We start from the raw sequence: 54,566 nt of genomic DNA on the forward strand, positions 1-54,566 counted from the left end.
CCGAACAGCGGGTTGTAGGTCTGCGAGCCGAGCCCGAACTCCGGTACGTTGGTCTTGCCGATGACGATCGCACCGCTGCTCTTCACCCGCTCGACGACGATGGCGTCGTGCTCCGGCACCTGCCCGGCGAACAGCGGCGAACCCAGGGTGGTAGGAATGCCGGAGGTGGCGGCGAGGTCCTTGATCGCCTGCGGCATGCCGTGCATCCAGCCCAGCCATTCGCCGCGCGCCAGTTGCCGGTCGCGCTCGTCGGCCTGGGCGAGCAGGCGGCTTTCCGCCTGCAGCGAGACGATGGCGTTGACCCGCGGGTTGAACCGTTCGATCTGCGCCAGGTAGGCCTGCATGACCTCGCGGCAGGACAGTTCGCGTCGGCGGATCGCCGCGGACAGCGGCAGCGCGTCAAGCGCGACGATTTCCTCGTGGCCGTCGCTTCGATGGCGGGTGGCGCTCATTCACAGACTCCTTGCCGGCTTGCCCAGGGCCGGTTCACGGGGGCGCGGGGCGGGCGTCGCGCCCTCCCGCAGATAGAGGGTGGCGAGCAGCCCGAGGAAGGCCGCGCCGAGCACGTAGAACGCCGGCGCCACTGGCGAGCCGCCGACCTCGGTGAGCCAGGTGACGATGAACGGAGCGAAACCGCCGAACAGCATCACCGCCAGGTTATACGCCACCGCCAGGCCGGTGGAACGCACCCGCACCGGAAACTGCTCGGCCACCGCGGTCGGCGCCGGGCCGAAGAAGCCGCCGATCGCCGTGCACAGCAACAGTTGCATCAGCAGCAGGCGCCCCAGGCTCGGCGCCGCGGCGACCCAGGCGAACAGCGGATAGACCATGAGCATGAAGGCCAGGGTCGCGACCAGCAGCACCGGGCGCCGCCCGACCCGGTCGGAGAGTCCCCCAGCCAACGGGATCACCAGGGTCATCAGCGCCACCGCAGCCATCTGCACCATGAACACCTCGTCCAGCGGCAGGCCCAACTGCTTGTGGGCGAAGGTCGGCATATTCACCAGCACCACGTAGAAGGACACCGTGCCGATCACCGTCAGGCCCATGCTCACCAGCACGCTGCGCCGGTATTCGCGCAGCACGCCGAGCAGCCCCTGGCGCTCGCCGGGCTCCCGGATGGCTTCGAGGAAGGCCTCGGTCTCGCCCATGTAGCGGCGGATCCACAATCCCACCGGACCGATCAGCAGACCGAACAGGAACGGCACCCGCCAGCCCCAGCTCTCCAGGGACTCGGCGTCCAGGCAATGGGTGACCAGCGCGCCCATCCCCGCACCGGCGAACACCGCCAGGCACTGGCCGAACAATTGCCAGGAACCGTAGAGACCGCGCCGGTGCGGCGGCGCGCTTTCCACCAGGAAAGCCGTGGCGCTGGCGTACTCGCCGCCGGTGGCGAAACCCTGCAGCATTCGCGCGATCACGATCAGCAACGGTGCGCCGACGCCGATCGCCGCGTAGGTCGGGGCGAAGGCGATCATCGCGATGGACAGCGTCATCAGCAGGATGATCAGTTGCATCGCCGCCTTGCGTCCCCTGCGGTCGGCATACAGGCCGAGCAGGACCCCACCGACCGGACGCATGAAGAAACCGACACCGAAGGTGGCCAGGGCCATCAACAGCGAGGTGTACTCGTCGCCGGAAGGGAAGAACAGCCTGGCGATCAGGCTGGAAAGGAAGCCGTAGACGATGAAGTCGTACCACTCCAGGGCGTTGCCGATCACGGCAGCCGCCACCTGGCGGGTACGCGAGGTACCGCTCGGGCAAGCGTGCATGGGAATCTCCTGGTAACCGGGGGAATGCCGGCGCGGCTCAGGCCGCGCCGTTATTGGCGGCAGTCAGTCGAAGGCCGGACGCCGCGGGGGCGGCCAGCCAGGTCTCGGCGAGCGCGCCCCAATAGGCCGCGCCCCGGACCAGGATGTCGTCGTTGAAGTCATAGGCCGGGTTGTGCACCATCGGCCGTCCTCTGCCGTTGCCGATGAACAGGTAGCTGCCGGGGCAGCGCTGTAGCATCCAGGCGAAGTCCTCGCTGCCCATCAGCTTCGGCGTGTCGCCGTCGACCTGCTCCGCGCCGGCCAGCTCGACCCCGACCTGGCGGGCGAACTCGGTTTCCTCGACGCTGTTGACCAGCACCGGATAGGCCGGGTAGTGCTCGATGCTGGCCTGGCACCCATAGCTGGCGGCCTGCAACTCGATGATCTGGCGAACCCGCTGCAGCACCTGCTCGCGCACCTGGCCGTCGAGCGCCCGCAGGCTCAGGCGCAGCACGGCGCGCTGGGGTATGACGTTGGCCGCCTCGCCGGCCTGCAATGCGCCGACCGTGACCACCGCGGCCTTCTGCGGATCGACGTTGCGCGCCACCACGCTCTGCAGGGCCATCACCGCGCTCGACGCGGCGAGCAACGGATCGACGCTCAGGTGCGGCATCGAACCGTGTCCACCGACGCCCTCCAGGGTGACGCTCAGCAGGTCCTGGGAAGCCATCATCGGTCCCGCGCGGAAGCCCAGGTGCCCGGCCTCCAGTCCCGGCATGTTGTGCATGCCGAACAGCGCATCGCAGGGAAAGCGCTCCAGCAGCCCATCGGCGAGCATCGCCTCGGCGCCGCCCTGGCCTTCCTCGGCGGGCTGGAAGATCAGTACCAGGGTGCCGTCGAAACGCCGCGTCGCCGCCAGGTAGCGTGCCGCGCCGAGCAGCATCGCGGTGTGTCCGTCGTGGCCGCAGGCGTGCATGCGCCCGCCGTGGCAGCTGCTGTAGCCGAGCCCCGTGGCCTCGACGATCGGCAGCGCATCCATGTCCGCCCGCAGGCCGAGCCGCCGCGTACCGTCGCCCTGGCGGAGGACGCCGACCACGCCGGTGCGGCCGATCCCTTCGTGCACTTCGTAGCCCCAGCCGCGCAGGCATTCGGCGACCAGCGCGGCGGTGCGTCGCTCCTCGAAGCCCAGTTCGGGATGGGCGTGGATGTCCTGGCGCAGGCTACGCAGGTCGTCGGCGACCTCCTCGAGCCAGGCCACGATGTGTCGATGTCGAGCCATGCCGTCTCTCCTCTGGCCGGATTGCGCTCCGGTCTTGTTGGCGGGAGGCCCGGACGCAAGGCCGGCCGGGCGTGGTCACAGCTAAGCGCGGCACGCGGCGAAGGACAACGGAAGGCGGTTCCACTGGGTGGAACCCAAGGCCCGCGCCGCCCTCCGCCGGTACGTCAGAACTGTTCCGGCGGCACTTCGCGGAAGTTCAGCACGGCGAACACCGGTACCTCGGGAGTGATCGAGGGAATATTGGCCATCTCCTTCAAGGGCTTGAGCTTCTCTTCCAGGTCGAAGTCGAGCAGCTTCAGCAGCACCGGCTCCAGGGTCGCCACCTGGACCAGCCCTTCGCCCTGGCGGGTGACCAGCACGTCGGCCTTCAGGCGGCGCTGCTGGCCGTGCAGGTCGAGGGTGAAGTCGAGCTTCTCGACCCGCGACTGGCCGACCCGCAGGTCGTCGAAGCCGGCCATGTCCAGGCGGCTCTCCACGGTGGCCTCGGGGAAGCGCGAGGTTTCGAAGAAGTTGTCCTTCATTCGCTCGTCGCGCAGGGCCAGGCCGCTGTCCAGGGTGCCCAGCGGCACCACGATGCGCGCGACGCCCTGCTTGTCGATCTGGCCGCTGAGACGATCGAAGCGCTGCACCTCGGCCATCTTCGCGCGTTTCACGGAAACGAAGCTGATCCGCGAGTAATCCGGCTCCAGTTGCCATTCCGCCGCCGACAGCAGAGGGCTGAGGAGCAACAACAGGACACACAATACAACAGGCATTCCACCTCCGGCTTCGGGCCGGCGCCGTCCCTCGCCCCGCGCCCCGACATGCGCCGCCGGTCAGTCCGGCAGCCTGTCCGCCTCGGGCATGAGCCGGCATCCCTCGCGCGGGCCCAGCCAGGCGGCCGTCTGCGTACTGCCGAGGCCGCGGGCGGTCACCCGGCGGCGGGCTTCGTCGTCGAAGAAGCCGCTGATCGGCACGTACTGTTGGGTATAGGCCCGGCAATAGTCCGCGGAGTTCCCCATCACGTAGCGGCAGGAGCAGTACTCCTTGGCCGTGTAGGCGCCGATGATGGCGGGAAAGGCCGCCAGGTGGATGCGGTTCTGCCAGGCCCACGCGAGGGCAGCGAGCAGCCCCAGGACGAACAGGAAGAGCAAGGGATGGCGACGGATCATGGCCGCGCCTCCCCGGCGAACGCCGCCTGTGCCAGGCGCAGGAATTCGTTGTGGCGGAAACGCCCGTCGCGGTCGTCGGCGTAGCGCACGATCACCAGCTTCTCCTCGGGCAGCACGTAGAGCGCCTGGCCCCAGTGGCCGAGCGCGGCGAAGGCGGTCTCGGCGACGTCCGGCCAGGGCGCCGGCGCGCCTTTCACCGCACGGTTCAACCACCACTGGCCGCCCGGCACCGCCTCGCCCTCCTCTTCCGCGCTCGGCCGGTAGCGGGCGAAGGGCGTCAGGTTGAACTCGACCCATGCCAGCGGCAGCAGTTGCCGCTCGCGCCAGCGCCCGTGGCGCTGCATCAGCAGGCCGACGCGCGCCAGGTCGCGGGCGCTCATGTAGACGTACGACGAGCCGACGAACGTGCCGGCGGCGTCTCGCTCCCATACCGCCGAACGGATGCCCAGCGGCTCGAACAGCGCGCGCCAGGGGTACTCGGCATAGTCCGCGCCGAGCATGCCGTGGAGGGCCGCCGCCAGCACGTTGCTGTCGCCGCTGGAGTAGCGGAAACGCCGGCCCGGCGGCCGGGCCTGCGGGGTTTCGGCGACGAAGCCGGCCATGTCGTCACGCCCACGGGTGTAGAGCATCGCCACCACGGAGGATTTCAATGGCGCGAACTCGTAGTCCTCCTGCCAGTCCAGCCCGGAAGACCAGTTCAGCAGGTGGCGCAACGTCACCTCGGGATGACGGGCGAACGGCGGGTAGTAGCGCGCCACCGGGTCGTCGAGCTGGAAGCGCCCTTCGCCCTCGGCGACGCCAAGCAGCGTGGCGAGCAGGCTCTTGCTCACCGACCAGGTAAGGTGCGGGGTCTCTGCACGGCTCGGGCCGGCGTAGCGCTCATAGACCAGACGACCGTCGCGGATCACCACTACCGCGTCGGTGCGGATGCCTTTGCGACGAACATCGTCGCGACGACCGAAGGCATAGCGCTCGAATGCCTCCAGCGCCGGCCCCGCGGGCTGTTGGGCACGGGGCCAGTCGGTGTCGGGCCAGTCTTCGGCCAGGGCAGGGAGGGCGAATACCAGGGCCAGCGCGGCGAGGGCGCGGCGGGACAACGGCAAAGCGGGCATCGGCGGGCCCTCTCGACGGTCGAGGGGCAACCCTAGCATGGCCTCGATGACGCCAGGAAGCGCGGACTCAGCCTGGCATGCGGTAGTCGTCCGGGCCGAGCAGGTCGATGCCGCACTCGAGGTTCTCGATCCAGTAGAGGAAGGCGCTGATCATTTCCTTGCCGACGAAGGGCCGCCCGTGTTGCGGCACGATCATCTCCACATCCATGTCCCGGACCATCCGCGCCCACAGGCGGCAGATCTTGTTCGCCGCCATGTAGCGGCGATGGAATCCGTCCATGTACTGGATATGCGCGGCGAAATCGCTGACCGGCGCCGCGTCGTCCACCAGCGAGGCGCCCATATCGCCCGAGAAAAGGATCTTGCTCACCGGGTCGTAGAGCTGGAAGTTGCCCACCGAATGCAGGAAATGCGCGGGGATCGCCTTCAACGAGCAGTCGCCGAGAGCGATCGCCTGGCCGCGGTCGGGCAACGGCATGACCCGGTCGTAGGTGTTGATGCCATGGCTGACCGCCAGGTAGTTGGCCGTCAGGTGCGGCAGGAAGCGCGCCCACAGCTTGGAGCAGATCACCCGGGCGCGGGTGTGCAGCAGCCACTTGTCGAGGGCGGCGATGATGTCCGGGTCCTGGTGCGAAGCGAAGATGTAGTCCAGCTCCTGCAGCGGAAAGCGTTTCGACAATTCCAGCGAGAGCGGCGTGTAGGTCAGGTCGCCGCCGGGATCGAGCAGCAGGTACTGGCCGTTGTCGACGATCAGGAACTGGTTGGACTGGACCCCTTCGCCGCTGACGAGGTCATCGAAACACAGGCACTGGTGGCTGCCGTTGTCGAACAGCACGATCGGTTCGCGTCGCATGGTCGGTGAAATCTACTCTGTGCAGGCGCCGAGGAGCATTCCTCGCCGGATGCTGCGCAGGGTAAGCGCCTGCGGCGCGGCGCCTCACTGACCTGGGTCAAGCCCGAGGCGGGTCAAGGCCTTCTCCAGGCGAACTTTGCGGGCCCCGTTGGCAATCGCCAGCAAGCCTCGATCGCGTTGCCACAATGCCTCCCAGGTCGAGGCGTTGGCGGCGAAGGCGGCATCCAGTTGCCCCTCCAGCGCCGAGAACTGTTCGAACAGCCCAGCCAGTACCGCCTGGGTGCCGACGCAGGCGACCGGATGCCGCGCGACCTCGGCGCAGCCGCCGAGGATGCCGGCCAGGCGCAGCAGCAGCGGCGAGGGCCAGCCGCATTCATGGCCGACCCCATAGAGCCAGCCGACCAGCGCCGCCAGCACATGGACATCCTCCAGCAGGCGGAACGGCCTGACGTAGTCGTCCCAACCATCGCCGGGCAGGCGCTCGCAATGGGCACCGTCGAGCAACAGGCGGGAATGCGGCACATCCGGCATCAGCGGCAGCGCCGGCAACGCCTCCAGGCGCGCCCCCGGGGCGCCGGCCAGGACCACCGTCATCGACAGTCGCGGCGGCTGCCCCGGTGCCTCGTCGCGGGCGGCCACCAGCCACCAGGAGGCGCTGTCGCCAGCGGTGACGAAATCCTTTTGTCCATGCAGGACCAGCCCCTCCAGGCGGGTCTGCAGGTCCGCCGGGCGCACGCTGCGCTTCTCGGTCACGCACAGCGCGCCGAGACCTTCCGGCGCCGCCGGCCAGAGCGCGCGCAGGGCCGCCTGGTAGCCGGCGAGGAAGGCCAGGCCCGGACTCGCGGCCAATCGTCCGCCGAGCACCGCCCGCTCCAGGGTGCCAAGACCGTCGGCGCGCGCCAGGGCGGCGGCGTGCCAGTCTTCCAGGGAGCCTTCGGTGGGCAGGCGGTCGAGCGGGCCGAGCAAGCGTTGCCAGGACATGGCGGACTCCAGTGTGGAATGTGTCGGAACCGGCATCCTGCCGAGGGTGCCAGCGTTGAACAACGGCGCGTTACATCCGGCGACAATGTCATACAAGCATCACGCCCCTGTCACAGGGGTGACACCGCGCCTTCCTAGCCTGAGCTTGCACAACAAAGCCGAGCGGCCGCAACCCGCGGCGCCGGCCCAAGGAGGCCCAGGCATGACCCAGACCGCCATTACCCGCGAACCCGTCGCCGGACGCCGCCTGAAGGCCGAGCGCCTGAACGGCGCCCGCGCCCTGCGCGAGGCCCAGGCCCTGCGCTACCGCGTATTCAGCGCCGAGTTCGACGCCAAGCTCGAAGGCGCCGAAGACGGCCTCGACCGCGACGACTACGACCGTCACTGCGCGCACATCGGCGTCCGCGACCTCGACAGCGGCGCCCTGGTGGCCACCACCCGGCTGCTCGACCATCGCGCCGCCGAACGCCTCGGGCGCTTCTACAGCGAAGAGGAGTTCCACCTCTCCGGCCTCGACGCCCTGCACGGCCCGGTCCTGGAGATCGGCCGCACCTGCGTCGCTCCCGAATACCGCAACGGCGCCACCATCGCGGTACTCTGGGGCGAACTCGCCGAGGTCCTCAACGAGGGCGGCTACCGCTACCTGATGGGCTGCGCCAGCATTCCCATGCGCGACGGCGGTATGCAGGCCAAGGCGGTGATGCAGCGGCTGCGCGAACGCTACCTGTGCACCGACTACCTGCAGGCCGAGCCGAAGAACCCGCTGCCGCCGCTGGACGTCCCGGAAAACCTCACCGCCGAGCTGCCGCCGCTGCTCAAGGCCTACATGCGCCTGGGCGCCAAGATCTGCGGCGAGCCTTGCTGGGACCCGGATTTCCAGGTCGCCGACGTGTTCATCCTGCTCAAGCGCGACGAACTCTGCCCGCGCTACGCCCGCCACTTCAAGGCAGCGGTCTGATGGCGCGGCTGCGCCTGCTGCTGCGCAGCGCACGCCTGCTCGGGCTGGTCGCGCTCGGACTGGGCCTGGCCGCTTGGGTCAGCCTGCGCGAGCGGCTGCCCGGCGCCGACGTCACGCCGCTGCGCCAGCGCCTGACCCGCTGGTGGCTGGCGCGCCTCTGCGCGGCCCTGCCCTTCGAGGTCAGGGTCAGCGGCGAAGCGCCCCGGCAACCCATGCTGTGGGTAGCCAACCATGTGTCCTGGACCGATATCCCGCTGCTCGGCGCCCTGGCGCCGCTGACCTTCCTGTCCAAGGCCGAGGTGCGTGCCTGGCCGCTGGCCGGCTGGCTGGCGGAAAAGGCCGGCACCCTGTTCATCCGCCGCGGCTCGGGCGACAGCCGGCTGATCAACCAGCGCTTGGCCGAACAACTGCACCGTGGGCGCAACCTGCTGATCTTCCCGGAAGGCACCACCACCAACGGCGAAAGCCTGCGCACCTTCCACGGTCGCCTGATGGCCAGCGCCCTGGAAGCCGGCGTGGCGGTGCAGCCGGTGGCGATCAGCTACCGCCGCGACGGCGTGCCTGATGCGCAGGCGCCGTTCATCGGCGACGACGACTTGCTCAGCCACCTCGGCCGCCTGCTGCGCGGCGAGCGCGGCAGCGTGCATATCCAGCTGCTGGAACCAATCCCCAGCCAGGGCCTGGACCGCGCCGAACTGGCCCGCCAGGCCCAGCAGGCGGTGCGCCTGGCGCTGTTCGGCACTGCCGCCACTACGCAAACCCGGCGCGCCGCCTAGTCGCGCTTGGGCGGCACCGCCAGCACGTCGCACGGTAGGTCGCCGAGGGCCGCCTCGGCCACGCTGCCGATCAGCGCGCGGCGGAAGCCGGTCAGGCCCTGGGTGCCGAGCACCGTCAACTGCGGCGCCTGGCGGCGTACCTCGGTCATGATCACGTTGATCGGCAAGCCTTCGCCGACGCGCAACTGGATGTCCTCGCGGCCCAGCCCCAGGCCGGCGACGTAGTCGCGCAGCTCGACGTTGGCCTTGAGTTCCTCCTGGTCGACGTAATGCTCGACGCGGTCTTCCTTGATCCCCGAATAACGCATCATGCCTTTGGCGAACGGCTCGAAGGCATGCAGCGCGGTGAGGCTGGCGGCGTCGAGGAAGCCGAGCTGGCCGGCCATCTGCACCGCGCGCGTCGAGGTCGGCGAGAAGTCCAGCGCCAGCAGCACCCGGCGGTACTCCTCTTCCGGCGCACCGGCCGCGCGCAGCACCGGGATCTTCGCATTGCGTACCACCCGCTCCAGGGTGGTGCCGATGAACAGGTCGCGCAGCGGCGTGTGCCGGTGCGCGCCCATCACCAGCAGGTCGGCGCCGATCTCCTCGGCCACCGCGTTGATCACCACCACCGGATCGCCGACCCGCACGATCGCCTTGGACTCGACGCCGAGGCGCTCCTTCAGGGCCTGTCCGTTCACTTCCAGCAGGTTGGCGATGGCCAGCCGTTGCGGCGCGATCAGCACCGGCGGCTGGTCGTCGTCGAGCACGTTCAGCACGGTCAGTTCGGCATTCCTCGCCTTGGCCAGCGCCGCGGCGCGCATGACCGCCAGCTCGGAACGCGAGGACAGGTCGGTCGCCACCAGGATTCGTTTCATCTTCCACCTCCATTGGCAGAGCGTTGAACGTCGGCCCCATTGAACGATCGACGCGACCGCTGCCGGTTGATGTGCATCAAGCGGATGCTTCGGACTGAAACAATTGATAGGTGATTCCGCCGGCCGGGCCAATGGCCGCTGCGCCAGGCTCAGCGCTGGCTCAGGGCGAAAGCCTGGAGTTGCGGGTAGAAGGCGCGGAAATCCGCGCTCAGGTCATCGTAGCGCTGGGCCAGTTCTTCCCAGGAGCCGTCCAGCAGGTGCGGTCGCGACAGCCTCCGCGACATACCGCCCAGCACTTCGCGCAAGACCGCGAACTCGCGGTAGCTGCCCAACCAGTCCTGGGCCGCCATCCGCGGCGCGATGCGCGCCAGGCGCTCCGGCAGCGGCGAGGCGGTGCGCAGGGTGCCGTAGACCCGCTCGACGAACTGCGGCAGCGGTTCGTCGGCGTAGTCGTTCCAGTCGCGCGCCAGGCAGTGGTCGAAGAACACGTCCAGCAGGACGCCGGCGAAACGCCGGCGCTCCAGCGGGAAGCGCCGCTTGGCCGCATGCACCAGTGGATGGCTGTCGGTGAAGGCGTCGATGCGCCGGTGCAACTGGATGGCCCGCTCGATCTCGTCCGGCCATTGTCCCTGCAGGCGGCCCTTGACGAAGTCGCCGTACAGGCTGCCGAGCAGTTGGGCCGGTTGCGGGCCGCCGAGGTGGAGATGCGCGAGGTAGTTCATGCGGGCTAGCTTACCCCAGGGACGGAACCGTCGTTTCGATCATCGTCATCAGCCCTGTCGATAGCGACTATCGTCGCAATCGATCCCCATATCGTCCCACACCGATATATAGTTCGTCCCAACCCGATATGGACGGCCAACGGACCACCGCCATGCCACTGGACATCGACGAAATCATCAAGGCTCTCTCCCACCCGGTGCGACGCGACATGCTGCGCTGGCTGAAGGAACCGGAGAAGTACTTCGTCGAGCAGGACCACCCGTTCGAGATCGGCGTCTGCGCCGGCAAGTTCGACCAGCGTACCGGTCTCTCCCAGTCCACCGTATCGGTACACCTCGCCACCCTGCAACGCGCCGGTCTGGTGACCAGCCGCCGGGTCGGCCAGTGGAACTTCTTCAAGCGCAACGAGGAGACCATCCAGGCCTTCCTCGACCAACTCGGCGACGAGCTGTAAGCAGCACTCGCTTCCACCCCACCACCTCGCAGTCCAGGAGCTCGACCGATGCCGGCGTCTCTTCTCGTCCTCGCTTTATCCGCCTTTGCCATCGGTACCACCGAATTCGTCATCATGGGCCTGCTGCCGCAGGTCGCCGGCGACCTGCGGGTATCCATTCCCAGCGCCGGCTGGCTGATCAGCGGCTACGCCTTCGCCGTGGCCTTCGGCGCCCCGTTGATGGCCATGGCCACCGCCCGCCTGGAACGCAAGAAAGCCCTGCTCGCGCTGATGGGCATCTTCATCGTCGGCAACCTGCTCTGCGCGGTGGCCGCCAACTACGGCCTGCTGATGCTGGCGCGGATCGTCACCGCGCTCTGCCATGGCGCCTTCTTCGGCATCGGCTCGGTGGTCGCCGCCAGCCTGGTGGCGCCGAACCGCCGCGCTTCCGCCGTGGCCCTGATGTTCACCGGCCTGACCCTGGCCAACGTGCTCGGCGTGCCGCTGGGTACCGCGCTCGGCCAGGAAGCCGGCTGGCGCGCGACCTTCTGGGTGGTGACCCTGATCGGCGTGGTCGCCTTCGTCGGCCTGGCCAGGGTGCTGCCAAACGACCGCGAGGAAGAGAAGGTCGACCTGCGCCAGGAAATGTCCGCGCTGAAGAACCCGTCGCTGTGGCTGGCCCTGGGCACCACCGTGCTGTTCGCCGCCTCGATGTTCGCCCTGTTCACCTACGTCGCGCCGCTGCTCGGCGAAGTCACCGGGGTCAGCCCGCGCGGCGTGACCTGGACCCTGCTGCTGATCGGCGTCGGCCTGACCGTCGGCAACGTGATCGGCGGCCGCCTCGCCGACTGGCGCCTGGGCACCACCATGGCCGCGGTGTTCGCCGCCATGGCGCTGGTCTCGGCGCTGTTCAGCTGGACCAGCCAGGCCCTGCTGCCGGCGGAAATCACCCTGTTCTTCTGGGCCGCCGCCGCCTTCGCCGCGGTGCCCGCGCTGCAGGTCAACGTGGTCCGCGTCGGGCATGCCGCGCCGAACCTGGTGGCGACCCTGAACATCGGCGCCTTCAACGTCGGCAACGCGCTCGGCGCCTGGGTCGGCGGCAGCGTCATCGACCACGGCCTGGGCCTGACCCGCGTGCCGCTGGCCGCCGCCGCGCTGGCCGCGCTGGCGCTACTGGCCACCCTGATCGCCTTTTCCGGAAACGGCCGCGCCCAGGCGCAGCCGGTCCTCGATTGATCCCCTGTCCGTCTATTCCCTAGTGGAGGATGTTCCATGGCTACTCTGTTCGATCCCATCGTGCTCGGCGACCTCGAGCTGCCCAACCGCATCGTCATGGCGCCGCTGACCCGCTGCCGCGCCGATGAAGGCCGCGTGCCCAACGCCCTGATGGCCGAGTACTACGCCCAGCGCGCCGATGCAGGCCTGATCCTCAGCGAGGCCACCGCGGTCACGCCGATGGGCGTGGGCTACCCCGACACCCCCGGCATCTGGTCCGATGACCAGGTCCGTGGCTGGAGCAACGTGACCAAGGCGGTGCACGCCGCCGGCGGGCGCATCTTCCTGCAACTCTGGCACGTCGGGCGGATTTCCGATCCGCTCTACCTGAATGGCGAGCTGCCGGTGGCGCCGAGCGCCATCGCCGCCGAGGGGCACGTCAGCCTGGTGCGCCCGAAGCGTCCCTACGTCACCCCGCGCGCGCTGGACACCGAGGAGATCGCCGACATCGTCGAGGCCTACCGCCAGGGCGCCGAGCGGGCCAAGGCCGCCGGCTTCGACGGCGTGGAGATCCACGGCGCCAACGGCTACCTGCTCGACCAGTTCCTCCAGGACAGCACCAACAAGCGCACCGACCGCTACGGCGGCTCCATCGAGAACCGCGCGCGCCTGCTGCTGGAAGTCACCGACGCAGCGATCTCCGTATGGGGCGCCCAGCGCGTCGGCGTACACCTGGCGCCGCGTGCCGACTCCCACGACATGGGCGATTCCAACCGCCTGGAAACCTTCAGCCATGTCGCCCGTGAGCTGGGCAAGCGCGGCATCGCCTTCATCTGCGCCCGCGAAGCGCAGGCCGACGACAGCATCGGCGTAGCCCTGAAGAAAGCCTTCGGCGGACCCTACATCGCCAACGAGAAGTTCACCCTCGACAGCGCCAACGCCATCCTGGCCAAGGGCGACGCCGATGCGGTGGCCTTCGGCGTCCCCTTCATCGCCAACCCGGACCTGGTCGAACGCCTGCGCCAGGGCGCCGAACTGAACCCGCCGCGCCCGGAGACCTTCTATACCGGCGGCACCGAAGGCTACCTGGACTATCCGACCCTGGCCTGATCGCGCCAGCCAGGACAGAGCCCGCCACGCTTGCCGTGGCGGGCTCTGTGCTTTGCCCGTCTAGCGCAGGCGGAAATACGGCTCCGGCTCCGCGCACGGATCGCGCTGGGCGCAGCCCTTGCAACCGCCGCCGCAACCGCCCGAGCTTTGCGCAGCCACCCGCTCGACCTTGCCGAGCGCGATCAGCCGCTCCAGGATCGCCTCCACCAGCGCCGGCGGCGCGTCCACCTGGCGGCTGAGCTGTTTCAGCCCACGCGCCTGGCCGTCTTCCAGGGCGGCGCGGATCTGCATGAGTGTCGCCATCAGTGACATCCTCCCTGCCCGCTCGGGGCATCGGCCATTCGGCCTGGCAGTTGCAGTACCTGCTCACGGCCGAACAGACGCAGGCAGGTCATCAGGATCAGGTTGAAGAGCAGCACCACGGCGATGGTCAGGACGCTACGCTCGGGGTGCGCGGCGAAGGTGGCGACCTGGTAGCAGAGGGTCGCCAGCGAGTAGGCGACGTTCAGCCCCCAGAGCACCGAGAAAGCCATCCAGCCCTTGCTGCTTTCCCGAGCGATCGCGCCCATGGCGGTCACGCAGGGCACGTAGAGCAGGACGAAGACCAGATAGCTGTAGGCCGCGATGGGGCTGCCGAACTTGCTCGCCATGGTGCCCATCGAGCCGGTCTCCATGTCGCCGTCGGCCATGCTCGCCTCCACCGGGTTGGCCAGCACGCTGAGGCTGAAGGTATCGACCAGGCCGTCCCAGGTTTCGACCAGGGCGTCGCGCAGTTGCCCGGGCAGGTCGTAGCCTTCGTAGTCGAAGGCCTCGCCCTGGATCTGCTCGGCGGTGTAGAGGGTGTTCAGGGTGCCGACCACCACTTCCTTGGCCATCGCCCCGGTGACCAGGCCGACGGTGGCCTGCCAGTTGTCCGGCTGCACCCCGAGCGGCGCCAGCAGCGGAGTGAGACGCTGGCTGACGCTGGCCAGCGCGGAATGGCCGATGTCGCCCTGCACCGGCTTGCCGTCGAGGGTGATGCTGTTCAGGCCGCCGATCACCAGGCTGACCAGGATGATCACCTTGCCGGCCCGCACCACGAAGCCGCGCAGGCGCGACCAGGTCTGCAGCAGCAGGCTCTTAAGGTGTGGCACATGGTACAGCGGCAGTTCCATGACGAACGGCGAGGCCTCGCCGCGCATCAAAGTGTGCTTGAGCAACAGCCCGGTGAGGATCGCCACGACGATGCCGAGCAGGTACAGGGAGAAGATCACCAGCGCGCCGCCCTGGCCGAAGAAGGCCCCGGCGAATACGGCGAAAATCGCCAGGCGCGCGCCGCAGGACATGAACGGCGCCATCATGATGGTAATCAGCCGCTCGCGCTGCGCGTCCAGGGTCCGCGCGCCCATGATCGACGGTACGTTGCAGCCGAAACCGACGATCAGCGGCACGAACGACTTGCCCGGCAGGCCCAGCGCCTGCATCAGGCGGTCCATGACGAAGGCCGCGCGTGCCATGTAGCCGGAATCCTCGAGCAGCGAGAGGAACAGGTACATCAAGCCGATCTGCGGCACCAGCGGCAACACCGTGTTGACCCCGCCACCGATGCCCTGGGCGAGGAACACCGTGAGCCAATCGGGCAGGCCGAAGCGGATACCCAGCCACTGGATGCCGTCGATGAAGATCGCCGACGAGCCCTTGTCGAAGATCGGCTGTAGCGCCCCGCCGATGTTGATGGCGAAGAAGAACATCAGGTACATCACCAGCAGGAAGATCGGCAGACCCAGCCAGCGATTCAGGACGACCCGGTCGAGCCATTGGGTCAGCCGGTGCGGCTGAGCCTGCTGGTGGTCGCAGACCGCCGCACAGATCTCGCCGATCAGTCGGTAGCGCGCATCGACGATCGCCAGCTCGGGCTCCTCGCCGCAGCCCTGGCGCGCCTGTTCCAGGGTGGCGGGTGGCAAGCCCAGCGCCGGGCCGTTGAAGATGTCGCCTTCCAGCGCCTGTAACGCCAGCCAGCGCGGCTCGATGGCCGAGGCCGCCGGAGCGCGCGTTTCCAGGAGGTAGCTGACCTGCGCCTGGATGGCCGGCGGGTAGTCCACCGCCAGCGCCGCCTGCGGGACCTGCAACTCGTCGATGGCCGCCTTCAGCTCGTCGATGCCATCGGCGCGGGTAGACACCAGCGGCACCACCGGGCAACCGAGACGCCGCGCCAGACCGTCGATATCGATGCGGATACGCTGGCTACGGGCGATGTCGAGCATGTTCAGCGCGACGATGCAGGGGATGCCCATCTCCCGCAGTTGCACCGTGAGGTACAGGTTGCGCTCCAGGTTCGCCGCATCCACCACGTTGACCAGCACGTCCACTTCGCCGCTGGCGATGTAGCGGCAGGCGATCTGCTCGTCCAGCGAGGCCTGGGCGGAAACGCTGGTCAACGAATAGGTGCCGGGCAGGTCGACCAGGCGTACCGCGTGACGGACGGTATGGAACGCACCCTCCTTGCGCTCCACGGTGACGCCGGCCCAGTTGCCGACCCGCTGGCGCGAGCCGGTGAGCTGGTTGAACAGGGTGGTCTTGCCGGAGTTGGGATTGCCGATCAGGCCGAGGGTCAATGCGGTCATGGGGATTCCGGGCGGGGTCAGTCGAGCGGGACGAGGGTCAGCAGGGCGAGGTCCTTGCGCCGCAGCGCCAGGCTGGTCTGGCGGGTCTCGACCTGGATCGGGTCGCCCAGCGGGGCGATGCGCACCACGCGCAGCGCCGCGCCGGGCAGAAGCCCCATGGAGAACAGGCGTTGGCGATAGCCGTTGCTGATGGCGGGGGAATAACCGGTGATGCGGTAGGAACGGGACGGTTGCAATGCGCTCATGGCGGATTCCAGGCAGAGGAAGGGACCAATGGCCTCCCTGGCCGGTGACCGAGAATCTAAACGACTCTCACTTAAGGCTCGCTTAAGGACGCAGTATCGGAGTGGAGGAGCAGCGGATTCGCTGATCCAGAGCAATGGAAGCGGGGATTTTCGCCGGGCGCGGCGAACTGTCGCCGCCAGCGCCCGGTGCGACGGGCGGCTGGCGGCGCAAGGGGTCAGCGGGTATTGAGCTGCTGCTGCAGGTTCTGCACCTGGGCCTGGAGGGTGTTGATGTTGCGCATCACCTGGGTGCGGAAGGCGTCGAACTCGGCGGTATTGCCGCCCTGGGCCGGGCGGTTGTCGAGCTGGCTGCGCAATACCAGCAGGTCATCCTGGATACCCTTGATCGTCTGGCTCGGGTTGCCCTGCTTCTTCAGCGCCGCGACATCGCCGCCGAGGGCCTTGAGTTGCTCGTTGGTCTTGCCCAGTTCGACCTGCAGGGCTTTCAGCTTCTCCTGTTCGGCGGCCAGTGTCTGCAGCTTGCCGTCCAGTTGCGCGACCAGTTGCGCCGCGCTTTCCTGCTGGGCCTTGAGATCGCTGGCCAGTTGGTCGAGGCGTTTGCCCTGGCCGCCGAACTGGTTGCTCACATCGGCCTGCTGGCGTTCCTGGCTGCCGAGTTTCTCCTGCAGTTGCTTGACCTGCAGGCGCAGAGCCTCGCGTTCGCTGGTGACGCTGGACTCGCTGGCGACCACCTTGCCGCGAATGTCGTCGAGGCGCCCGGCGGCTTCCTCGCTGATCCTTACGAAGCTTTCCTGGGTCGCCACCAACTGCTGTTCCATCAGGCTGATTTGCTGGTGGCTCCACCAACCCACCCCGGCGAGGGCGATCAGCATCGCCCCGAGCAGGGCCCAGAGCGGGCCGGTAGAGGCCGGACGGCGCTCCTTGGTGTCGACGACCCGGCGCTGCTCCGGTTCGTAGACGTGCCGCGGGTGGTGGCCGAATTCATCACGGTCGGCAGCATCGGTGGTCAGGCTGGGCACATCGTCGAGTTCGTCGAAAGCATCGTTACGCATGGTGAAAACCTGTGAAGGGGAACGGCATCCTGCCGGAGGCCTGGAGAAAGGGCCGAATGGCGCATTATATCGGTTCGGCCCCGCCCCTTCAGCGTCTGCTCGAAGCAAATTGCCGGACCGGGGCGCTCCACCGCGAAGCCGTGCGCCCCAAGACGGAGCGAACGTTGTCCGGCACAGACCGCCGCAGGCCGCCAGCGGTTCCCCGCCCCGCACGCCGGCGCTGGTCCGCGGCCCGCATGGCACGTCGCTTGCCTGGGCATTGCCGGGCAGATTCGAGAGCCGGAGGATGCATGGAGTTGAACAAATCCTTGCTGGATTGCATGCGCGCCGTGCGCCGACGCCTGCGCGAGGAACAGGCGCTGGATATCCACTTCCAGCAACGCGATGCGATCGCCGCGATGCAGGCGGCCTGCGCCCGCTCCGGCGATGCGACGACGCGGGAGCTGGGACAGCGCCTCGGCAGGCTCAGCGGGGTCGCGCTGCCGCCGGCGGAACCTTCCCTGTTGCCCGCGCAGGCGCCGAGCCGACAATACGCCGGCCCGTTGCGCGGCTGATCAGAGTCCCTGGGCGCGCCACCAGGCGCAGAACTCGTCGAGCGCGGTCCACAGGCTGACCCGCGGGTCGTAGTCGAGGTATTCGCGGGCGCGGTTGATGTCCAGGGTGAAGTTCTTCGCCATCACCGCCATGCCCAGGCGGAACAGCACCGGCTCCGGGCGCCCCGGCAGGATCCGGCAGACGCCTTCGTTGAGCGCCGCCAGGCCATAGCCGACGGCATACGGCAGGTGACCGCCGACCGGCGGCAGGTCGAGCTGGCGCATCACGTAGTTGACCGCATCCCAGAACGGTACCGGCTGCCCGTTGCTGATGTTGTAGACCTTGCCCAGCGCCGGCTCGCCGGCCAGCAGGCAACTGAACAGCGCGTCGTTGAGATTGTGCACGCTGGTGAAGTCGACCCGGTTCAGGCCGTTGCCGAGGATCCGCAGGCGTCCCTTGCGGTGGGCCTGGATCATTCGCGGGAAGATGCTGGTGTCGCCGGCGCCGACCACGAAGCGCGGACGCAGCGCCAACACTTCCAGGCCCAGGTCGCGAGCGCTGAGCACCAGTTGCTCGGCCTGGTACTTGGTCGCCCCGTAATGGTCGGAAAAACGCCGGGGTACGTACTCTTCGTTCAGGTCCAGGTGGTCGCGCCCGTCGAAATAGATCGACGGCGACGACAGATGCACCAGGCGCCGCACCTTTTGCCGCATGCAGGCCTCGACGACGCTCTCGGCAAGCCCGACGTTGGCCGCCAGGAAGCGTTCGCGCGGCCCCCAGACTCCGACCGCGCCGGCACAATGCACCACCGCCTCGACATCCTCGCAGAGGCGCAGGACCAGCGCCGGGTCGGCGAGGTCGCCGGGAACGAACTCGGCGCCCCGCGCCACCAGATGTTCCACCGCGTCCGCACGACGACCGCTGACCCGTACCGACAGGCCCTGCTCCAGGGCGAAGCGAGCGAAACGCCCGCCGATGAAGCCCGTCGCCCCCGTTACCAGAATCCGCATTGCGTTTCTCCCGTTGTTCTTCTTGTGCCGCGACTCTAGCAACCCGGAGCCGCGCCACCACTGGCACAGCATGCCAGAACAACGACCTTGCGGGCCGCCGGCACGACTTGCGTTGGGCGACAGAAGCGGCGCTGCGCGCTACAAGGTCTAACCTGAAAGCCACCTGCACGCTGGGAGACGCACCATGGCCAGTCACTGGATGATCTATGGCGCCAACGGCTACACCGGCCGGCTGGTCGCTGAACAGGCGCAGCGCGAGGGCCTGACGCCGCTCCTCGGCGGACGCAACCCGGCCGCCCTGCACGCGCTCGGCAGCCAGCTCGGGCTGGAGTGCCGGGTCTTCGACCTGGGGGATCCGCAGGCCTGCCGCGAAGCCCTGGACCAGGTGAAGGTGGTGGCCCATTGCGCCGGTCCGTTCTCTGCCACCAGCACGCCGATGATCGCCGCCTGCCGCGCCGCCGGCACCCACTACGTGGATATCACTGGAGAGATCGCGGTGTTCGAGCAGGCCCACGCCGGCGACGCCGAGGCCCGCGAGGCCGGCATCGTGGTCTGCCCGGGCGTCGGCTTCGATGTGATCCCCACCGATTGCCTGGCTGCCTGCCTGAAGGAGGCGCTGCCGGACGCGCAACGGCTGGCGCTGGGCTTCGACACCGGCAGCGGGCTTTCGACGGGAACCGCGAAGACCAGCGTCGAAGGCCTCAAGTTCGGCGGCAAGATCCGCGAGAATGGCCGCCTGCGCGACGTGCCGCTGGGCTACAAGCGCCGCGACATCGATTTCGGCCGCGGCCTGCGGCACGCCGTGACGATTCCCTGGGGCGACGTGGCCACCGCCTACTACAGCACCGGCATCCCGGACATCGAGGTCTACCTGCCGGCGCCGCCGCTGCTGGCCCTGGGCATGCGCCTGATCGACCCGCTGCGTCCGCTGCTCGGTCGGCAACGGGTCCAGGACTGGCTCAAGGGGCAGGTCGACAAACGCATCGCCGGCCCCGACCAGGCGGCCCGCGAGCGCCTGCGCACCTGGGTCTGGGGCGAGGCGCGCAACGCCCGCGGCGAACGCCGCACGGCGCGCCTGGAGACGGCCAACGTGTACGACCTGACCCTGCACGGCGTGCTCCTGGCAGTGCGCCACCTGCTGGACTACCAGGGTCCCGGCGGCTACTTCACGCCATCGCGGTTGCTCGGCGCGCGCTGTGTCGAATCGTTGCCCGGCTCCGGACGAATCACCGTCATCGGCTGATCAGCCTGACACCCGCACCAAGCCGTCGCCGGCGCGGGCGAGCAGGTGCTCGGTGAGCGACGCGAGCAGTTCGCCGCCGTTGCGCCAGTAGTGCCAGTACAACGGTACGTCGATGACCTGGCCGGGCAGCAGCTCGACCAGTTCGCCGCGCGCCAGCTCGCCTTGCACCTGGCGCTCCGGCACCAGGCCCCAGCCGAGACCGCCGGCGGTGAGGCGGACGAAACCTTCCGAGGACGGGCAGAGGTGGTGGATGAAACCGCCCTCGACGCCGAGGTCCTTGAGAAAGCGGTGTTGCAGCAGGTCGTCCGGGCCGAACACGATCGCCGGCACGCCGGCCAGGGCGGCCGCCTCGACCCCGCGGGGAAAGTGCCGGGCAATGAAATCCGGGCTGGCCAGGCCGCGATAACGCATGGCTCCGAGCAGCAGCGAACGCGCGCCGGCCACCGGCCGCGCGCTACCGCAGACGCAGCCCGCCACTTCGCCCGCGCGCATGCGCTTGAGCCCGACCTCCTGGTCCTCCACCACAAGGTCCAGCAGCACCCGCCGCTCGGCGCAGAAATCGCCCACCGCGGCGGCCCACCAGGTCGCCAGGCTATCGGCGTTGAGAGCGATGCGCAGGCGTTCCGGGGCACCGCCTTCATCCAGGTTCGGCACCCAGCGCTGCAGGTCGCCCTCCAGCAGCCGCACCTGCTGCACATGGTTGAGCAGGCGGCGCCCGAGATCGGTGGGATGCGGCGGCGTCTCGCGCACCAGGACCGGCTGGCCGACCCGCGCCTCGAGCAGCTTGATCCGCTGCGATACCGCCGACTGCGACAGCCCCAGCGCCTGTGCGGCGCGCTCGAAACCGCCCTGCTCCACCACTGCGGCCAGCGCGGCGAGCAACTTGTAGTCGAACAAAATCAGTTTTCCTAATGAGAGATCAGCAGGATTCGTTTTCCTTATAAACCGCCCGCGGCCACACTCGCCAGCACTTTTCCGATCCACCCGACGCGGACCGACCATGGCTGGCGAAACCTCGCTGCGCCCCCTGCTGCGCACGCTCACTCCCGAACTCAATCCCGGCGACTATGTGTTCTGTACCTGCGCCGCTGGCGCGCTGCCGAACGGCGCCGAGCCGCTCGCCAGCTTCCGCGAGCGCGAGGGCCTGACCCTGGTGCTCGAACGCCGGCAGGCCGAACGCCTGGGCCTGCCCTACGAATACGTGGCGGCCTGGATCACCCTGACGGTGCACTCCTCGTTGGCGGCGGTGGGCCTGACCGCCGCCTTCGCCACGGCGCTGGCCGAAGCCGGGATCAGTTGCAACGTGATGGCCGGCTATTTCCACGACCACCTGTTCGTCGCCCGCGACGAGGGCCGGCGCGCCCTCGCCGTGCTCCAGCGGCTGGCGGCGGAGGCACACTGACATGTGGCAGAGCTATCTCAACGGCATCCTGGTGGCTGCCGGCCTGATCATCGCCATCGGCGCGCAGAATGCCTTCGTCCTCGCGCAGAGCCTGCGCCGCGAGCATCACCTCTCGGTAGCCGCGCTCTGCGTGTTCTGCGACGCGGTGCTGGTCAGCCTCGGCGTGTTCGGCCTGGCCAAGCTGCTGCTGGAAAACCCGACGCTGCTGGCCATCGCCCGCTGGGGCGGGATCGCCTTCCTGACCTGGTACGGGCTCAAGGCGCTGCTTCGCGCGTTGCGCCCGGACGCCCTCGGCAACGCCGCGGAAACCGGGCCACGCTCGCGCAAGGCGGTGCTTCTGGCGGCACTGGCGGTCACCCTGCTCAACCCCCACGTCTATCTCGATACCGTACTTCTTATCGGTTCGCTCGGCGCCCAGCAGGCCGCGCCGGGCGCCTATGCCCTCGGCGCGGCCAGCGCCTCGCTGATGTGGTTCTTCGCCCTCGCCCTCGGCGCGGCATGGCTGGCCCCCTGGCTGGCGCGCCCGGCCACCTGGCGCCTGCTCGACCTGATGGTGGCGGCCATGATGCTGGGCATGGCCGCGCAACTGCTGTTCCGGGGATAACGCGGTTTCTGTCTTCCCGAGCGAACCCTCGCGCCGCCAGGCAGTCCAGAGAGAATGTGGCGGTGTTCGCCGGCGAGCTTGCAGAAGCCCGTCGCAGCGCGCCGCCGCCGGCCTTTGCCCCTACAGTTGCTGCGTGGATATGCCCCGACACGGGTGCTATGATCCGGAGTTCGCGGCACTGGGAGCCTAGGCTCCGAGTCGCACCCGGCGCCCTTTCCGGAGCGCTCCGCCGAACGTCCCCCCGGGGATCCAGGACGGGCTCCCGGACAGGCATCGGACCGGCCCCGTGAACCGGTCGCGCGCTAGCCGCGCCAGTCCTGACCTGAGGAAGAATAGGAGAGACACCATGGCTTTCGAATTGCCGCCGCTGCCTTACGAAAAGAACGCCCTTGAGCCGCACATTTCCGCAGAAACCCTGGAATACCACCACGACAAGCACCACAACACCTACGTGGTGAACCTGAACAACCTGATCCCGGGTACCGAGTTCGAAGGCAAGAGCCTCGAAGAGATCGTCAAGAGCTCCTCCGGCGGCATCTTCAACAACGCCGCCCAGGTGTGGAACCACACCTTCTACTGGAACTGCCTGAGCCCGAACGGCGGTGGCCAGCCCACCGGCGCCCTGGCCGACGCCATCAACGCCGCCTTCGGCTCCTTCGACAAGTTCAAGGAAGAGTTCACCAAGACTTCCGTCGGCACCTTCGGTTCCGGCTGGGGCTGGCTGGTGAAGAAGGCCGACGGCTCCCTGGCCCTGGCCAGCACCATCGGTGCCGGCAACCCGCTGACCAGCGGCGACACCCCGCTGCTGACCTGCGACGTCTGGGAACACGCCTACTACATCGACTACCGCAACCTGCGTCCGAAGTACGTCGAGGCGTTCTGGAACCTGGTCAACTGGGACTTCGTAGCGAAGAATTTCGCTGCCTGAGTCTGATCAGAACCACGAAAAAGCCCGGCATTCGCCGGGCTTTTTCGTTTTAATCTGCGGTCCAGGAGCCATCGTCTACCCTCAGGAACTGGTAGACCTTCGCTCGTGATAGCCTCTTGAGGTAAACAAGCTCTTCCTACCGGCTTGTCTTTCGCCCTGGCGACGAACAAGGAAGGCCCCTTGAAACTGGACTCCCGACACAGCCTCTCGCTCAAGCTGCTGCGTGTCGTGCTACTGGCGGCGCTGGCCGTTGGCGTAGTGCTCAGTTGCGCGCAGATCGTCTTCGACGCCTACAAGGCCAAGCAGGCGGTGAGCAGCGACGCCCAACGCATCCTCGCGATGGTCCGCGACCCTTCCACCCAGGCGGTCTACAGCCTCGACCGGGAAATGGCGATGCAGGTCCTCGAAGGCCTGTTCCAGCACGAGGCGGTGCGCCAGGCGAGCATCGGCCATCCCGGCGAGCCGATGCTGGCGGAGAAATCCAGGCCGCTGCTGGACCTGCCGACGCGCTGGCTGACCGACCCGATCCTCGGCCAGGAACGCACCTTCAGCATTCGACTGATCGGCCGCCCGCCCTATAGCGAATACTACGGCGACCTGAAGATCACCCTGGACACCGCGCCCTACGGCGAGAACTTCGTCACCACTTCGGAAATCATCTTCATCTCCGGCATTCTCCGCGCCCTGGCCATGGGCCTGGTGCTGTTCCTGGTCTACCACTGGATGCTGACCAAGCCGCTGTCGAAGATCATCGAGCACCTGGTCAGCATCAATCCCGACCGCCCCAGCCAGCACCAGTTGCCGCTGCTCAAGGGGCACGAACGCAACGAGCTGGGGCTCTGGGTGACCACCGCCAACCAGTTGCTCGCCTCGATCGAAAGCAACAGCCACCTGCGCCGCGAGGCCGAAGACAACCTGCTGCGCATTTCCCAGTACGACTTCCTCACCGGCCTGCCGAACCGCCAGTTGCTGCAACAGCAACTCGACCAGATCCTCGACGGCGCCGGCCGCCAGCAGCGCCGGGTAGCAGTGCTGTGCCTGGGCCTCGACGATTTCAAGGGGATCAACGAGCAGTACACCTACCAGCTCGGCGACCAGTTGCTGATCGCCCTCGCCGACCGCCTGCGCGGGCACAGCGCGCGGCTCGGTTCGCTGGCGCGCCTGGGCGGCGACCAGTTCGCCCTGGTCCAGGCCGACATCGAGCAACCCTACGAGGCGGCCGAACTGGCGCAGAGCATCCTCGACGGCCTGGAAGCGCCGTTCGAGATCGACCAGCACGAGGTGCGCCTGCGCGCCACCATCGGTATCACCCTGTTCCCCGAGGACGGCGAGACCACGGAGAAACTGCTGCAGAAGGCCGAGCAGACCATGACCCTGGCCAAGACCCGCTCGCGCAACCGCTACCAGTTCTACATCGCCAGCGTGGACAGCGAGATGCGTCGCCGCCGGGAACTGGAAAAGGACCTGCGCGACGCCCTGCAGCGCCACGAGCTGCACCTCGTCTACCAGCCGCAGGTGGACTACCGCGACCACCGCGTGGTCGGCGTCGAGGCGCTGCTGCGCTGGCAACATCCGTTGCACGGCTTCGTCCCGCCGGACCTGTTCATCCCGCTGGCGGAACAGAACGGCAGCATCTTCAGCATCGGCGAGTGGGTGCTCGACCAGGCCTGCCGGCAGTTGCGCGAATGGCACGACCAGGGCTTCGACGACCTGCGCATGGCGGTCAATCTTTCCACCGTGCAGCTCCACCACAACGCCCTGCCACGGGTGGTCAGCAACCTGCTGCAGGTCTACCGCCTGCCGGCGCGCAGCCTGGAGCTGGAAGTCACCGAGACCGGCCTGATGGAGGACATCTCCACTGCCGCCCAGCACCTCCTCAGCCTGCGCCGCGCCGGCGCGCTGATCGCCATCGACGATTTCGGCACCGGCTATTCCTCGCTGAGCTACCTGAAGAGCCTGCCGCTGGACAAGATCAAGATCGACAAGAGTTTCGTCCAGGACCTGCTGCAGGACGAGGACGACGCGACCATCGTTCGCGCCATCATCCAGCTCGGCAAGAGCCTGGGCATGCAGGTGATCGCCGAGGGCGTGGAAACCGCCGAGCAGGAGGCGTACATCATCGCCGAAGGTTGCAACGAAGGTCAGGGCTACCTGTACAGCAAGCCGCTGCCGGCCAGGGAACTGACCCAGTACCTCAAGCAGGCGCGACGCCTGAGCCAGGCCACCAGCAGCGAACGGCCCTGATCAGAACAGGCGGCTGAACAGCCAGCCCGCCAATAGCGCGCTGCCCAGGCAGAGCAACGCGGCCCCCGCCGCCTGGCGGCGCAGTTGCACGGCGAGATCGTCCTCGCCCTGGCTGGAGAGAATGAAGGGATGCGCCTCCCCCGGCTTGCCGAGCCGGTGGCGGGTCGGCGCGGCGCTGCTTGCCCGATGCCGATCCTCGGCCTCCAGCCGTGCCGCCAGGCGCACCCGGTTCCATTCGCGCTCGTCCAGCTCGCCGTTGCCGTCGCTGTCGAAGCGCGCCAGCAGGCCGTGGAAATCGCCCTTCCATTCACGGATCACCGCACCCTGCGCCCGTTCGGCATCGAGTCCCTGGCGACCGCCACCGCTGCTGCGGAATTCGCCCAGCGCATAGAGCGGCTCGCCGGCATGCAGGCGCTCCTCGGTGTAGCGGTAGAGCCGCTCTCCGCCGACCAGGGTGCCGAAGCTCTCCAGCAGTCGCAGGGTATCGATCGGTGCTTCGCGAAAAGCCTCCCAGCGCTGCAGGGTCAAGGGTCGCACCTCGGCGCCGCGTGGGTCGACCAGGCAGGCATCGGTGGCATCGCGCAAGCCGAATGGCGACTCGCTGGCACCTTTGTCGACGGTGCGCCAGGCCTTCTCGCGGCCACTGCGCTTTTCCTCGACTTCGATGCGGTAGCGCCACCACAGGCACGGCTTGCCGGTCAAGGGAGCCTGCAGCGGGCCTTCCGGGCCCTCCTCGAGCACCCCGTAGAGTTCGACGAAACCCTGCGCCGCCGAACGGATCCGCGAGGTCGGTACGTCGCCGAGCAGGCGCGCCCGGGCAAGGCGGTGCACGAACTGCCAGCCGGCCCAGGCGCAGAGCCCCAGGCTGGCGGCGATGAACAGCCAGCGCAGGTCGAAGTCCATCTCAGCCGAACAGGGCCTTGAGATCGACGTCGGCCTTCTCCGCCTCGCTGAACTGCAACAGCTCGGCGGCCTTGAAGCCAGCGACACGAGCGATCAGCAGGTCGGGAAATTGCTCGATGCGCACGTTGTTCAGGTTCACCGCCTCGTTGTACAGCTCGCGGCGATCGGCGATCCCGTTCTCCAGGCCGCTGATGCGCTGGGAAAGGAACTGGAAACTTTCGTTGGCCTTGAGCTGCGGGTAGTTCTCGGCCAGCGCGAAGAGCTGCCCCAGGCCGGCGCGCAGGCCGCTCTCGGCCTTGCCCAGGGCATTCACGTCGGCGCGCTCGCGGGCGCTGGCGACGGCGTTGCGGGCGGCGATGACCCGCTCCAGGGTGGCGCGCTCGTGCTGCATGTATTGCTTGCAGGCCTCGACCAGCTTCGGCAACTCGTCATGGCGCTGCTTGAGGAGCACGTCGATGTTGGCCCAGGCCTTGCCCACGGCGTGCTTCAGCCGTACCAGGCCGTTGTAGAGCACCACCGCGTAGCCGGCGAGCAGCAGCAGGACAACCCAGAAAGCGATAGCGGTCAGACTCATGGACGGAGCTCCGGACGAAGATACTGGCATTCTAGCTGCGCCCGACATGTCCAGGCACGACGGCGATCACGCTGCGCCCTTTTCAAAAATGCAAATCTTTCGCATTATGTGGCGGTTTTTTAACGCCCTCGCGGGTGTTTCCGACAAGCGCACGCCGCTTCGGCACGCCACCAATAAAGCAAAGGAATCCGCCATGACTCGTATGCCCCTGGCCACCGCCAGTCTGCTGGCCCTCGCCATCTCCCTCGCCGGCTGCGGCGACGACAAGAAAGCCGAAGCGCCCGCAACACCGGCGGCCAGCACGCAGCCCGCCGCGCCCGCCGCCGCCCCGGCCGCCAAGGTCGACGAGGCCGCCGCCAAGGCGGTGATCAAGAACTACGCGGACCTCGCCGAAGCCACCTTCGCCGATGCCCTGAGCACCGCCAAGGACCTGCAGAAAGCCATCGACGCGTTCCTCGCCAAGCCTGACGCGGAGACCCTGAAAGCCGCCAAGGAAGCCTGGTTCGCCGCTCGTACCCCCTACTCCCAGAGCGAAGCCTTCCGCTTCGGCAACGCGATCATCGACGACTGGGAAGGACAGGTTAACGCCTGGCCGCTGGACGAAGGCCTGATCGACTATGTCGCCAAGGACTACCAGCACGCCCTGGGCAACCCCGGCGCCACCGCCAACATCGTCGCCAACACCGAGATCCAGGTCGGCGAAGACAAGATCGACGTCAAGGAAATCACCGGCGAGAAACTGGCCAGCCTGAACGAGCTGGGCGGTTCCGAAGCCAACGTCGCCACCGGCTACCACGCCATCGAGTTCCTCCTCTGGGGCCAGGACCTGAACGGCACCGGTCCCGGCGCCGGCAATCGTCCGGCCACCGACTATGCCCAGGGCAAGGACTGCACCGGCGGCCATTGCGACCGTCGCGCCGCCTACCTGAAGGCCGTCACCGACCTGCTGGTCAGCGACCTCGAATACATGGCCGGACAGTGGAAAGCCGGCGTCGCCGACAACTACCGCGCCAAGCTGGAGGCCGAACCGGTGGATACCGGCCTGCGCAAGATGTTCTTCGGCATGGGCAGCCTGTCCCTCGGCGAACTGGCCGGCGAGCGCATGAAGGTCGCGCTGGAGGCCAACTCCACCGAAGACGAGCACGACTGCTTCAGCGACGACACCCACCACACCCTGTTCTTCAACGGCAAGAGCATCCGCAACATCTACCTCGGCGAGTACAAGCGCATCGACGGCAGCGTGGTCAAGGGCCCGAGCCTGGCCGACCTGGTCGCCAAGGCCGACGCCGCCGCCAACGACACCCTGAAGGCCGACCTGGCCGACACCGAGGCCAAGCTGCAGGCCATCGTCGACAGCGCCGAGAAGGATGGCGTGCACTTCGACCAGATGATCGCTCCGGACAACAAGGACGGCCAGCAGAAGATCCGCGACGCCATCGCCGCCCTGGTCAAGCAGACCGGCGCCATCGAGCAGGCCGCGGGCAAGCTGGGTATCCAGGACCTGAAGCCGGACAACGCCGACCACGAGTTCTGATTCCTTCCTGCGCCAACAGCGTGCGGCCCATGGCCGCACGCTGCGTTTCAGGGCCTCGAAAGCGGACTTCGCGGGCCTTTACAAACGCAAATCCCTCTTATTTTGATTAGCTCCAACTGGTAAGCTTGCGGGCTGTTTCCACGCAGTCCCGGGATGTTCGCCGATGTCGTTGCCGTCACCTTCCATGCCGCTCGCCTGTCTCCTGACGGCGCTCCTTCTGGGCGGATGCGGCGCCGACGACGAACCGCTGCGCGCCGAGCCCGGTGAACACCTGTCCGGGGGCGCGACCACGGTGCTGCAAAGCGACCGCAACGCCTTCTCCCTGCCCTCCGCCAACCTCGCCCCGAGCCGGCGCCTGGACTTCAGCGTGGGCAACAGTTTCTTCCGCAACCCCTGGGTCATCGCCCCTTCCTCCACCACCGCGCGCGATGGTCTGGGGCCGCTGTTCAATACCAACGCCTGCCAGAACTGCCATGTGAAGGACGGCCGCGGCCACCCGCCGGGAGCGGACGCGGTCAGCGCGGTGTCGATGCTGGTACGCCTGTCGATCCCGGCCGGCCCTGCGGACGGCAAGACCCTGTTGCACCAGGGGGTGATTCCCGAGCCGACCTACGGTGGCCAGTTGCAGGACGTCGGCATTCCCGGCGTCGCCCCGGAAGGCAAGGTGCGGGTGGACTACGAGCCGCTGAAGGTGAGGTTCGAGGACGGCACCGAGGTCGAACTGCGCAAGCCGATCCTGCGTATCAGCCAGCTCGGCTATGGGCCGATGCATCCGCAGACGATGTTTTCCGCCCGCGTCGCCCCGCCGATGATCGGGCTCGGCCTGCTCGAGGCGATTCCCGAAGAGGCGATCCTGGCCAATGCCGATCCGGACGACCGCAACGGCGACGGTATCCGCGGGCGCGCCAACCAGGTCTGGGATGCCGCGCGGCAGCGCACCGCGCTCGGCCGCTTCGGCTGGAAGGCCGGCCAGCCGGATATCCCGCAGCAGAACGCGCACGCCTTCGCCAACGACATGGGCCTGACCAGCAGCCTGCTGCCCCACGACGACTGCAGCGCCGCCCAGGTCGAGTGCCGCCGGGCGCCCGACGGCGGCGAGCCGGAAGTCAGCGACAACATCTTCGCCCAGGTGCTGTTCTACAGCCGCAACCTGGCGGTCCCGGCGCGGCGCAAGGTGGACGACCCGCAGGTGCTGGCCGGCAAGCGTCTGTTCGCCCAGGCCAACTGCGTGGCCTGCCACGTTCCCGCCTTCACTACCGGTTCCGACGCCAGCGAGCCGGAGCTGGCCAACCAGCGGATTCGTCCCTATTCCGACCTGTTGCTGCATGACATGGGCGACGGCTTGGCGGACAATCGCCCGGAATTTCTCGCCAGCGGGCGGGACTGGCGAACCCCGCCGCTATGGGGCATCGGCCTGACCGAAACGGTCAACGGCCACACCCAGTTCCTCCACGACGGGCGCGCCCGCAATCTGCTGGAGGCGATCCTCTGGCACGGCGGCGAAGCCGAAGCGGCCAAGCGGCACGTGCTCGGCTTCGACGCCGACCAGCGCAGCGCCCTGCTGGCCTTCCTGAATTCACTCTGAGGAGCCCACATGTTCCGCCCACGACTGCTCTTGACCAGCCTCGCCATCGCCCTCGGCGCCTGCTCGCCGCAAGACCCGCAGGCCGTCACCAGTGCCGCCCTGGCGCAACAGGTGATCCTGCCGACCTACAGCCGCTGGGTGGAGGCCGACCAGGCCTTGGCCAGCAGCGCCCTGGCCTACTGCCAGGGCAAGGAAGACCTGGCCAAGGCCCGCGACGCGTTCCACGCCGCGCAGAAGGCCTGGGCCGAGCTGCAACCGCTGCTGATCGGCCCGCTGGCCGAGGGCAACCGCGCCTGGCAGGTGCAGTTCTGGCCGGACAAGAAGGACCTGGTCGGGCGCCAGGTCGAACAGTTGCTGAAGAACAACCCGCAGGTCGACGCCGCGGCCCTGGCCAAGGCCAGCGTGGTGGTGCAGGGGCTCTCCGCCTACGAATACATCCTCTTCGACAGCAAGATCGACCTCGCCGACGCCGCCACCAAGGCCCGCTATTGCCCGTTGCTGGAAGCCATCGGCACCCACCAGCAGCAACTGGCCCAGGACATCCTGGCGCGCTGGAAGAACGACGGCGGCATGCTCACCCAGATGAGCAAGTTCCCCAACGACCGCTACGCCGACGCCCACGAGGCGATCGCCGAGCTGCTGCGGGTCCAGGTCACCGCCCTGGACATGCTGAAGAAGAAACTCGGTACTCCGCTGGGCCGGCAGAGCAAGGGCATTCCCCAGCCCTACCAGGCCGAGGCCTGGCGCAGCAACGCCTCGCTGGCCAGCCTGGACGCCAGCCTGAGCGGCGCCCAGGCGCTCTGGGAAGGTATCGACGGCAAGGGCCTGAAGACCCTGCTGCCGGCCGAACAGAAGGACCTGGCCGGCAAGATCGACGCCGCCTACGCCGACAGCCACGCGAAGCTGGCGGCGCTGGAACAGAAACCGCTCTCCGAACTGCTCGCCAGCGAAGACGGGCGCAACCAGCTCAACGCCCTCTATGACAGCCTGAACGTGGTCCACCGCCTGCACGAAGGCGATCTGGCCCGCGCCCTCGGCGTGCAACTGGGCTTCAACGCCAACGATGGCGACTGAGGTCGGCACCATGCTGCGACGTCATGTGATCGGCCTGGGCAGCCTGCTGCTCGGCGCCTTGTCCTTCGGCGGCTGGAGCTTCAGCCGCCTGGGTAGCCAACCGCTGGTGCTATCGGCACGCGACGACGCCGATGGCCAGCATTACGCGGTGGGCTACCGCCTGGACGGCAAGTGCCAGTTCGCCACCCGCGTGGCCCAGCGCTGCCACGACATCGTCCAGCACCCGAGCCTGCCGCTGGCGCTGTTCGTCGCCCGCCGGCCAGGCACCGAAAGCTACCTGATCGACCTGAACGACGGTCGCCTGCTGCAGACCCTGGTCTCGCAGAAAGACCGCCACTTCTACGGCCACGGCGTGTTCCACCAGAGCGGCGAGTGGCTCTACGCCACCGAGAACGACACTACCGATCCCGGTCGCGGCGTGCTCGGCGTCTACCGTTTCGACGGCGAGCGACTGCAGCACAGCGGCGAGATCTCCACCCACGGCCTCGGGCCGCACCAGGTTTCCTGGATGCCCGACGGCGAGACACTGGTAGTGGCCAACGGCGGCATTCGCACCGAGGCGGAAAGCCGGGTCGAGATGAACCTCGACGCCATGGAGCCCAGCCTGGTGCTGATGCGCCGCGACGGCAATCTGCTGTCCAAGGAAACCCTGGCGCAGCAGATGAACAGCGTCCGCCACCTGGCGATCGGTCGCGACGGCACCATCGTCGCCGGCCAGCAGTTCATGGGCGATGCCCACGAACATGCCGACCTGCTGGCGATCAAGCGCCCCGGCCGTCCCTTCGAAGCCTTCCCTGTGGCCGAGGAGCAGCGCCTGGCGATGGCCCAGTACACCGCCAGCGTGGCGATCCACGACGACCTGCGCCTGGTGGCCCTGACCGCCCCGCGCGGCAACCGTTTCTTCATCTGGGACCTGGACAGCGGTGCCGTACGCCTCGACGCGCCGTTGCCGGACTGCGCCGGCGTGGGCGCGGTGAAGAACGGCTTCGTCGTCACGTCCGGACAGGGCCGTTGCCGCTTCTACGACTGCCAGGGCGAGCGCATCGCCGCGCAACCGCTGGAGCTGCCTTCCGGCCTCTGGGACAACCACCTGCACCTGGCCTGAGAGCGCGGCGTCAACCTCTCGCCATACCGGTCCGCGAAAGTCGGAAGCGACCTGCAACACGCTTGAAATCTTTCGCCAATCCTGTGCTTTGACAAGCCTTGAAAGCTGCACGTAATGTGTCGGATTCGCCCCGAAACGGGGCGCTCTCGGCATACCAGGGACCAGGATTATGTTGCTCCGCCGCATGTTGATCATGCTCGCCGCGGTGATCGCCGTGGTGGCGATTCTCGCCGGCTACAAGGTCTACTCCATCCGTCAGCAGATCGCCCTTTTCAGCGCACCGAAACCGCCGATCAGCGTGACCGCCAGCCTGGCCGAAAAGCGTCCCTGGCAGAGCCGCCTGCCAGCCATCGGCAGCCTCAAGGCATTCCAGGGCGTGACCCTCACCGCCGAAGTCTCCGGCACGGTACGCGACGTACTGTTCCTTTCCGGCGACCAGGTGAAGCTGGACCAACCGCTGATCCAGTTGGAAAGCGACGTCGAGGAAGCCACCCTGCGCACTGCCGAGGCCGATCTCGGCCTGGCCAGGGCCGAGTACCAGCGCGGCCGCGAACTGATCGGCAGCAAGGCCATCTCGAAAAGCGAATTCGATCGTCTCGCCGCGCAGTGGGCCAAGACCAGCGCCACCGTCGCCGAGCTGAAGGCGGCGCTGGCGAAGAAGCGCGTGCTCGCGCCCTTCGCCGGGACCATCGGCATCCGCCAGGTGGACGTCGGCGACTACGTCTCGCCCGGGACGCCGATCGCCACCTTGCAGGACCTTTCCACCCTGCTCCTGGATTTCCACCTGCCCGAGCAGGACTTCCCCCTGCTCAGCCGCGGCCAACTGGTGAAGGTCCGGGTCGCCGCCTACCCCGCCCAGGTGTTCGACGCCGAGATCGCCGCCATCAACCCCAAGGTCGACAACGAGACCCGCAACCTGCAGGTCCGCGCTGCCCTGGAGAACCCGGACGGCAAGCTGCTGCCGGGCATGTTCGCCAACCTCGAGGTGATGTTGCCTGGCGAGGAACAACGCGTCGTGGTCCCGGAGACGGCGATCACCTTCACCCTCTACGGCGACTCGATCTACGTCGTCGGGCAGAAGAAGGACGAGCAGGGCCAGGTGTCGAAGGATGACAAGGGCCAGCCGCAACGGGTCGTCGAGCGCCGCTTCGTCAGGATCGGCGAACGCCGCGAAGGCCTGGCGGTGGTGCTCGAAGGCCTGGAGGGCGGCGAGCAGGTAGTGACTTCCGGGCAACTGAAGCTCGACAACGGCGCCGCGGTGGCCATCGTCGCCGAGCGGGACCTCCAGCAAGAGCACTGAGTCGCGCGCCTTCCCGCTCCGTGGCGGAAGGCTTGCCAAGGGACTGAAACATGGCTTTTACCGATCCGTTCATCCGTCGTCCGGTCCTGGCGAGCGTGGTCAGCCTGCTGATCGTCCTGCTCGGCATGCAGGCCTTCAGCAAGCTGGTGATCCGCGAGTATCCGCAAATGGAGAACGCGCTGATCACGGTGACCACGCTCTACGCCGGCGCCAACGCGGAAACCATCCAGGGCTACATCACCCAGCCGCTGCAGCAGAGCCTGGCCAGCGCCGAAGGCATCGACTACATGACCTCGGTGAGCCGGCAGAACTATTCGACCATCTCCATCTACGCGCGGATCGGCGCCAATACCGATCGCCTGGTCACCGAGCTGCTGGCCAAGTCCAACGAAGTGAAGAGCCAGCTGCCGCCGGACGCCGAGGACCCGGTGCTGCAGAAGGAGGCCGCGGACGCCTCGGCGCTGATGTACATCAGCTTCTACAGCGAGCAGATGAACAACCCGCAGATCACCGACTACCTGTCGCGGGTGATCCAGCCCAAGCTGGCGACCCTGCCCGGTATCGCCGAGGCGGAGATCCTCGGCAACCAGGTGTTCGCCATGCGCCTGTGGCTGGACCCGGTGAAGATGGCCGCGTTCGGCGTCACCGCCGGCGAGATCAACCAGGCGGTGCAGCAGTACAACTTCCTCGCCGCCGCCGGCGAGGTGAAGGGCCAGTTGGTGGTCACCAGCGTCAATGCTTCCACCGACCTCAAGTCGCCCCAGGCCTTCGCCGCCATCCCGGTGAAGACCGACGGCGACCGCCGGGTGCTGATGGGTGATGTCGCACGGGTCGAGCTGGGCGCCGCCAGCTACGACGCGATCAGTTCGTTCAATGGGATTCCCTCGGTCTACATCGGCATCAAGGGCACGCCCAGCGCCAACCCGCTGGACGTGATCAAGGAAGTGCGGGCGAAGATGCCCGAACTGGAAGAGCAATTGCCGCCCAACCTCAAGGTGTCCATCGCCTACGACGCCACGCGCTTCATTCAGGCCTCCATCGATGAAGTGGTGAAGACCCTCGGCGAGGCGGTGCTGATCGTCATCGTGGTGGTGTTCCTGTTCCTCGGCGCGTTCCGTTCGGTACTGATCCCGGTGGTGACCATTCCGCTGTCGATGATCGGCGTATTGTTCTTCATGCAGGCCATGGGCTACTCGATCAACCTGCTGACCCTGCTGGCGATGGTCCTGGCCATCGGCCTGGTGGTGGACGACGCGATCGTGGTGGTGGAAAACATCCACCGCCACATCGAGGAGGGCAAGCCGCCCTTCGAGGCTGCCCTGGAGGGCGCGCGGGAGATCGCCGTACCGGTGGTCAGCATGACCATCACCCTCGCCGCGGTCTACGCGCCGATCGGCTTCCTCACCGGCCTCACCGGCGCCCTGTTCAAGGAGTTCGCCTTCACCCTGGCCGGCGCGGTGATCATTTCCGGGATCGTCGCCCTGACCCTGTCGCCGATGATGTGCTCGCGCCTGTTGCGCCACGAGGAGAATCCCTCGGGCCTGGCGCATCGCCTCGACCTGATCTTCGAGGGCCTGAAGCAACGCTACCAGCGCGCCCTCCACGGCACCCTGGACACCCGTCCGGTGGTCCTGGTGTTCGCCGTGCTGGTACTGGCGCTGATCCCGGTACTGCTGATGTTCACCAAGAAGGAGCTGGCGCCGGAAGAGGACCAGGGCATCGTGTTCCTCATGACCAACTCGCCGCAAACCGCCAACCTCGACTACCTGAATCACTACACCGCCGAGTTCGAAGGCATCTTCCGCAGCTTCCCGGAGTATTACTCGGCGTTCCAGATCAACGGCTACAACGGCGTCCAGGCCGGCATCGGCGGCATGCTGCTCAAGCCCTGGGACGAACGCGAAAAGAGCCAGATGGAATTGCTCCATGCGGTGCAGGCGAAGCTCAACGAGATTCCCGGCGTGCAGATCTTCGCCTTCAACCTGCCGTCGCTACCGGGCACCGGCGAGGGCCTGCCATTCCAGTTCGTGCTCAACACCGCCAACGACTACGAGTCGCTGCTGCAAGTGGCGCAACGGGTGAAGCAGCGCGCCAGCGAGTCCGGCAAGTTCGCCTTCCTCGATCTCGACCTGGCGTTCGACAAACCCGAGCTGGTGGTCGACATCGACCGCGAGAAGGCCGCGCAGATGGGCGTCTCCATGCAGGACCTGGGGGTGGCGCTGGCCAGCCTGCTCGGCGAGGGCGAGATCAACCGCTTCACCATCGACGGGCGCAGCTACAAGGTCATCGCCCAGGTCGAACGCCCCTATCGCGACAATCCCGGCTGGCTCGGCAGCTACTACGTGAAGAGCCGCAACGGCCAACTGGTCGCCCTCTCGACCCTGATCGAGACCCACGAACGGGCACGGCCACGGCAACTGAACCAGTTCCAGCAGCTCAACTCGGCGATCATCTCCGGCTTCCCCATCGTCAGCATGGGCGAGGCCATCGAGACGGTTCAGCAGATCGCCCGCGAGGAAGCCCCGCGTGGCTTCGCCGTCGACTACGCCGGCGCTTCCCGGCAATACGTGCAGGAAGGCAGCGCATTGCTGGTCACCTTCGGACTGGCCCTGGCGATCATCTTCCTGGTCCTCGCCGCACAGTTCGAAAGCTTCCGCGATCCGCTGGTGATCATGGTCACCGTGCCGCTGTCGATCTGCGGTGCGCTGATACCGCTGTTCCTCGGCGTGTCGAGCCTGAACATCTATACCCAGGTCGGCCTGGTGACACTGATCGGCCTGATCAGCAAACACGGCATCCTGATCGTCGAGTTCGCCAACCAGTTGCGCCACGAACAGGGGCTGGGGCGTCGCGAGGCCATCGAGCAGGCCGCCGCGATCCGCCTGCGGCCAGTACTGATGACCACCGCGGCTATGGTGCTCGGGGTGATCCCGCTGATCCTCGCCACCGGCGCCGGGGCGGTCAGTCGCTTCGACATCGGCATCGTGATCGCGACCGGCATGTCGGTGGGCACCCTCTTCACCCTGTTCGTCCTGCCGTGCATCTACACCCTGGTGGCCAGGCCGGATGCCCCGCCAGGCGTGACGCAAGCGGCAAACGCACACTGATCGGAAACGGCGGACAGCGACAACAGCGCTGTCCGCCGGCGCTGTCGCCCCATCCCACAGCCCTCCGGGCGCGATCCTATGTCCGCCGGCAGCCGCCTCCAGTAGACTGCCCGCTGAAACGCAGTGGTGAGACGAGCATGGCCGAGAGCGCTTTTTCCGAACGTATCGTGCAGAACCTGCTGGATACCGACTTCTACAAGCTGACCATGATGCAGGCGGTGCTGCACAACTATCCCAACGCCGAGGTGGAGTGGGAGTTCCGCTGCCGCAACCAGGAAGACCTGCGCCTGTACCTGCCGGCCATCCGCGAACAACTGGAATACCTGGCGGGCCTGGCGATCAGCGACGAGCAACTGGCCTTCCTCGAACGGATTCCCTTCCTCGCGCCGGACTTCATCCGCTTCCTCGGGTTGTTCCGCTTCAACCCGCGCTACGTGCAGACCGGCATCGAGAACGACGAATTCTTCCTGCGCCTGAAAGGTCCCTGGCTGCACGTGATCCTCTTCGAAGTGCCGCTGCTGGCGATGATCAGCGAGGTGCGCAACCGCGCCCGCTACCCGGCCGCCACCGTCGAGCAGGCGCGCGAACGCCTGCAGGAAAAGTTCGATTGGCTGCGCCGGGAGGCCAGCGCCGAGGAACTGGCCGGCTTCAAGATGGCCGACTTCGGTACCCGCCGCCGCTTCTCCTATCGGGTCCACGAGGCGGTGGTGAGCGGTCTGAAGGAGGACTTTCCGGGCTGCTTCGTCGGCACCAGCAACGTCCACCTGGCACGCAAGCTCGACCTCAAGCCCCTCGGCACCATGGCCCACGAATGGCTGATGGCCCACCAGCAGCTCGGTCCGCGCCTGATCGACAGCCAGAGTGCCGCGTTGGACTGCTGGGTCCGCGAATACCGTGGGCTGCTCGGCATCGCGCTGACCGACTGCATCACCACCGATGCCTTCCTGCGCGACTTCGACCTCTATTTCGCCAAGCTCTTCGACGGCCTCCGCCACGACTCGGGCGACCCATTGCTGTGGGCGGAAAAGACCATCGCCCACTACCTCAAGCTGGGCATCGACCCGCTGACCAAGACCCTGGTGTTCTCCGACGGCCTCGACCTGCCGCGGGCCCTGAAGATCTATCGCGCGCTGCAGGGCCGGATCAACGTCAGCTTCGGCATAGGCACGCATTTCACCTGCGACCTGCCGGGCGTCGAGCCGATGAACATCGTGGTGAAGATGAGCGCCTGCAACGGCCATCCGGTGGCGAAGATCTCCGATACGCCCGGCAAGGCGCAATGCCGGGACCCTGACTTCATCCACTACCTCAAGCACGTGTTCCAGGTCGCCTAGGGCAAGCCTGGCGCGCTGCGGCAAGGTGGCGCATGAGGCCTGGTCCTTATTCGGCCCATGCCTCCGACGATCTCATCGCCCATGAAAAAGCCCCGCCAAGGCGGGGCTTTTTCGACAAGGAGACTCAGCGCGACAGGCTGGCTCCCCCCTGGGAAAGACCGAACATCAGCAGCAGGATGTCCTTGTTCGGCTGGACCTCCTGGCGCGTCGGCCGCTCGGCCTTGAGCGCCGAAGGCGTCGGGCAGTACTCATGACCGCCGCTCATCTGCACCACGTTCGGCGCGGGTTCGTGCCAGGCGGCAGCCGCGGCTGTAGCCACGGCGAGAGCGCCGACCAGCAACAAACCTCGAGTGATTTCTAATTTCATGTCTGCAACCCTTTGATGGCGCTGCCAAACGCCGTCTGGTAACCATAGATGAAGGCTTGCCACTGCGCGCCAGTCCACGACGAACGGCGCTTCAACTGCTTCAGGTCGTGCTGGGACGCCTTGTTCACCGTAAGGCGGCGGCGGCTCTTCTCCAGGTCGATCAGCGCTACTTCGATGGCCTCACCCTCGACGCGGACGAAGATGTGCTTCGGATAGAGACAACCGTGCTGCCAGTGGGCGAGATTCATCCGGGCAATGGTAGCGCCGATTTGTTGCAGAATTCTTTGGTGCTTCGCTTCGCCCCAGCGGTCCTGGTCACCGCGCGCATAGCACTCGTCGAGGCTGGAGAAACCCTCCAGGGCTTCGGTCACCAGCAGCGCCTGCCATTGCCCGTCGACCTTGCGGCAGCCGGAATAGACCAGGCGCGGCACGCGTATACCGAGCGACTCGAAGGCCCGTAGCGCATCGCGCTCGCGCATGGCGGTGGGATAGCCGAAAGGGCGCTGCCAGTCGCGGTAGACGTGGCCGGTCTGCTGCTTGCGATAGAGCAGCCGTCCATCGCCGGTGTACACCCGCTGCACGCCGCTGGCCCCGCCACGGCGCTCGTTGGGCTCCTCGACCCAGCTGCCGGGTACCTGCAACCACTGGTCGATGGCGGAGTCGCCGGAGATACGTTGCAGGGATGCCAGATCGGGAGCCATCGTTATTCCTTTCGCAAGATATAGACCCGCCACATGTGATACAGCGGGATGAAATCGAGATGCTTCTGGACGACGAAGCCGGCGTCGCGGAACTCGCGCTCGACCGTTTCGGCTGGTAACACGAAGCGGTTCTGGTAGCCGGTCTGTTCCCCGTTCGCTACCCGCCGTGCCTCCATGCGCCTACGCTTCCAGGCCTTGAAATTGCCATCGACCCAGAGGGAAAGAATCACGCTGTCCCGCGTGACCCGGTGAAACTCGCGGAGCAGGACGCGTCGATCATCCGCCTCGCCGATGTGGTGGAGCAGCCGCATGCAGAAGATATTGTCCACCGAGCTGTCCGGCAGGTCGATGGCGAAAGCGGAAGTCTGCAAGGGCCGTACCCGTTTCACCACACCGTCCGGCTGACCGGCGCAGGCGACCGCCAGCATGTCCGCGGAATTGTCGGCGCCGATGATCACCCGGTTGTCCTTTTCCGCCAGCAGCGGCCAGAAGCGTCCGGCGCCGCAGGGCAGGTCGAGCACCAGGTTGGGCTGCCCCGCGAGCTTCAGCGCGTGCCGGGCGAGTTGGACGTCGCGCCGGTGGGAAAGTTTCCGGGCGAGGCCGTCCTGATGCTTCTTCAGGTAGGCCTCAGCATGCTCGCGATCATACTTGTGAGAAAAGTCGAGGTCGACAGGCGGATTGTTCATGACGGGAACTCCAGGATTCATGAGACGAACGGTATGAATCCAGCCGTCAAGCTCGGGTCAAGGGGTGGTGAATTTTTCGTCAAGCAACATCGAGTAAAACTTCGAACCGGCAGCCGTGCGGCTCCACCGCGCTGAGGGTTACGCTCCAGCCCTCGGCCGCGCAGATCCGCTTCACCAGCGAGAGCCCGAGGCCAAGGCCTTCGCCGCGCCCGGAGCTGGAACTGCCGCGAACGAAGGGCATGAAAATGCGTTCGCGTTGTTCTTCCGGGACGCCCGCCCCGGTGTCCTCGACGCTGAAACCATGCTCGTCGAGGGTCAGCGTGATGCTCCCGGCATCGGTGTAGTGGGTCGCGTTGCGCAACAGGTTGCCCATCACCGCGCGCAGCAGCGGCGCGTTGAACTGGCCGGCGCAGGCGCCTTCGTTGCGGTAGTGCAGGGTCAGTCCTCGCGCCTCGACCTGTTCGCGCCAGACCTGGACCAGGTCGTCGGCGATGCTCTCCAGGCTACCGTGGGGCGCCAGGCTTTCCTCGCCCTTCTGCGCACGCGCCAGCAACAGGAAGGTTTGCACCAGGTCGCGCATCTCCTCGGTGGCCTTGGTCATCCGCTCCAGTTGGCCACGGGCGCGCGGGCCGAGGCTGGGTTCTTCGGCCAGCAGTTCGCATGAGGTGGCGATGACCATCAACGGCGTACGCAACTCATGACTGACGTCGCTGGTGAACAATTGCTCGCGCTTGAGCGCGTCGCGCAGGCGGCCAAGGGTCTCGTCGAAGGAAGCGGCCAGCTCGCCGACCTCGTCGTTGGCGTAGTCCGGCGCCAACGGCGGCGCCAGACCGAGCAACTGTTCGCGATGCCGCACCTGGCGCGCCAGGCGCACCACCGGCTCCATCACCTTGCGCGCGAGCATCCAGCCAAGCAGGCCGGCCAGGGCGATGCTCAGCACGTAGCCGGTCAGCACCGAGGCGTAGAGCACCTGCTCGCGCGCTTCGAAATCGCTCTGGTCCTGCAGCAGGACGAAGCGGCGACCATCGATGTCGCGCACCAGCGCATGGAACGACAAGTCGCCCTCGAACACTTCGTGGAAACCGACATCCAGTTGGTCCAGCGCCGGCGGCATGGCGTAGGAGCCCTGGCCGTCGCTGATGAAGAAGCGCATGCCGGGATCGAGCACCGGGTTGCGTCCCTGGGCCAGGTCGTCGCGCAGGATGCGCTCCAGCTCGCCGCCCAGGTCGCGGGAAATCAGGCGCTCCTCGATGATGTGGACCACGCCGACGATGCCGGCGGAGAACAGTCCCCCCACGGCGACCGTCATCAGCATGAAGGCGATGACGATCCGGCGGGCGAGGCTCTGCTTATACTCCATTCGGCTCCTCCGCCAGGCGGTAGCCGACGCCATGCACCGTATGCAGCAAGGCCACGGAGAATGGCTTGTCAATCACCTGACGGAGTTGATGGACGTGGCTGCGCAGGCTGTCACTGTCCGGGCAGTCGTCGCCCCAGACCGCTTCTTCCAGGGCATCCCGGCGCACCACATGGGGGCTCTTCTGCATCAGCACTGCGAGCAGCTTTAGGCCGATCGGATTGAGCTTGAGCGACTTGCCCGCGCGCTTGACCTCCAGGGTATCCAGGTCATAGCTGAGATCGGCCACGCTCAGCTCGCGGCGGCCGCCACCCTGGGCGCGACGCAGCACCGCCTCGATGCGTGCGGAAAGTTCGGAAAGGGCGAAGGGCTTGACCAGGTAATCGTCGGCTCCGGAACGAAACCCCTGCAGGCGATCGTCCAACTGGTCGCGGGCGGTGAGCATGATCACCGGGGTGTCGCGCCGTGCGTCTTCGCGCAGGCGCCGGCACAGGGCATAGCCGTCGATTCCCGGCAGCATCACGTCGAGCACGATCAGGTCGTAGTGCTCGGTGGCCGCCAGGTGCAGGCCGGACAGCCCGTCCTGCGCGCAATCCACGGTATAGCCCTTGAGCGACAGGTAATCGGCCAGGTTGGCCAGGATGTCGCGGTTGTCTTCGACCACCAGTATTCGCATGTCCCACTCCTTCGCAGGAAGACCGATCGAGCGCCTCTCGCGCATTTACGGATTCTTCACCGGCGATTCACACCGGCTCTACGCTCGCCACCAGAGACTGCATGGCGTCTTCCATGGCCGCCGATCATAGCGGCTTTGCGGATGCGCACGAACCCCGGCGGTGGATTTAACCAGCGTCGAAGTCAAGAGAACGTCAACGCCAGCGTTGGAGATCGCATGACCCAGGCCGCCGTCCATTCCCCTTCCCGTCCATTCAACCCCTGGCTGTTCCTCGCCCTGCCGCTGGGCCTGGCGGCACTGCTGCTGGCCTTCGAGCCGGTGACCCTCGACCTCGCCCTGGCCAACCTGATGTACGACCCGGGCGCCGGCTTCATCGGCCGGCACAGCTGGTTCCTGGAGAACATCCTGCACGACCGGGTCAAGCAACTGGTGATCGCCATCAGCGTCCTCGGCCTGCTGGTCTCCATCGCCGGACTGTTCCACCGGCCATGGCGCGCACTGAGCAGGCCGCTGGCCTATGTGTTCCTCGCCATGAGCCTTGCAGCCAGCATAGTCACTCCGCTCAAGGCGCTCACCGCCGTGCAGTGCCCCTGGAGCCTGGCGCAGTTCGGCGGCGAGGAAACCTATAGTTCGCTGCTCAGCCCACGGCCGCCGACCGAGCACCCCGGACGCTGCTGGCCGGGCGGGCACGCATCGTCCGGATTCGTCCTGTTCGCGCTGTTCTTCGCCCTGCGCGACCGCAAGCCCAGGCTGGCGCGCTACGCCCTGGCCTTCGCCTTCGCCATGGGCTGTCTTCTATCGCTGTCGCGCATGCTGCAAGGTGCGCACTTCCTCTCGCACAACCTGTGGACGATGCTGTTCGACTGGCTGATCTGCCTCGGCCTGTACCGCCTGATGCTCTACCGACCGGAGACGCGGGGACAGCGCAACGGCGGCGCCGACGAAAACCGCGTTCAGGAAGACGATTCGTCCGCTCCCAGCACGCCGAACTCGATGGGCACCTTCATGTAGAACAGCCGCACGCCGGCCTGGCGGATCGACTCGAACAGCCGTTCTGACTGCTCGGGATCGACCGCCATGAGGATTTCCTGCGGCTGGTCGGCCAGCTCGAAGAAGTGCATCGAATGCAGCCGGCCGCTCTGGCCGAAGCCTTCGCTGGCAGCCAGCGCGGTGGCACCGCGCACGCCCAGGCGGCGCGCCTCTTCCAGCAGCCAGTCGCAGATCGGCTGGCCCTGGTGGCGGCGCCCCTGCTGGGTGATGAAGGTCAGTTGATAGCCTTGCATGGTCGGTCCTCCCGCTGCGCTATTTGCCCAGCATCCAGTTCATCGAGAACAACCCCAGCAGGGTCATCAGCAACGACCCGCTGACGTGCGTCGCGATGGCCCCGGCGGCCCAGCCCAGGCGGCCCTCCTGAAGCAGGCTGACGACCTCGGCGGAAAAGGTGGAGAAAGTGGTCAGGCCGCCGCAGAACCCGGTGATGATCAGTAGCCGCCATTCCGGAGCGATGCCCGGCGCCTGGGCGAAATAGGCAATCGCCGCGCCGATGACATAGCCGCCGATCAGGTTGGCCAGCAGCGTGCCGGGGGGAATGCTGGGCAGCAGGCTGTTCAGCTTGAGCCCGAGGAACCAGCGCAGCAACGCCCCCAGGGCGGCGCCGAGGGCGATGGCGAGAATGGATTTCCACATAGTCCTGTCCTTGTAGGAGCGATTCGGACAGGCGGCAGGCGAGCGCCTACGCGCCTTTCCAGGTTCATGCGTAGGCATCATCAGCCCCAGGGGCGGTTGAAGGAGGAATGCCATCTCCTGTCGGCAAGATTGGCACAAAGCGAGGCACCTATCAAAGGCCGGAGTACGCCGGATCGCCCGAAGCGTGCCAGTCTAGGGAACCTTCCCCCTTCCTTCGCCGGAGCACCCATGCGCCCAGTCCTGCTGCTTTGCTGCCTGTTCCTGTCCGCCACCGCCCAGGCCGAGGATTGCTCGCCGCAAACCTCTGTCGGTAGCTGGTGCGAGCTGCCGCTCGCGGCCCTCCACCCGACCCAGCAGAATGTCGGCCTGCTGCAGGTCGAGGATGACCAGGCCAAGCTCGCCGGGAAGAAGCCCAAGGCTCTCGAGCGCTACTTGCGTAAGAAGGAGATTCCGGTGGTGATCGGCCCCGGCGGCCGCTTCTACCTCACCGATCGCCATCACCTGAGTAGCGCGCTCTGGCGCCTGGACCCGAAACAGGGCGTGCCGGTGAAGGTGATCGGCCGGCTACCCCAGGCCAGCGACTTCTGGGAGAAGATGCAGGAAAACCACTGGGTCTGGCTGCACGATGCGCGTGGCGCGGAGATCCCGCCCGAGGCCCTGCCGGACGCTCTCGCCGGGCTTGGCGACGATCCCTACCGCGCCCTGGCCGGCTACGCCGAGGACGAGAACGCCTTCGACAAGGATCGGCAGAGCTATTTCATCGAATTCCACTGGGCGCGCTATTTCGGCGAACGCATGCACTGGCGGCCGATCAGCCGCGCCACTCTGCCCGACGACCTGAAGCAGGCACTGCGCCTGGCCTGCGAACCGGCGGCAAGGGAGCTGCCGGGCTACCGCCAGGACTGCCCGCACTGAGGAATAAAAAAGCCCCGCCGAAGCGGGGCTTTTCCAACCACAGGGGCCGGTCGGCTTACATCATGCCGCCCATGCCGCCCATGCCGCCCATGTCAGGCATGCCGCCCATGGCCGGCTTGTCTTCCACGATCTCGGCAACCATGGCTTCGGTGGTGATCATCAGACCGCCGATGGAGGCCGCAGCCTGCAGAGCGGAACGAGTGACCTTGGCCGGGTCCAGGATGCCCATCTCGATCATGTCGCCGTACACGCCGGTAGCAGCGTTGAAGCCGTAGTTGCCGGAACCCTGCTTGACCTTGTCGACCACTACGCTCGGCTCGTCGCCGGCGTTGGCCACGATCTGGCGCAGCGGCGATTCGACGGCGCGACGCAGCAGGGCGATACCGACGTTCTGCTCCTCGTTGTCACCCTTCAGGCCTTCGATGGCTTGCAGGGCACGAACCAGGGCTACGCCGCCGCCGGGAACCACGCCCTCTTCCACCGCTGCACGGGTAGCGTGCAGGGCGTCTTCGACGCGGGCTTTCTTCTCTTTCATCTCGACTTCGGTGGCAGCGCCTACCTTGATCACGGCAACACCGCCGGCCAGCTTGGCCAGGCGCTCTTGCAGCTTCTCGCGGTCGTAGTCGGAAGTGGTTTCCTCGATCTGCTTGCGGATCTGCAGGACGCGGGCTTCGATATCAGCCTGCACACCGGCGCCATCGATGATGGTGGTGTTTTCCTTGTTGATCACGACGCGCTTGGCGTTGCCCAGGTGCTCCAGGGTAGCGCCTTCCAGGCTCAGGCCGACTTCTTCGCTGATCACGGTACCGCCGGTGAGGATGGCGATGTCCTGCAGCATGGCCTTGCGGCGATCGCCGAAGCCCGGAGCCTTGACAGCCGCGACCTTGACGATGCCACGCATGTTGTTCACCACCAGGGTGGCCAGGGCTTCGCCCTCGACGTCCTCGGCGACGATCAGCAGCGGACGGCCGGCCTTGGCGACGGCTTCCAGCACCGGCAGCATTTCGCGGATGTTGGAGATCTTCTTGTCGACCAGCAGCAGCAGCGGGCTATCCAGCTCGGCAGCCATGGTGTCCGGCTTGTTCACGAAGTAGGGGGACAGGTAGCCGCGATCGAACTGCATGCCTTCGACGACGGACAGTTCGTTTTCCAGGCCCGAGCCTTCCTCGACGGTGATCACGCCTTCTTTACCGACTTTTTCCATGGCTTCGGCAATGATCTGGCCGATGGACTCGTCGGAGTTGGCGGAGATGGTGCCTACCTGGGCGATGGCCTTGGTGTCGGCGCAGGGCTTGGCCAGCTCTTTCAGCTGGGCGACGATAGCCACGGTGGCCTTGTCGATGCCACGCTTCAGGTCCATCGGGTTCATGCCGGCGGCAACGGCCTTCAGGCCTTCGTTGACGATGGCCTGGGCCAAGACGGTCGCGGTGGTGGTGCCGTCACCGGCAGCGTCGTTGGCCTTGGAGGCAACGTCTTTCACCAGTTGCGCGCCCATGTTCTCGAACTTGTCTTTCAGCTCGATTTCCTTGGCGACGGAAACGCCGTCCTTGGTGATGGTCGGAGCGCCGAAGGACTTGTCCAGAACCACGTTGCGGCCTTTCGGGCCGAGGGTGGCCTTGACGGCATCGGCCAGCACGTTCACGCCGACCAGCATTTTCTTGCGAGCGGAATCGCCGAACTTAACTTCTTTGGCAGCCATGTTCTCTTTCCTCTAAATCGAATTCGGTGAAAACGGAGTGGTGAGACCGATCAGTCTTCCAGGACGGCGAGGATTTCGGACTCGCCCATCACCAGCAGTTCCTCGCCATCGACCTTGATGGCGTTGCTGCCGGAGTAAGGCCCGAAGACCACCTTGTCGCCCACCTTCACTGCCAGAGCGCGCACTTCGCCGTTGTCCAGTACACGACCGGTACCTACGGCTACCACTTCACCGCGGTTCGGCTTCTCGGCGGCGGAACCCGGCAGCACGATGCCGCCTGCGGTCTTGGTCTCTTCCTCGCTGCGACGGATAACGACGCGATCATGCAGAGGACGAAGCTTCATAGTCGTAACTCTCCCAAACAGTGGTTTCCAACGGCCGGATCGAAGTCCGGCGGGTTTTGTTGAAGCCGGCGTTGCCGGGTTGCGACTCGACGCGCGAGCCGCGTAAGACAGCCTGCCCTTGTGGCAGGGACCTTGCGGTGACCGTTACATAAGGTCGCCACAAGCCATTTCAAGGGCATGCAGTGAAATTTTTTTTCAGTTGCGCGAATCGTCGCGGCGCTCGTACTCGCCCTCGATGACGTTCGGCCGCGACGGACCCTGTCCGTAGCGGGCGTTCAGGTCGTCGGCGAAGGCGCGCCGGCGCAGCGCCTGCTGTTCGACGCGGCGGCGCAGGCCGCCGAGCATCAGGCGACGGGTGAAAGGAATCAGGCAGAGGATGCCGAAGATGTCGCTGATGAAACCCGGCAGCATCAGCAGGCCGCCGCCGACGGCGATCAACAGGCCTTCGAGCATTTCCTGCTCCGGCAGTTCGCCACGGGCCAGTCGTTCGCGGGCGCGCCAGGCGGTGGCCACGCCGGCCACGCGCAACAATGCAGCACCGATGAAGGCGCTGGCGACGATCAGGAACAGGGTCCAGCCGACCCCGATGACACTGCCGACCTTGATCAGGACGGCCAGCTCGACCAGCGGGAAGAGCAACAGCAGAAAGAGGAAAGCGCGCATTTCAGAGTCCTTGGCGGGGCCCGTTTGCCCCCGGTACCACCAGTAGTTGGCGCCAGCCGGGGAAGAATTCAACCCTGCTCCGGCTCGACGGTAGGCCAGCGCTCGGCCCTGGCCAATTGCACCAGCGCCTGGCGCACGGCCCCGGGGTTGCCGCAGGCGGCGGGGAACGGCAGCCAGTGCAGGCCCTGGCCGATGCGCAGGTGGAAACCTTCTGTATCAATTCCCGCCAGCTGCGCCGCGGCATGCGCCGGCAGTCCGGCCAGTTCCACATAGTGGGCGATGGCGGCGGCGTGGTCGCTGTTCATGTGCTCGACCATGCCGCGCTCGGCTTCTCCGGCGAACGGATTGGCCAGCGGCACGCGCTCGGCGGCCAGCCAGTGGATCGCGCCGAAACCGCCGATGAAACGCCACTGGACCGGCTGCAGCACCCAGAAGTCGAAATCGTGGACCCGATGGTAGTCGGCGGACTCGGGGAAATAGCGGTAGTAACGCTCGGCCGCCGCGGCGACCTCCTCCTCCGCCAATTGCCGCGCCTCGGCCAGCAGGGTGAGGCGGCCGACAGCCTGGATATCCTCGGCGCCGCGCTCGCCTACCAGCATCGAGCAGCGCGGGTCCGCCTGCAGGTTGTGGGTGTGCTGGGCGATCCGGCTGATCAGGATCAGCGGCCGGCTTTCGGCATCCAGGCAATAGGGAACCACCGAGCCGAAAGGAAAGCCCGGCCATTTCTTCGAGTGGGTGGAAAGGACCGCACGGTATTCCTTGAGCAGCAATTCTCGGGCATTCTTTGCAGCTTCAACGCTCAATTTATGACTCCTTGCATAGAATCCGTCGTAAACGGACGGGCATATCAAAGTGCGTTCGCAGGTGCCGGCAAGGTCCGCTTCCAGAAACTGCTCGTGGGGTTCCAAGCAATGCAATTGAAAGACAAGGTCATCATCATCACCGGCGGCTGCCAGGGGCTCGGCCGGGCAATGGGCGAATATCTCGCCGGCAAGGGCGCCAGGCTGGCCCTGGTCGATCTCAACCGCGAACGTCTCGACGAAGCCGTCGCTGCCTGCAAGGCCGCCGGTGGCGACGCTCGCGCCTACGTGTGCAACGTGGCGGACGAGGAACAGGTTACCCACATGGTGGCCCAGGTCGCCAGCGACTTCGGCGCGATCAACGGCCTGGTCAACAACGCCGGCATCCTCCGCGACGGCCTGACCATCAAGGTCAAGGACGGCCAGTTGAGCAAGATGAGCCTGGCCCAATGGCAATCGGTGATCGACGTCAACCTCACCGGTGTGTTCCTCTGCACCCGCGAAGTGGCGGCGAAGATGATCGAGCTGAAGAACGAAGGCGCGATCGTCAACATTTCCTCGATCTCCCGCGCCGGCAACATGGGCCAGGCCAACTACTCGGCAGCCAAGGCCGGGGTGGCCGCGGATACCGTGGTCTGGGCGAAGGAACTGGCGCGCTACGGCATCCGCGTGGCCGGCGTGGCGCCGGGCTTCATCGAGACCGAGATGACCGCCGGGATGAAACCCGAGGCGCTGGAGAAGATGACCGCCGGCATCCCCCTCAAGCGTATGGGCAAGCCGGTGGAGATCGCCCACTCGGTGGCCTACATCTTCGAGAACGACTACTACACCGGCCGCGTTCTCGAACTGGACGGCGGCCTGCGCCTGTAGGCCCCGGCCCCGCAAGGAAAAAGCCCCGCTATCGCGGGGCTTTTTCGTGCAGGCCGGCTTACCAGCCGACCCCGAGGCCGAAGGTATAGCGGCGCTGGTTGACGTTGCCGTCGTTGCCGCTGAACTTGTCCCATTCCGCCTTCATGCTCAGCGAAGCCCAGCTGGTCAGCTTGTAGCGGATCCCCGCCTCGGTCTGCAGCTCGTAGTCCAGGCCGGATTGCAGCGGCTTGCTGACCTCGCCGTTGGTGAACAGCTCGAACTGCTTGGCCAGCAGGTAGCGGTTGTAGTCCCACTTGAAGCTCGACGAATAGAAGTGCTCCTTCTCGCCATCGGCGAACTCGTAGTCGTTGCGGTTGACCAGGGTGGCGATGGAGAACGCGCCCAGCTCGTTGTCCCAGAACTGGTAGCCGGGGCCGGTACCGACGGTACGCTTCTTCGCCAGGTCCTCGATCATGTCGCGCTTGTAGGCGACCTGGCCCTGCCAGAACCAGTGGTCGTCGATGAAGCGGTCCAGCGCGTACTGGCCGGAATAATTGTCGGTGCTGACCTGGCCGTTCTTCTTCTCGCGGTTGTACTCGCCCTGCACGTTGTGGCGCCAGAGTCCGTGGCGGGCGTTGGTCTTGAAATCGATGTCGTAGTCGGACACATCGTTCTCGGCCTGCTTGCGGTCCAGCGAGAAATCGACGTTGCCGTTCCATACCCAGTCCTGGAGGATCGGCTTGGGCGGCATCATCTGCTGGATGCTGGCCAGCTCCACGGTCTTCGGCTCGCCGTTGACCAGGGTCACCTGGCCCGGCCCGGCGGCCTTGATGCCCTTGGAGTGCTCGCCAGTCTCGGCATCCTGCTTGACCAGCAGGTTCTGCTCGCTCTCGAAGGTGGAGATCTTGTCCCACTTGAGCGTGATGTCGCCGCCATAGTCGGTCTTCAGCAGCAGCTTGCCGCCGTCGAACAGGGTGATCTTGCCGGTAAGGCGGTCACCGTTCTTCATCCAGACCGTATCGGCAAGGGCAGAGGTGGAACTTGCAAGGGCAGCGAGGCACAGCAGGATTCTCGACAACATGAGCACAAATCAACTGAGTTGGGTTCGAAGAGGCCGGCATTATCCAAATGCCGGGCGGCAGAGCAAGGACCGGGGCACGGGCGGTAAAGTTCAGCCGGATCGACCGAAAGGTGAGCCGCGTCACCAGCCGACGCCGACCCCGATCAGGTAATGCCGGTCGGACTGGGTGCCCCCCTCGGTGCGCAACTGGTCCAGTTCATAGAGGAACGAAAGACGCGCCCAACTGTTCAGGCGATAGCGCAGGCCGTATTCGCTGTCGAGCAGGTAGTCGATCCGCTCGATGCCGGGAACCAGCACGGTCCCCTTGCTGTACAGCTCCAGCCGGGTGCCGGCGAGCAGCCGCTTGTAGTCCCACTCCAGCGAATAGGAGGTGAAATCCTCGCGCGGCTGATCGCGCCACTCCAGTTGCCAGCGACTGATCTCGGCGACCAGGTCGAAACGCCCGAGTTCGTCGTCCCAGAACTGGTAGCCGGGGCCGGTTCCCAGCGCGCTCTGGCGCTCCAGGTTGTCGATCGCATCGTGCTTCTGCGAATAGCTGCCGCGCCAGAACCAGTGTTCGTCGAAGAAGCGATCGAGGTCGTAGTCCAGCTCCCAGTTGTCCTCGACCTTGCGCCCGTCCTTCTTTTCCCGCTCCACTTCCCCCGCCAGCACGTGGCGCCAGGCACCGTGGCGAAGCCGGGTATCGCCCTTGAGCTTCCATTCGTCCTTGTCGCTGTCGTTGCGCTTGCTATCCAGCTTGACGTCGAGATTGCCCTCCCAGACCAGGTCCTCCACCAGCGGTCGCGGCGGCACCATCTGGCGAATACTGGCCAGCGGGACGGTATGGCTGCCGCCATCGACGATCCGCACCATGCCCTTGCCCGCCGCCTCCAGGGTTCGGCTACGCTGCCCGGATACGCCCTGCTGCTTGATCAGCAGGGGTTTGTCGGAACTGATGGTGTCGATATCCTTCCAATCGATCAGCACCTGGCCGGCATAACGGGTCTTCAGCGCCAGCTTGCCGCCGTCCATCAGCACGATCTCGCCGGACAGGCGGTCGCCGTTGTCCAGCCATACGGTGTCGGCCAGCGCGGGGCCGGCCAGGAGCATCACGACGATTGAACAGAGGGCTCTGAGCGACATGGGCGTTCACAAGGCGGACAGGAAAGGGAAAACCGATGAGCATGCATGGGCCGGCAGCGACCCGGCAAGTGCCCAGGCGCGCCGCGAGGCCCTGTACCTGGTGCTGGCGCAGGTGCCGCCGGGGCAGGTGGTCAGCTACGGGCAACTGGCCGAACTGGCCGGCCTAGGCCGCGCCGCCCGCTGGGTCGGCAGGACGCTCAGCCAGTTGCCGGTGGATACCCGCCTGCCCTGGCATCGGGTTCTCGGCGCCGGCGGTCGCATCAGCCTGCCGGCGGACAGTCCCGGCGGTCGCGAACAACGCGCACGCTTGCGCGAGGAAGGCGTTCTCCTGCACAACGACAGGGTGGACATACGTCGGCATGGCTGGCTTACAGCGAAGTAGAGCGGTTAGAGTGCGCGTTATTTTTTGCGGAACGGTTACCCCATGACTCAGCAATCCTGGCGAGAGGCCCTGGTCGCCTACAAGTCTCCCGCCAGCCTGGCCCTCCTGCTGCTCGGCTTCGCCGCCGGCCTGCCGACCATGCTGGTGTTCAACACCCTGTCGGTGTGGCTGCGCGAAGCCGGCGTGGCGCGGGATACCATCGGTTTCGCCAGTTGGCTGGGGCTGGTGTACGCCTTCAAGTGGGTCTGGTCGCCGATGCTCGACCAGTGGCGCCTGCCCTTCGTCGGCCGTCTCGGCCGGCGCCGTTCCTGGCTGGTGTTCTCGCAGGTGCTGATCGCCCTGGGACTGCTCGGCATGGCCCTGTGCAATCCGCAGAGCCACCTGCCCTGGCTGATCGGCCTGGCCCTGCTGGTGGCGTTCGCCTCCGCCACCCAGGACATCGCGATCGACGCCTACCGCCTGGAAATCGCCGAGGATAGCCGCCAGGCCGCCCTCGCTGCCTGCTACATGACCGGCTACCGCGCGGCGATCCTGCTGGCCAGCGCCGGCGCGCTGATTCTCGCCGAATGGTTCGGCTCCACCAGCCTCAACTACAGCCAGTCGGCCTGGGGCCTGACCTATGCGTTGTTCGCCCTGCTGATCCTGCCTGGGCTGGTCACCAGCCTGCTGATCCGCGAGCCGGCGGTGGACGTGCCGATCCACGTCAACCCGTCGCGTTTCGACTTCAACCACCAACTGCTCTCGGTGCTCCTGCTGCTGATCCTGCTGATCTCGCTGCCGGCGATGATCACCGCCCTCCTCGACCGCGCCTGGCCGCGCGCCGGCCTCTACGCGCTGCTCATGGGGATCTGCCTGTCGCCGTGGGGACGCCAGCAGATCCGCCCGGTCCGCGAACTGCTCGCCACCGTGCGCAGGCCGCTGCTGGTGGCGGCGCGCGGCAAGGAAGTGCCGCTGTTCGATTTCGTCCACCAGGCGGTCTCGGTGATGGTGCTGATCATCCTCCTCGTCACCGTCACCGCCATGTGCCGCGCCTACTACTCCGGCGCCTGGCCGCGCGGCACGCTGTTCCTGCTGATCGCCGCGTCCTGCCTGTCGGCACCCGGACGCCTGCTGATGGCCCCGGTGCTGACGCCGATCACCGAGTTCGTCCAGCGCTATCGCTGGCAGGCCCTGCTGCTGCTCGGCCTGATCTCCACCTATCGCCTGTCGGACACGGTGATGGGGGTGATGGCCGGGGTCTTCTACATCGACATGGGCTTCTCCAAGGAAGTCATCGCCAGTGTCAGCAAGGTCTTCGGCGTACTCATGACCCTGATCGGCGCCGCCGCCGGCGGGGTGCTGATCGCCCGCTTCAGCATCCTCTCCATCCTGTTCATCGGCGGTGCCGCTTCGGCTGCCACCAACCTGCTGTTCGCCATGCTCGCCCAGCTCGGCCCGCTGCACGCCGAGGCCCTGCCCAGCCATGACGTGATCAGCCTGGTGATGGCACTCGAGCCGCACGTGCTGATGCTGGTGATGACCATCACTCTCGACAACTTCAGCGGCGGCCTCGCCGCCTCGGCCTTCGTCGCCTACCTGTCGAGCCTGACCAACCTGAAGTTCTCCGCCACCCAGTACGCCATGCTCAGCTCGACCATGCTCCTGCTGCCGCGCTTCATCGGCGGCTACTCCGGAACCATGGTCGAGAGCCTCGGCTACGAGCACTTCTTCTACGTCACCGCGGTGATGGGCATTCCCACCCTGCTGCTGATCGGCTGGTTGTGGCTGCGCCGCGCGCCGTCCAGCGAGACGCCGGCGCCGGGACACCAGAACGCCGAGCAGCACTGAGGCGAGAATGAAAAAGGCCGGCATTCGCCGGCCTTTTTCGTGGATCGCACGGACCTCAGTCGGCCATCGCGCCCTGCACAACCTTGACCACCCGCTGCGGGAAGGGAATGCCGATACCTTCCTTGCCCAGCGCGTCGCGGGCCTTTTCGTTGAACATGAACATCACGTCCCAGTAGTCGGCGTTCTTCACCCAGACCCGCAGGGACAGGGTAATCGCGCTTTCGCCGAGATTGGAAACCACCGCCACCGGTGCCGGGTCCTTCAGAACCCGCGGATCGTCGGCCATGGCCAGGAGAATGTTCTGCGCATTCTTCAGGTCGGCGTCGTAGTCGATGCCGACGTCGAAGATCACCTTGCGCAGCGGCTCGGCGGAGTAGTTGGTCACCGTTCCGTTGGACAGCGCCCCGTTGGGCACGATGATCCGCTTGTTGTCGCCGCTACGCAGCACGGTGTGGAAGATCAGGATCGAATCCACGGTGCCGGCCACGCCCTGTGCCTCGATCCAGTCGCCGACCTTGAACGGGCGGAACAGCAGGATCAGCACGCCGCCGGCGAAGTTAGCCAGGCTGCCTTGCAGGGCCAGGCCGATGGCCAGGCCGGCGGCGCCGATGGCGGCGACGAAGCTGGTGGTCTGGATGCCGATCATGGAAGCCACGCTGACCACCAGCAGGATCTTCAGGACGATGCTCACCAGGCTGCCGACGAAGCCTTGCAGGGTGCGGTCGACGCTGCGCCTGGCGAGCAGGCCGCCGACCCGGCCGGTCAGGGTGTTGATCAGCCACCAGCCGATCGCCAGGGTCAGCAGCGCCAGGGCGACCTTGCCGCTGTACTCCAGCACGATCGGCAGCCAGGACTCGGTCTGCTGCACCAGTCGGTCGTAGTTCAATTCCATGCATTACCTCCATTTCTCGAAAAACACCCCTCCCTTCCGCAACGGAAACGGGACGGGCTTGCAGATTCCTGCCCGGACGCCGTGGGGCGACGTTTCCGGGCCTGGATACGAATCGGCGCAGCGCGGACGAACCGACGCTGCGCCGACAGGGGCGGACAACGCGGGAGAGGTCGCGGCGGCGCTACTCCCTATTGCGATGCCCGGGATGGCGAGAGGTTCCGAAAAACCTCGTCAATCGCGGAAGTTGGTGAACTGCAACGGCATGCCGAGGGATTCGCCGCGCAGCAGGGCGATGGCCTCCTGCAGATCGTCACGCTTCTTGCCGGTGACGCGCACCTGCTCGCCCTGGATGGCGGCCTGGACCTTGAGCTTGCGCTCCTTGATCAGACCAACGATCTTCTTCGCCAGGTCCTTGTCGATGCCCTCGCGGAAGTTGACGTCCTGCTTGACCACCTTGCCCGACGGGTAGGCATCCTTGATCTCCATGCACTGGCTGTCGACCTTGCGCTTGACCAGGTTGGAACGCAGGATGTCGAGCATCTGCTCGAGCATGAAATCGGCTTCGGCGGTGAGGGTCACCGACTTGTCCTTGGCTTCGAAACTGCATTTGCCTTTCAGGTCGAAACGGCGATCCAGTTCCTTGATGGCGTTGTCCACGGCGTTGGTCAACTCGTGTTTGTCCAGTTCGGACACCACGTCGAACGAAGGCATGTCATCTCTCCAGATGGACGGCGCGACAGGGTTCACAGACGGAACCGCGCCTGGCTTGACGGTAAAAAATGCCCGCCCATTATAACCGAGCCCTCGCGAGCGAATGCCCGCCGGTGTGGCGGAGACCGACGATTTCTTCCCGATGGCGCGCGCGACCGCGGCCGGGACCCGGCCTCCCGCGACGAACCGGGCCCTTGCCGGCAGCGTACCGGCGCCCATCCTCTTCTC

General features: G+C 66.8%; 57 protein-coding genes and 1 riboswitch (1 of these 58 cut by a window edge). Of the genes, 24 read left to right on the forward strand and 33 right to left on the reverse strand.

Annotation, left to right across the window (positions count from 1 at the left end; genetic code table 11):
* The 8 genes from HMPREF3014_RS22640 to HMPREF3014_RS22675 form a co-directional block, all read right to left on the reverse strand.
* Positions 1–452 (reverse strand): amidase family protein (locus HMPREF3014_RS22640; RefSeq protein ID WP_256562444.1); only part of this gene is annotated, 452 nt, incomplete at its 3' end.
* Complete coding sequence (locus HMPREF3014_RS22645; protein WP_003101135.1) at positions 453–1,772, reverse strand: citrate-proton symporter; 1,320 nt, start codon at positions 1,770–1,772, stop codon at positions 453–455.
* A 37-nt stretch (positions 1,773–1,809) separates the two neighbouring features.
* The gene (locus HMPREF3014_RS22650) at positions 1,810–3,030 is read right to left on the reverse strand and encodes a M20 aminoacylase family protein (protein ID WP_003101134.1); all 1,221 of its coding nucleotides are present in this window, start codon (positions 3,028–3,030) and stop codon (positions 1,810–1,812) included.
* A gap of 164 nt (positions 3,031–3,194) precedes the next feature.
* Positions 3,195–3,785 carry a YceI family protein gene (locus tag HMPREF3014_RS22655; RefSeq protein WP_003120867.1) on the reverse strand — a complete coding sequence of 197 codons (591 nt, stop codon included), beginning with the start codon at positions 3,783–3,785 and terminating at the stop codon, positions 3,195–3,197.
* A 60-nt stretch (positions 3,786–3,845) separates the two neighbouring features.
* The gene (locus HMPREF3014_RS22660) at positions 3,846–4,181 is read right to left on the reverse strand and encodes a hypothetical protein (RefSeq protein WP_003093963.1); all 336 of its coding nucleotides are present in this window, start codon (positions 4,179–4,181) and stop codon (positions 3,846–3,848) included.
* Positions 4,178–5,293 (reverse strand): serine hydrolase domain-containing protein, encoded by a 1,116-nt coding sequence (locus HMPREF3014_RS22665; protein WP_003101127.1) that lies wholly within the window; start codon positions 5,291–5,293, stop codon positions 4,178–4,180. The genes HMPREF3014_RS22660 and HMPREF3014_RS22665 overlap by 4 nt, the downstream gene beginning before the upstream one ends.
* A gap of 67 nt (positions 5,294–5,360) precedes the next feature.
* On the reverse strand, positions 5,361–6,146 hold the full coding sequence (locus HMPREF3014_RS22670; RefSeq protein ID WP_003093967.1) for an oxygen-binding di-iron domain-containing protein: 786 nt from the start codon (positions 6,144–6,146) through the stop codon (positions 5,361–5,363).
* Between the two features lie 84 nt (positions 6,147–6,230).
* Complete coding sequence (locus HMPREF3014_RS22675) at positions 6,231–7,127, reverse strand: acyl-CoA dehydrogenase middle domain-containing protein (protein WP_003093969.1); 897 nt, start codon at positions 7,125–7,127, stop codon at positions 6,231–6,233.
* A 202-nt stretch (positions 7,128–7,329) separates the two neighbouring features.
* On the opposite strand from HMPREF3014_RS22675, the gene olsB reads away from it, so the two are divergent.
* Positions 7,330–8,085 carry an L-ornithine N(alpha)-acyltransferase gene (gene olsB / locus HMPREF3014_RS22680; RefSeq protein WP_003093970.1) on the forward strand — a complete coding sequence of 252 codons (756 nt, stop codon included), beginning with the start codon at positions 7,330–7,332 and terminating at the stop codon, positions 8,083–8,085.
* On the forward strand, positions 8,085–8,861 hold the full coding sequence (gene olsA, locus HMPREF3014_RS22685; protein ID WP_003103796.1) for a lyso-ornithine lipid O-acyltransferase: 777 nt from the start codon (positions 8,085–8,087) through the stop codon (positions 8,859–8,861). Before olsB ends, olsA begins: the two co-directional genes overlap by 1 nt.
* Here olsA and HMPREF3014_RS22690 read toward each other — a convergent pair.
* Both HMPREF3014_RS22690 and HMPREF3014_RS22695 read right to left on the reverse strand, forming a co-directional pair.
* Complete coding sequence (locus HMPREF3014_RS22690; RefSeq protein ID WP_003093974.1) at positions 8,858–9,718, reverse strand: universal stress protein; 861 nt, start codon at positions 9,716–9,718, stop codon at positions 8,858–8,860. The genes olsA and HMPREF3014_RS22690 overlap by 4 nt on opposite strands.
* Before the next feature lie 149 nt (positions 9,719–9,867).
* Entirely contained in the window at positions 9,868–10,440 is a 573-nt protein-coding gene (locus HMPREF3014_RS22695) for an acyl carrier protein phosphodiesterase (RefSeq protein ID WP_003093976.1), read from the reverse strand.
* Between the two features lie 152 nt (positions 10,441–10,592).
* On the opposite strand from HMPREF3014_RS22695, the gene pyeR reads away from it, so the two are divergent.
* The 3 genes from pyeR to HMPREF3014_RS22710 are packed head-to-tail and all read left to right on the forward strand — an operon-like array spanning position 10,593 to position 13,199.
* The gene (gene pyeR, locus HMPREF3014_RS22700) at positions 10,593–10,895 is read left to right on the forward strand and encodes an ArsR family transcriptional repressor PyeR (RefSeq protein ID WP_003093978.1); all 303 of its coding nucleotides are present in this window, start codon (positions 10,593–10,595) and stop codon (positions 10,893–10,895) included.
* A 48-nt stretch (positions 10,896–10,943) separates the two neighbouring features.
* Positions 10,944–12,110, forward strand: coding sequence for an MFS transporter (locus tag HMPREF3014_RS22705; RefSeq protein ID WP_003103801.1), 1,167 nt, complete (start codon positions 10,944–10,946; stop codon positions 12,108–12,110).
* A 36-nt stretch (positions 12,111–12,146) separates the two neighbouring features.
* Positions 12,147–13,199, forward strand: a complete 1,053-nt coding sequence (locus tag HMPREF3014_RS22710) for an alkene reductase (protein WP_003093980.1) — start codon at positions 12,147–12,149, stop codon at positions 13,197–13,199.
* A 60-nt stretch (positions 13,200–13,259) separates the two neighbouring features.
* Here the strand turns inward: HMPREF3014_RS22710 and HMPREF3014_RS22715 are convergent, their stop codons facing one another.
* From HMPREF3014_RS22715 to HMPREF3014_RS22730, 4 genes are all read right to left on the reverse strand, one after another.
* Positions 13,260–13,502, reverse strand: coding sequence for a FeoC-like transcriptional regulator (locus tag HMPREF3014_RS22715; protein WP_003093982.1), 243 nt, complete (start codon positions 13,500–13,502; stop codon positions 13,260–13,262).
* The gene (gene feoB / locus HMPREF3014_RS22720) at positions 13,502–15,802 is read right to left on the reverse strand and encodes a Fe(2+) transporter permease subunit FeoB (RefSeq protein WP_012614517.1); all 2,301 of its coding nucleotides are present in this window, start codon (positions 15,800–15,802) and stop codon (positions 13,502–13,504) included. Before feoB ends, HMPREF3014_RS22715 begins: the two co-directional genes overlap by 1 nt.
* Positions 15,803–15,819: 17 nt before the next feature.
* Positions 15,820–16,047 carry a ferrous iron transporter A gene (gene feoA / locus HMPREF3014_RS22725; RefSeq protein ID WP_003103819.1) on the reverse strand — a complete coding sequence of 76 codons (228 nt, stop codon included), beginning with the start codon at positions 16,045–16,047 and terminating at the stop codon, positions 15,820–15,822.
* 215 nt (positions 16,048–16,262) lie between these two features.
* Entirely contained in the window at positions 16,263–17,099 is an 837-nt protein-coding gene (locus HMPREF3014_RS22730; protein WP_003093989.1) for an ATPase, read from the reverse strand.
* A 290-nt stretch (positions 17,100–17,389) separates the two neighbouring features.
* On the opposite strand from HMPREF3014_RS22730, the gene HMPREF3014_RS22735 reads away from it, so the two are divergent.
* Positions 17,390–17,653 (forward strand): hypothetical protein, encoded by a 264-nt coding sequence (locus HMPREF3014_RS22735; RefSeq protein WP_003103821.1) that lies wholly within the window; start codon positions 17,390–17,392, stop codon positions 17,651–17,653.
* On the opposite strand, the gene HMPREF3014_RS22740 is transcribed toward HMPREF3014_RS22735, so the two are convergent.
* Positions 17,654–18,643 carry an NAD-dependent epimerase/dehydratase family protein gene (locus tag HMPREF3014_RS22740; protein ID WP_003103823.1) on the reverse strand — a complete coding sequence of 330 codons (990 nt, stop codon included), beginning with the start codon at positions 18,641–18,643 and terminating at the stop codon, positions 17,654–17,656.
* Between the two features lie 184 nt (positions 18,644–18,827).
* Here HMPREF3014_RS22740 and HMPREF3014_RS22745 point away from each other — a divergent pair, with 184 nt between their 5' ends.
* Entirely contained in the window at positions 18,828–19,886 is a 1,059-nt protein-coding gene (locus HMPREF3014_RS22745) for a saccharopine dehydrogenase family protein (protein ID WP_003093996.1), read from the forward strand.
* Here HMPREF3014_RS22745 and HMPREF3014_RS22750 read toward each other — a convergent pair whose 3' ends face one another.
* Positions 19,887–20,789: a LysR family transcriptional regulator ArgP gene (locus HMPREF3014_RS22750; protein ID WP_003120877.1), complete on the reverse strand. Its 903-nt coding sequence runs from the start codon at positions 20,787–20,789 to the stop codon at positions 19,887–19,889.
* A 97-nt stretch (positions 20,790–20,886) separates the two neighbouring features.
* On the opposite strand from HMPREF3014_RS22750, the gene HMPREF3014_RS22755 reads away from it, so the two are divergent.
* The 4 genes from HMPREF3014_RS22755 (at position 20,887) to bifA (ending at position 25,064) form a co-directional block, all read left to right on the forward strand.
* Positions 20,887–21,288: an ACT domain-containing protein gene (locus HMPREF3014_RS22755; RefSeq protein WP_023087796.1), complete on the forward strand. Its 402-nt coding sequence runs from the start codon at positions 20,887–20,889 to the stop codon at positions 21,286–21,288.
* A gap of 1 nt (position 21,289) precedes the next feature.
* Entirely contained in the window at positions 21,290–21,892 is a 603-nt protein-coding gene (locus HMPREF3014_RS22760; RefSeq protein ID WP_003094003.1) for a LysE/ArgO family amino acid transporter, read from the forward strand.
* Positions 21,893–22,238: 346 nt separating this feature from the next.
* On the forward strand, positions 22,239–22,820 hold the full coding sequence (sodB, locus tag HMPREF3014_RS22765; RefSeq protein WP_003094005.1) for a superoxide dismutase [Fe]: 582 nt from the start codon (positions 22,239–22,241) through the stop codon (positions 22,818–22,820).
* A 180-nt stretch (positions 22,821–23,000) separates the two neighbouring features.
* Complete coding sequence (gene bifA, locus HMPREF3014_RS22770) at positions 23,001–25,064, forward strand: cyclic-di-GMP phosphodiesterase BifA (RefSeq protein ID WP_003094007.1); 2,064 nt, start codon at positions 23,001–23,003, stop codon at positions 25,062–25,064.
* Here bifA and HMPREF3014_RS22775 read toward each other — a convergent pair whose 3' ends face one another.
* Positions 25,065–25,967, reverse strand: a complete 903-nt coding sequence (locus tag HMPREF3014_RS22775) for a GIDE domain-containing protein (protein ID WP_003116195.1) — start codon at positions 25,965–25,967, stop codon at positions 25,065–25,067.
* 1 nt (position 25,968) lies between these two features.
* A complete protein-coding gene (locus HMPREF3014_RS22780; RefSeq protein WP_003094011.1) occupies positions 25,969–26,541 on the reverse strand; it encodes a LemA family protein in 573 nt (190 codons plus the stop codon).
* 193 nt (positions 26,542–26,734) lie between these two features.
* Between HMPREF3014_RS22780 and HMPREF3014_RS22785 the strand changes: the two genes are divergently transcribed.
* From HMPREF3014_RS22785 to pncB, 7 genes are all read left to right on the forward strand, one after another.
* The gene (locus HMPREF3014_RS22785) at positions 26,735–28,075 is read left to right on the forward strand and encodes an imelysin family protein (protein WP_003112765.1); all 1,341 of its coding nucleotides are present in this window, start codon (positions 26,735–26,737) and stop codon (positions 28,073–28,075) included.
* 163 nt (positions 28,076–28,238) lie between these two features.
* Positions 28,239–29,660 carry a di-heme oxidoreductase family protein gene (locus tag HMPREF3014_RS22790; protein WP_003102642.1) on the forward strand — a complete coding sequence of 474 codons (1,422 nt, stop codon included), beginning with the start codon at positions 28,239–28,241 and terminating at the stop codon, positions 29,658–29,660.
* A gap of 9 nt (positions 29,661–29,669) precedes the next feature.
* A complete protein-coding gene (locus HMPREF3014_RS22795) occupies positions 29,670–30,734 on the forward strand; it encodes an imelysin family protein (RefSeq protein ID WP_003102644.1) in 1,065 nt (354 codons plus the stop codon).
* Positions 30,735–30,744: 10 nt separating this feature from the next.
* Complete coding sequence (locus HMPREF3014_RS22800) at positions 30,745–31,839, forward strand: DUF1513 domain-containing protein (RefSeq protein ID WP_003102648.1); 1,095 nt, start codon at positions 30,745–30,747, stop codon at positions 31,837–31,839.
* A 169-nt stretch (positions 31,840–32,008) separates the two neighbouring features.
* A complete protein-coding gene (mexV, locus tag HMPREF3014_RS22805; RefSeq protein ID WP_003123284.1) occupies positions 32,009–33,139 on the forward strand; it encodes a multidrug efflux RND transporter periplasmic adaptor subunit MexV in 1,131 nt (376 codons plus the stop codon).
* Between the two features lie 50 nt (positions 33,140–33,189).
* Positions 33,190–36,246: a multidrug efflux RND transporter permease subunit MexW gene (gene mexW / locus HMPREF3014_RS22810; RefSeq protein ID WP_016852102.1), complete on the forward strand. Its 3,057-nt coding sequence runs from the start codon at positions 33,190–33,192 to the stop codon at positions 36,244–36,246.
* 137 nt (positions 36,247–36,383) lie between these two features.
* Positions 36,384–37,580: a nicotinate phosphoribosyltransferase gene (gene pncB / locus HMPREF3014_RS22815; RefSeq protein WP_003102657.1), complete on the forward strand. Its 1,197-nt coding sequence runs from the start codon at positions 36,384–36,386 to the stop codon at positions 37,578–37,580.
* A 124-nt stretch (positions 37,581–37,704) separates the two neighbouring features.
* Here the strand turns inward: pncB and HMPREF3014_RS22820 are convergent, their stop codons facing one another.
* The 5 genes from HMPREF3014_RS22820 to HMPREF3014_RS22840 form a co-directional block, all read right to left on the reverse strand.
* Positions 37,705–37,947: a hypothetical protein gene (locus tag HMPREF3014_RS22820; RefSeq protein ID WP_003102660.1), complete on the reverse strand. Its 243-nt coding sequence runs from the start codon at positions 37,945–37,947 to the stop codon at positions 37,705–37,707.
* Positions 37,944–38,648, reverse strand: coding sequence for a lipopolysaccharide kinase InaA family protein (locus tag HMPREF3014_RS22825; RefSeq protein WP_003094029.1), 705 nt, complete (start codon positions 38,646–38,648; stop codon positions 37,944–37,946). The genes HMPREF3014_RS22820 and HMPREF3014_RS22825 overlap by 4 nt, the downstream gene beginning before the upstream one ends.
* A 2-nt stretch (positions 38,649–38,650) precedes the next feature.
* Positions 38,651–39,334, reverse strand: coding sequence for a class I SAM-dependent methyltransferase (locus tag HMPREF3014_RS22830; protein ID WP_003094031.1), 684 nt, complete (start codon positions 39,332–39,334; stop codon positions 38,651–38,653).
* 79 nt (positions 39,335–39,413) lie between these two features.
* Positions 39,414–40,694, reverse strand: a complete 1,281-nt coding sequence (locus HMPREF3014_RS22835) for a sensor histidine kinase (RefSeq protein ID WP_003094037.1) — start codon at positions 40,692–40,694, stop codon at positions 39,414–39,416.
* Positions 40,684–41,367: a response regulator transcription factor gene (locus tag HMPREF3014_RS22840; protein ID WP_003094039.1), complete on the reverse strand. Its 684-nt coding sequence runs from the start codon at positions 41,365–41,367 to the stop codon at positions 40,684–40,686. Before HMPREF3014_RS22840 ends, HMPREF3014_RS22835 begins: the two co-directional genes overlap by 11 nt.
* A 216-nt stretch (positions 41,368–41,583) precedes the next feature.
* On the opposite strand from HMPREF3014_RS22840, the gene HMPREF3014_RS22845 reads away from it, so the two are divergent.
* Positions 41,584–42,378 (forward strand): phosphatase PAP2 family protein, encoded by a 795-nt coding sequence (locus HMPREF3014_RS22845; protein ID WP_003112760.1) that lies wholly within the window; start codon positions 41,584–41,586, stop codon positions 42,376–42,378.
* Here HMPREF3014_RS22845 and HMPREF3014_RS22850 read toward each other — a convergent pair.
* Both HMPREF3014_RS22850 and crcB read right to left on the reverse strand, forming a co-directional pair.
* On the reverse strand, positions 42,321–42,650 hold the full coding sequence (locus HMPREF3014_RS22850; protein WP_003112759.1) for a DUF190 domain-containing protein: 330 nt from the start codon (positions 42,648–42,650) through the stop codon (positions 42,321–42,323). The genes HMPREF3014_RS22845 and HMPREF3014_RS22850 overlap by 58 nt on opposite strands.
* 19 nt (positions 42,651–42,669) lie before the next feature.
* Positions 42,670–43,053, reverse strand: a complete 384-nt coding sequence (crcB, locus tag HMPREF3014_RS22855) for a fluoride efflux transporter CrcB (RefSeq protein WP_003123286.1) — start codon at positions 43,051–43,053, stop codon at positions 42,670–42,672.
* Positions 43,054–43,117: 64 nt separating this feature from the next.
* A riboswitch (Fluoride riboswitch) is annotated at positions 43,118–43,180 on the reverse strand.
* Between the two features lie 101 nt (positions 43,181–43,281).
* On the opposite strand from crcB, the gene HMPREF3014_RS22860 reads away from it, so the two are divergent.
* Positions 43,282–43,968, forward strand: coding sequence for a ParB-like protein (locus HMPREF3014_RS22860; protein ID WP_003102671.1), 687 nt, complete (start codon positions 43,282–43,284; stop codon positions 43,966–43,968).
* A 55-nt stretch (positions 43,969–44,023) separates the two neighbouring features.
* Here the strand turns inward: HMPREF3014_RS22860 and groL are convergent, their stop codons facing one another.
* The 4 genes from groL to HMPREF3014_RS22880 form a co-directional block, all read right to left on the reverse strand.
* Positions 44,024–45,667: a chaperonin GroEL gene (groL, locus tag HMPREF3014_RS22865; protein ID WP_003094059.1), complete on the reverse strand. Its 1,644-nt coding sequence runs from the start codon at positions 45,665–45,667 to the stop codon at positions 44,024–44,026.
* Positions 45,668–45,717: 50 nt separating this feature from the next.
* A complete protein-coding gene (locus tag HMPREF3014_RS22870; protein WP_003094064.1) occupies positions 45,718–46,011 on the reverse strand; it encodes a co-chaperone GroES in 294 nt (97 codons plus the stop codon).
* 195 nt (positions 46,012–46,206) lie between these two features.
* On the reverse strand, positions 46,207–46,674 hold the full coding sequence (locus HMPREF3014_RS22875; protein WP_003094066.1) for an FxsA family protein: 468 nt from the start codon (positions 46,672–46,674) through the stop codon (positions 46,207–46,209).
* Between the two features lie 68 nt (positions 46,675–46,742).
* Positions 46,743–47,477, reverse strand: a complete 735-nt coding sequence (locus HMPREF3014_RS22880; protein WP_023087797.1) for a HugZ family pyridoxamine 5'-phosphate oxidase — start codon at positions 47,475–47,477, stop codon at positions 46,743–46,745.
* Positions 47,478–47,585: 108 nt separating this feature from the next.
* Between HMPREF3014_RS22880 and HMPREF3014_RS22885 the strand changes: the two genes are divergently transcribed.
* A complete protein-coding gene (locus tag HMPREF3014_RS22885) occupies positions 47,586–48,344 on the forward strand; it encodes an SDR family oxidoreductase (protein ID WP_003094072.1) in 759 nt (252 codons plus the stop codon).
* A gap of 58 nt (positions 48,345–48,402) precedes the next feature.
* On the opposite strand, the gene HMPREF3014_RS22890 is transcribed toward HMPREF3014_RS22885, so the two are convergent.
* Together HMPREF3014_RS22890 and HMPREF3014_RS22895 are read right to left on the reverse strand one after the other, a co-directional pair.
* A complete protein-coding gene (locus HMPREF3014_RS22890; protein WP_003120892.1) occupies positions 48,403–49,410 on the reverse strand; it encodes a DUF481 domain-containing protein in 1,008 nt (335 codons plus the stop codon).
* A gap of 114 nt (positions 49,411–49,524) precedes the next feature.
* Complete coding sequence (locus HMPREF3014_RS22895) at positions 49,525–50,526, reverse strand: DUF481 domain-containing protein (RefSeq protein WP_003120893.1); 1,002 nt, start codon at positions 50,524–50,526, stop codon at positions 49,525–49,527.
* Between HMPREF3014_RS22895 and HMPREF3014_RS22900 the strand changes: the two genes are divergently transcribed.
* Together HMPREF3014_RS22900 and ampG are read left to right on the forward strand one after the other, a co-directional pair.
* Positions 50,525–50,908 carry an MGMT family protein gene (locus HMPREF3014_RS22900; protein ID WP_003112757.1) on the forward strand — a complete coding sequence of 128 codons (384 nt, stop codon included), beginning with the start codon at positions 50,525–50,527 and terminating at the stop codon, positions 50,906–50,908. The two genes, HMPREF3014_RS22895 and HMPREF3014_RS22900, sit on opposite strands and share 2 nt — an antisense overlap.
* 42 nt (positions 50,909–50,950) lie before the next feature.
* Positions 50,951–52,735, forward strand: a complete 1,785-nt coding sequence (gene ampG, locus HMPREF3014_RS22905; RefSeq protein ID WP_003094076.1) for an MFS transporter AmpG — start codon at positions 50,951–50,953, stop codon at positions 52,733–52,735.
* A 55-nt stretch (positions 52,736–52,790) separates the two neighbouring features.
* Here the strand turns inward: ampG and HMPREF3014_RS22910 are convergent, their stop codons facing one another.
* On the reverse strand, positions 52,791–53,627 hold the full coding sequence (locus HMPREF3014_RS22910) for a mechanosensitive ion channel family protein (RefSeq protein ID WP_003094078.1): 837 nt from the start codon (positions 53,625–53,627) through the stop codon (positions 52,791–52,793).
* A gap of 231 nt (positions 53,628–53,858) precedes the next feature.
* Complete coding sequence (locus HMPREF3014_RS22915; RefSeq protein ID WP_003106526.1) at positions 53,859–54,338, reverse strand: YajQ family cyclic di-GMP-binding protein; 480 nt, start codon at positions 54,336–54,338, stop codon at positions 53,859–53,861.
* A gap of 103 nt (positions 54,339–54,441) precedes the next feature.
* Between HMPREF3014_RS22915 and HMPREF3014_RS22920 the strand changes: the two genes are divergently transcribed.
* Positions 54,442–54,566: the start of a GGDEF domain-containing response regulator gene (locus tag HMPREF3014_RS22920; RefSeq protein ID WP_003106524.1), read on the forward strand. Its footprint extends 976 nt past the window's final position; only the first 125 of its 1,101 coding nucleotides appear in the window; it begins with the start codon at positions 54,442–54,444; its stop codon lies off the right edge, out of view.

The organism is Pseudomonas sp. HMSC065H01, from assembly GCF_001815235.1.
Classification (GTDB): Bacteria; Pseudomonadota; Gammaproteobacteria; order Pseudomonadales; family Pseudomonadaceae; genus Pseudomonas; species Pseudomonas aeruginosa.

Bases quoted from the DNA above. Each gene is read 5' to 3' on its own strand.
- HMPREF3014_RS22745 (WP_003093996.1), top strand. From the start codon at position 18,828: ATGGCCAGTCACTGGATGATCTATGGCGCCAACGGCTACACCGGCCGG.
- HMPREF3014_RS22860 (WP_003102671.1), top strand. From the start codon at position 43,282: ATGCGCCCAGTCCTGCTGCTTTGCTGCCTGTTCCTGTCCGCCACCGCC.
- olsA (WP_003103796.1), top strand. From the start codon at position 8,085: ATGGCGCGGCTGCGCCTGCTGCTGCGCAGCGCACGCCTGCTCGGGCTG.
- HMPREF3014_RS22730 (WP_003093989.1), bottom strand. From the start codon at position 17,099: ATGCGTAACGATGCTTTCGACGAACTCGACGATGTGCCCAGCCTGACC.
- HMPREF3014_RS22830 (WP_003094031.1), bottom strand. From the start codon at position 39,334: ATGAACAATCCGCCTGTCGACCTCGACTTTTCTCACAAGTATGATCGC.
- HMPREF3014_RS22780 (WP_003094011.1), bottom strand. From the start codon at position 26,541: ATGAGTCTGACCGCTATCGCTTTCTGGGTTGTCCTGCTGCTGCTCGCC.
- HMPREF3014_RS22845 (WP_003112760.1), top strand. From the start codon at position 41,584: ATGACCCAGGCCGCCGTCCATTCCCCTTCCCGTCCATTCAACCCCTGG.
- HMPREF3014_RS22740 (WP_003103823.1), bottom strand. From the start codon at position 18,643: ATGCGGATTCTGGTAACGGGGGCGACGGGCTTCATCGGCGGGCGTTTC.
- HMPREF3014_RS22835 (WP_003094037.1), bottom strand. From the start codon at position 40,694: ATGGAGTATAAGCAGAGCCTCGCCCGCCGGATCGTCATCGCCTTCATG.
- groL (WP_003094059.1), bottom strand. From the start codon at position 45,667: ATGGCTGCCAAAGAAGTTAAGTTCGGCGATTCCGCTCGCAAGAAAATG.
- HMPREF3014_RS22675 (WP_003093969.1), bottom strand. From the start codon at position 7,127: ATGTCCTGGCAACGCTTGCTCGGCCCGCTCGACCGCCTGCCCACCGAA.
- pyeR (WP_003093978.1), top strand. From the start codon at position 10,593: ATGCCACTGGACATCGACGAAATCATCAAGGCTCTCTCCCACCCGGTG.
- HMPREF3014_RS22660 (WP_003093963.1), bottom strand. From the start codon at position 4,181: ATGATCCGTCGCCATCCCTTGCTCTTCCTGTTCGTCCTGGGGCTGCTC.
- HMPREF3014_RS22670 (WP_003093967.1), bottom strand. From the start codon at position 6,146: ATGCGACGCGAACCGATCGTGCTGTTCGACAACGGCAGCCACCAGTGC.
- HMPREF3014_RS22870 (WP_003094064.1), bottom strand. From the start codon at position 46,011: ATGAAGCTTCGTCCTCTGCATGATCGCGTCGTTATCCGTCGCAGCGAG.
- HMPREF3014_RS22885 (WP_003094072.1), top strand. From the start codon at position 47,586: ATGCAATTGAAAGACAAGGTCATCATCATCACCGGCGGCTGCCAGGGG.
- HMPREF3014_RS22690 (WP_003093974.1), bottom strand. From the start codon at position 9,718: ATGAAACGAATCCTGGTGGCGACCGACCTGTCCTCGCGTTCCGAGCTG.
- HMPREF3014_RS22705 (WP_003103801.1), top strand. From the start codon at position 10,944: ATGCCGGCGTCTCTTCTCGTCCTCGCTTTATCCGCCTTTGCCATCGGT.
- ampG (WP_003094076.1), top strand. From the start codon at position 50,951: ATGACTCAGCAATCCTGGCGAGAGGCCCTGGTCGCCTACAAGTCTCCC.
- HMPREF3014_RS22755 (WP_023087796.1), top strand. From the start codon at position 20,887: ATGGCTGGCGAAACCTCGCTGCGCCCCCTGCTGCGCACGCTCACTCCC.
- HMPREF3014_RS22785 (WP_003112765.1), top strand. From the start codon at position 26,735: ATGACTCGTATGCCCCTGGCCACCGCCAGTCTGCTGGCCCTCGCCATC.
- HMPREF3014_RS22695 (WP_003093976.1), bottom strand. From the start codon at position 10,440: ATGAACTACCTCGCGCATCTCCACCTCGGCGGCCCGCAACCGGCCCAA.
- HMPREF3014_RS22840 (WP_003094039.1), bottom strand. From the start codon at position 41,367: ATGCGAATACTGGTGGTCGAAGACAACCGCGACATCCTGGCCAACCTG.
- HMPREF3014_RS22665 (WP_003101127.1), bottom strand. From the start codon at position 5,293: ATGCCCGCTTTGCCGTTGTCCCGCCGCGCCCTCGCCGCGCTGGCCCTG.
- mexV (WP_003123284.1), top strand. From the start codon at position 32,009: ATGTTGCTCCGCCGCATGTTGATCATGCTCGCCGCGGTGATCGCCGTG.
- HMPREF3014_RS22715 (WP_003093982.1), bottom strand. From the start codon at position 13,502: ATGGCGACACTCATGCAGATCCGCGCCGCCCTGGAAGACGGCCAGGCG.
- feoB (WP_012614517.1), bottom strand. From the start codon at position 15,802: ATGACCGCATTGACCCTCGGCCTGATCGGCAATCCCAACTCCGGCAAG.
- HMPREF3014_RS22915 (WP_003106526.1), bottom strand. From the start codon at position 54,338: ATGCCTTCGTTCGACGTGGTGTCCGAACTGGACAAACACGAGTTGACC.
- HMPREF3014_RS22775 (WP_003116195.1), bottom strand. From the start codon at position 25,967: ATGGACTTCGACCTGCGCTGGCTGTTCATCGCCGCCAGCCTGGGGCTC.
- crcB (WP_003123286.1), bottom strand. From the start codon at position 43,053: ATGTGGAAATCCATTCTCGCCATCGCCCTCGGCGCCGCCCTGGGGGCG.
- HMPREF3014_RS22790 (WP_003102642.1), top strand. From the start codon at position 28,239: ATGTCGTTGCCGTCACCTTCCATGCCGCTCGCCTGTCTCCTGACGGCG.
- HMPREF3014_RS22910 (WP_003094078.1), bottom strand. From the start codon at position 53,627: ATGGAATTGAACTACGACCGACTGGTGCAGCAGACCGAGTCCTGGCTG.
- HMPREF3014_RS22875 (WP_003094066.1), bottom strand. From the start codon at position 46,674: ATGCGCGCTTTCCTCTTTCTGCTGTTGCTCTTCCCGCTGGTCGAGCTG.
- HMPREF3014_RS22655 (WP_003120867.1), bottom strand. From the start codon at position 3,785: ATGCCTGTTGTATTGTGTGTCCTGTTGTTGCTCCTCAGCCCTCTGCTG.
- HMPREF3014_RS22820 (WP_003102660.1), bottom strand. From the start codon at position 37,947: ATGAAATTAGAAATCACTCGAGGTTTGTTGCTGGTCGGCGCTCTCGCC.
- HMPREF3014_RS22800 (WP_003102648.1), top strand. From the start codon at position 30,745: ATGCTGCGACGTCATGTGATCGGCCTGGGCAGCCTGCTGCTCGGCGCC.
- HMPREF3014_RS22895 (WP_003120893.1), bottom strand. From the start codon at position 50,526: ATGTCGCTCAGAGCCCTCTGTTCAATCGTCGTGATGCTCCTGGCCGGC.
- HMPREF3014_RS22650 (WP_003101134.1), bottom strand. From the start codon at position 3,030: ATGGCTCGACATCGACACATCGTGGCCTGGCTCGAGGAGGTCGCCGAC.
- sodB (WP_003094005.1), top strand. From the start codon at position 22,239: ATGGCTTTCGAATTGCCGCCGCTGCCTTACGAAAAGAACGCCCTTGAG.
- HMPREF3014_RS22710 (WP_003093980.1), top strand. From the start codon at position 12,147: ATGGCTACTCTGTTCGATCCCATCGTGCTCGGCGACCTCGAGCTGCCC.
- HMPREF3014_RS22900 (WP_003112757.1), top strand. From the start codon at position 50,525: ATGGGCGTTCACAAGGCGGACAGGAAAGGGAAAACCGATGAGCATGCA.
- mexW (WP_016852102.1), top strand. From the start codon at position 33,190: ATGGCTTTTACCGATCCGTTCATCCGTCGTCCGGTCCTGGCGAGCGTG.
- HMPREF3014_RS22850 (WP_003112759.1), bottom strand. From the start codon at position 42,650: ATGCAAGGCTATCAACTGACCTTCATCACCCAGCAGGGGCGCCGCCAC.
- HMPREF3014_RS22645 (WP_003101135.1), bottom strand. From the start codon at position 1,772: ATGCACGCTTGCCCGAGCGGTACCTCGCGTACCCGCCAGGTGGCGGCT.
- pncB (WP_003102657.1), top strand. From the start codon at position 36,384: ATGGCCGAGAGCGCTTTTTCCGAACGTATCGTGCAGAACCTGCTGGAT.
- HMPREF3014_RS22825 (WP_003094029.1), bottom strand. From the start codon at position 38,648: ATGGCTCCCGATCTGGCATCCCTGCAACGTATCTCCGGCGACTCCGCC.
- olsB (WP_003093970.1), top strand. From the start codon at position 7,330: ATGACCCAGACCGCCATTACCCGCGAACCCGTCGCCGGACGCCGCCTG.
- feoA (WP_003103819.1), bottom strand. From the start codon at position 16,047: ATGAGCGCATTGCAACCGTCCCGTTCCTACCGCATCACCGGTTATTCC.
- HMPREF3014_RS22795 (WP_003102644.1), top strand. From the start codon at position 29,670: ATGTTCCGCCCACGACTGCTCTTGACCAGCCTCGCCATCGCCCTCGGC.
- HMPREF3014_RS22735 (WP_003103821.1), top strand. From the start codon at position 17,390: ATGGAGTTGAACAAATCCTTGCTGGATTGCATGCGCGCCGTGCGCCGA.
- HMPREF3014_RS22760 (WP_003094003.1), top strand. From the start codon at position 21,290: ATGTGGCAGAGCTATCTCAACGGCATCCTGGTGGCTGCCGGCCTGATC.